The sequence below is a fragment of the Burkholderia sp. EMB26 genome, assembly GCF_024730645.1.
Taxonomy (GTDB): Bacteria; Pseudomonadota; Gammaproteobacteria; order Burkholderiales; family Burkholderiaceae; genus Burkholderia; species Burkholderia cenocepacia.
Window position 1 is genome coordinate 57,672 of record NZ_CP078070.1, and the last position, 56,306, is coordinate 113,977.

Here is a 56,306-nt window from a genome sequence, read left to right on the forward strand (position 1 = left end):
TATAGGGTTTCCCCTAACCATAAATAAAATGACTTGTCTCTATCCTTGTCATTCCAATTCGGAATTCGCTTGCATTCAGCCGCACCAATCTGGGGAGTGATCGATGGAATTGCGCGCACTGCGGTACTTCGTCGAGGTGGTTCGTCAGCAGAGCTTCACCGCGGCGGCCGACAAGCTGTTCGTCACGCAGCCGACCATCAGCAAGATGGTGAAGGCGCTGGAAGACGAGATCGGTTCGCCGCTGTTGCTGCGCGACGGCCGGCAGATGGTGCTGACCGACGCCGGGCGGATCGTGTTCCAGCGCGGCCAGGACGTGCTGGCCGCGCAGGCGCAGCTGCAATCGGAGCTGAACGATCTCGGCACGCTCGGACGCGGCGAGCTGACGATCGGCATTCCGCCGCTCGGCGGTTCGCTGTTCACGCCGATCATCGCCGCGTACAAGCAGCGCTACCCGAACATCGAGCTGAAGCTGTTCGAGCAGGGCGCGCGGATGATCGAGGCCGCGCTGACGTCGGGCGAGCTGGAGCTCGGCGGGCTGCTGGAGCCGGTCGATCCCGGCACGTTCGAGCGGCTGCCGATGGTGCGCGCGCCGCTGTGGCTCGTCGCGCCGCGCGAGTCGCGCTGGGAGGACCACGCGGCCGTGCCGCTCGCGGATCTCGCGCGCGAATCGTTCGTGTTCTATGCGGAAAGCCTCGCGCTGCACGACGCGGTGCTCGATGCGTGCCGGCAGGCCGGCTTCACGCCGTCGATCGTGAGCCGCAGCGGTCACTGGGATTTCATGGCCGCGCTCGTGCATGCGGGCGTCGGCATCGCGCTGCTGCCCGAGCCGTATTGCCGGCGGCTCGACGCGGGGCAGTTCACGTGCCGGCCGATCGTCGAGCCGGAAATCACGTGGGCGATCGCGCTCGGCTGGCTGAAGAAGGGCTATCTGTCGCACGCGGCGCGCGCCTGGCTCGACGTCGCGCGGGCGACGCTGCCGCTCGCGCCGGCCGACGATCTCGCGTTCGGGGGCTTGCGGGCGCGGGAATGAGGCAAGGACGAGACGTTCGGCACGCTGATTTCATTCAGTGCCGTCGAATCTGTTTCGAATCGTGTCGGCGTGCAACGCATCGAAATCCTCGGGGACCCGAATCTGCCCCTTCATGAATCCGACCCGCGATACCGGAGCAAGCGTCGGTGCCGAGGCAATCGGCACGACTTTGACCAGCGGCTTGCCGTCGTTCTCGATGACGAACGGTTCACCAGAACGAATTGCGTCATCGATCAAAAGCGACAGGTTCCTTGTCGCATCACGTAGGTCATAAGTCGGCATTTCACTGTTCCGCGAGTCCGGGTCGGCCAGCTTAGCTCTTTATCTATGTGGCGGACGCCGCATGGGCGGCGTGCCGGGAACCCGAACGCGACCGCCTCAATGCCCCATCGCCGGCCCCGCGCCCTTCTTCGGCTTCGTGATCCACACGAGCGCCGCGAGCGCGATGAACACGCCCGCCGACAGATGGAAGAAGTCGTTGGTCGCCATCATGAAGCCCTGCTGCGTGACGAGCTGGTTGAGTTGCGCATTGGCCGTCTGCCCGACGATGCCGAGCTGCGCGAGCGCGCCCTGGTAGTCGGTCGTGTTCTGCGCGTAGACGCTCACCGATTCCGACAGCCGCGCATGATGGTAGATCGCGTCGTTCTCCCAGAACGTCGAGCTGGCCGCGGTGCCGATCGCGCCGGACAGCGTGCGCAGGAAGTTCGACAATCCCGACGCGCTCGCGAGCCGCTCGTCGGAGATGCTCGACAGCGTGATCGTCGTCATCGGCACGAAGAAGCACGCGACGCCGATGCCCTGCACGAGCCGCGGCAGGATCACGTGGTTGAACGGCACGTCGAGCGTAAACGTCGCGTTCCACAGCGACACGCCCGCGAACACGATGAACGCGAAGCTCGCGACCATCCGCAGGTCGAGCCGGTGCATGTTGCGGCCGATCAGCGGCGACAGCACCAGCGCGAGCAGCCCGACCGGCGCGGTCGCGAGGCCAGCCTTGCCGGCCGTGTAGCCCATCACCGTCTGCAGCCACAGCGGGAAGATCACGACCGAGCCGAAGAACGCCATGAAGCCGAACGAGATGATCAGCGCGCCGAGCGCGAAGTTGCGGTCCTTGAACAGCGACAGGTCGACCACCGGCTCCTTCTCGGTCGCCTCCCACACGAGCATGAACGCGAGCGACACGACGGCGATCAGCGCGAGCGCGACGATGAACGGCGAGTTGAACCAGTCGCGGTCCTTGCCGAGGTCGAGCATCATCTGCAGGCACGACACGCCGATCACGAGCAGCGCGAGGCCGATCGCGTCGATCCGCTGCTTCGACGTCTTCGTTTCGCGGCCGCGCAGCAGGAAGTACGCGCAGGTCGCCGAGAACACGCCGATCGGCAGGTTGATGTAGAAGATCCACGGCCACGTGTAGTTGTCGCTGATCCAGCCGCCCAGCAACGGGCCGAAGATCGGGGCGACGATCACCGTCATCGCCCATAGCCCGAGCGCGAGCCCGCGTTTCGCGGGCGGGTAGCTGCGCATCAGGATCGTCTGCGACAGCGGCACCATCGGCCCCGACACGAGGCCTTGCAGCAGCCGGAACGCGATCAGCGTCTCGAAGTTGGTCGCGAGGCCGCAGAGCGCCGACGCGATCGTGAACGCGAGCACCGACAGCGTGAAGAGGCGCACCTCGCCGACCCGGCGCGCGAGCCAGCCGGTGAGCGGCACCGCGATCGCGGACGCGACCGAGTACGACGAAATCACCCACGTGCCTTCGCTCGTCGCGACGCCGAGGCTACCCGAGATGGTCGGCACCGCGACGTTCGCGATCGACGTGTCGAGCACTTCCATGAAGGTGCCGAGCGCGAGCCCGACGGTCAGCAGCGCGAGTGCGCCGCCGGTCAGCGGTGCGGGTTCGGCGGCGGGGGAGGGGGCGGATGCCGTGGTGGCGGACATCGGAATCTCCTAGACGCGGCGCGCGCGACGCGCCGGCACAACGCACGGGCGCGCGACGCAGCGCGGCCCGGCCGGGTGGAATGAAAAAGGGAAAAAGCGGAGCGCGTGCCTCGTCATCTTCTGCCCAGACAGAGAAATAAGCGAATGCTTAACCTAGACATGAGGGCTCCGCGCACATCAGCAGTCGGGTTCGTCGGGCTTCGGGCAGCCGGTCGAGCCGGGCCCGTTGGCGATGAAACGCTGCAGCAGGCCGGTGAGCGTCGCCAGTTCGTCGGCCGAAAAGCCCTCCAGTTGCGCGTTGAGCGCGGTCGCGACCAGCGACGGCAGCGCACGGGCGGCTTCGAGGCCGCGCTCGGTCAGCGTCAGCTCGATCATCCGGCGGTCCTGCTCGCTGCGCGCGCGTGCGATCAGCCCCTTGCGTTCGAGCCGGTCGAGCATGCGCGTCATCGAGCCGCTGTCGTACGACATCTTGCGGGACAGTTCGAACGGCGTGCGCGCGTAGCCGCGCGACAGCAGGAGGATCACGCCGATCTGCTGCGCGGTGAGGTCGAGCGGCTCGAGCGCGCGATCCATCCGCTCGACGAGCGCCTGCTTCGCCTTCGACAGGTAATAGCCGAGGCTCGTTTCCAGCGCGATGTTCTCGGGATCGTAGAGGCCGCCGGTCATACGATTGCGCGCGCAGCAATAGTGCGTTTCGGGTTAAAACGCGCCCAGTATCTTGAAAAATGATTGCTTAGTCAATATTATTTGAGTCAACCAGTTACGACGTGCATGTTGCACTGCCGGAGACTATGTTCTGACCGATTGGCCCGCGCTGCCGGGCACCCGAGGATGTTCGCGATGCTGTTCCTGAAAAATGCCGCCGGCGCGCTGCGCCGCAACCTGACCGATACCGCTCATCATGTGTTCTCCGGGCCGCACCGCGGCTGGAAGATCGCGCTGTACGTGACGATGCTGGTCGTGCCTGGCGGCTCGCTCGCGGCGCTCGGGTTCGCATGGTTCGATCATCGCCGGCAGCGCAACGCGAAGGGCGGCGCCCGCCGTACGAGCCAGCCGGCCGTGACGGAGCCGTCGACATGGCGGGCCGCCGCCGAACCCGTCCCGGTGCCCGTGCGCTGCCACTGACGCTGCACCGCTCCCGCCGCTCTCCGCACGATCCTGTCTGATCGCCGGCCGCGTCACGCGCGGCCGGTGTCGTACGCCCGTTCGCACGCCGTTTTCCCGCAAGCCGGCCGTAATGGCCGGTAAACCGGCCGGCCGCGCCGGTAACACATTCGGGCTGTCGCCCACCGTACCCTTAGGGCTGCGCAGCTTTCCCGCCGTCAGTTACCATTTGTCCGCCAGCGGCATGACGACCGCATCGCGCGGCGCCGCTCGCCGGCCGTCACGCCCAGACAGGAAAACCACCATGCCGTACGCCCCCCTCCCGCGCGCCGTTCGCCCGCTGAGCGCCGCCGTCGCCATCGCGACGGCCGTGCTGCTCGCCGGCTGCGCCGTCGGGCCCGACTATCACCGGCCCGACACGTCGATCCCCGCCGCCTTCAAGGAAGCGCCGGCCGGCTGGAAAGTCGCGCAGCCCGCCGATCGCGCCGACCGCGGCCCGTGGTGGACGGTCTACAACGATCCGCAGCTCGATGCGCTGATCGGCAAGCTCAACGCGTCGAACCAGACCATCGCGCAATCGGCGGCCGCCTACCGGCAGGCGCGCGCGCTCGTCACCGAGGCGCGCGCCGCGTATTTCCCGACCGTCGGGCTGACCGCATCGGGCTCGCGCGCGCGGACGCCGCGCACGTCGCTGTCGTCGGGGTCGTCGTCGAATTTCGGCAGCGGGTCGACCGGGTCGATCAACAACAGCTACAGCGTCGGCCTCGACGCCAGCTGGGAACCCGACCTGTGGGGCAAGGTGAGCCGCACCGTCAGCGCGCAGCGCGCCGGCGAAGCGGCCGCCGCGGCCGATCTCGCGAACGCGCGGCTGTCGCAGCAGGCGCTACTCGCGCAGACCTACTTCCAGTTGCGCACGTCCGATGCGCTGCAGAAGCTGCTCGACGACACCGTGCAGTCGTACCAACGGTCGCTGCAGCTCACGCAGAACCAGTACGCGCAGGGCGTCGCCGCGCGCGCCGACGTGATCCAGGCGCAGACGCAGCTGCAGAGCGCGCAGGCCGCGCAGATCGACAACGGCGTCGCCCGCGCGCAATACGAGCATGCGATCGCGACGCTGATCGGCGAGCCGGCATCGACCTTCTCGCTGCCGCCGAACCCGCTCGCGGCCGAGCCGCCGATCACGCCGGTCGACGTGCCGTCCGCGATCCTCGAGCGCCGGCCCGACATCGCGGCGGCCGAGCGCCGCGCCGCGGCCGCGAACGAGCAGATCGGCGTCGCGATCGCCGCGTTCTTCCCGACGCTCACGCTGTCGGCCACCGGCGGCTTCCAGAGCTCGGTGTGGTCGCAGCTGTTCACGCTGCCGGCACGCTTCTGGACGGTCGGCCCGCAGCTCGCGGCCACGCTGTTCGACGCGGGTCTGCGCGCCGCGCAGACCGATGCGGCGCGCGCGACCTACGACCAGGACGTCGCCGCCTATCGGCTCGCGGTGCTCACCGCGTTCCAGGACGTCGAGGACAACCTCGCGTCGCAGCGCATCCTCGCGCAGGAAATCGACGTGCAGCGGCAGGCCGTCGACAGCGCCGAGCACGCGCTCGCGATCGTCACGAACCAGTACAAGGCCGGCACGGTCGCGTACCTGAACGTGCTGACCGCGCAGACCACCGCGTTCACCGCGCAGCAGAAGCTCGCGACGATCGCCGGGCAGCGGATGGTGTCGTCGGTCGGGCTCGTGAAGGCGCTCGGCGGCGGCTGGAACGTATCGGAGATGGCGCGCGAGAACGGCGACATGGCGGCGCCGGCGCCCTTGCCGGCGTCCGGTGCGACCGCGCCCGCGGCCACCGCACCGTCGCCCGTCGCGCCGCTCGCGCAGAAGTAGGAAGGAAAGCGGGCGACGCGCGCGTTCAGCGCTGCGCGTCGCCAAAGATCAGCGACACCTGGTTGTTGCCGATCGGGTGGCCGAGCAGGTTCAGCAGCCCGGCGAGGTTCGCCTGTTGCTCGGGCGCCGCGTGCGCGGTGCCGCGGAACGATCCCTGGCCGGGGCCGAAGCTGCCGTGCCCGTCGAGGAACAGCGGGCCCTGCGTCGTCGACAGGTCGAGATCGGCGCCCGCGCCCTTCGCCTGCAATACCGCGCGGTACGAACCGAGCGGCTTCACGCGCGACACGCGCGAACTCATCGAATCGATCGTCACCGTCAGCTGACCGAACGCGTTGTTGCCGATCAGCCGCCAGTCGCTCCAACCGAGCCGCACGTCGCCCTGCAGGTCGAGCGTGTTGAACGGCGTGCCGAGCCCCGTGAGCAGCGACGCAGGCACGGCCATCGTGCCCGCCGACAGCACCGCGCCGCGCCACGTCGCATCAAGCGTGACCGCGTCGGGCATCGCTTCCGTCTGCCGCATGCGCATCTGCACGCGCCCGGTCAGCAGCGGCCAGAAGCGCGTGGTCCATTCGACCCGGCCCGGCAGCAGCGTCGCCGCGCTCTGGTCCGCGCCCGGCGCGAGCATCAGCGTGCCCGAGCCGTGCCACAGCGACCCGTCCGGATCGACGAGATTCACGTGGCCGCCGGTCGCCCGCGCGAACTGCGGCGCGATCCACGCGGCCGGCGCGAGCGCGACGAGCGTCACCGCCGTCGCCAGACCGCCTGCCAGCACCCACGGCAACACGGCGACGAGCCGTCTCACCCACGGCCGCATCGGCCGGCCTTCGTTTGCGTCATCCACAGCCGTCATCTATTTCTGGACGGAAGGTTGCATCACGGCCGTCAGGTCCACCTGGCCGTCTTCCTTCAGCGCCGTCGCATGCGCCTCGCCGACCTGCACCTTGAACTGCCGGCGCGCATCGTCGAGCCACTGCGTCCATGCCGGGAACGACACGTTCTTCATCTGGATCTGCACGCCGTTGCCGACGATCTGCACCTGCGCGCCCTGCAGCCCGTGATCGGACAGCGACGCGGTCAGCGCATCCTTCAGCGCGAGGCCGGTCGGCGCGACACCCTGCGCGGCGGCGGCCAGCGACTTCGCCTCGTTCGCCTGCGCGGTCATCTGCGCGAGTTCGTGACGCATCGTCGGCAGCTCGCGCTGGATCCGCGCACGGCCTTCCTGCGCGGGCGACCACAGCACCGAATACGCGATCGCGACCGCCAGCACGGCGCCGCCCCAGCCGAGCAGCGTCTTCTCGCGCGGCGTGCGCTCGCCCCAGAACTGGGCCAGCGTCTGGTTCAGTTGTTCGGTTTTCATGAGCGGCTCCGGATCGTCCATTTGCCCGTGTTGCTGTCGACTTCGCCGGACAGTCCGTTACGCGCGAGGCGCTGCGTGAAATCGGGATCGACCTTGACCTCCGGCTTGAAGCCGACGTCGAGCCGCCGGTCGTGATAGTCGAGCGACGCGATGCCGTTCAGCGGCAGCGCGCCCATCGAACGCGACAAACCGCTCGACAACGCGAGGAAATCGTTCGGCGACAGCTCGCCGGCCGCGAGCCGAAGCTGGTCGAGCTGGCGCTGCATCTGCGCAGGCGGATCGAGCACGGTGGTCGTCTTCGGGAACGCGGACAAGAGCGTCTCGGTGATCTGCGCGGACAGCGCATCGCGCTCGCGCGACAGCTTCCACCAGTGCAGGTTCATCCCGATCACCGCGACGCCGAGCGTCGCCGCGGCCAGCGCGATCGGCACGCGCAGGCGCTTCACCGTCGCGCGGTCGAAGCGCCACGGCTGCGACTCGAACTCGAACTGGCACAGATCGAATGGCTCGGTCAGCGCCCGGCGCGCGAACGTGTCGAACGACAGCGGCGCGGCGCCCGGCAGCAGCGGCGCGTCGGTGCGGCCGACCGACGCGAGCCGCGGCTCCGCGCCAGGTTCGCCGAGTTCGTACAGTTCGACGTCGCCGCCGCCCGCGAGCGCGGCCAGCGTGCCGGCCGCGCGCGATGCGGGCGCCGCGAAGCCTTCGCCGAGCGCACCGCGCGCGACCGCCAGCTCGAGGCGCGGCGCACCGGCCGCCGCCGGCAGCGCGCCGGCTTCGACGAGCACCGGTTCGACCGCCGTCGCGAGCCCGAGCACCGCGGCGACGGTCGCCGGGCGGGCAGGCGGCTCGGTGACGTCCGCGACGAGCGCGGCGGCGTCGGTCGGCTCGCCGTCGGCCGGCACGGCGGAGGCCGCGTGGGCCGACGCACGCGGCGCCGGCAGGCAGCGGGTCGCGGGGACCGCGCTCAGGTGCCGGTGACCGGCCGCGGTGAATGCGTCGCAGATCGTGCGGAACCACGCGCGATCGACGACGGCCAGCACGCGGCGTCCGTCGGGCAGCGCGGCCGGATCGAGCGCGATGTGGCAGCCGAGCGGGTCCTGGATCAGCTGATCCTCGACGATGTTGGGCAGCGCCTGGCGCAGCTTCGGCCCCTTCAGCGGCGGCACGGTCGCGGCCAGCAGCAGCACGTCGCGCGCGGCGACGATCAGCACCGTCGCGTTCGCGCGCGGCAGCAGCGCGAGCGCGGCGCGGCCCGCGCGCTGCACCTGGCCGGCCTTGTCGACGAGCGTGAACGGCAGCTCGGGCCACTGCCATTCCTGCAACGGCACGGCAGGCTCGCGCGGCGGCAAAGAAACAATCAACGTGCTCACAAGAGCTCCTCTCCCGATTGGCGTCGTTATAGCTGGTCGCGGATGCGCACGACCCGCGTCGAGTGCGTGGTCGGATCACGATACACGAGCGAGGTGCGGTCGACCTCCGCGCGTTCGTGCTGGATCCGGCCATGCACGATGAAATAGCTCGAATTGACGTCGACGAGGCTCGAGTCGATCGTCACGTTCGGCGGCGCGCCGGCGCCGCGCAGCGCGAGCTGCACGTCGCCGACGTTCCGGAAAAACACCGTCTCGCGGCGCGACACGAGCGCCTGCGCGGACGACACGCTCATCCCCGGTATCAGCGCCGCGATCACTTCGGCCGGCGCGGTGTTCATGTTCACGGGCGTGGTAGTCGGCAGCACGGTGACGAACGGGCGCAGCCGCGCGACCATCTCGGGCGTCACGCCGTCGACGTCGAGCAGGCTGTCGACGCGCGTCATCATCAGCGGCGCGGGCCCGCGGTCGCCGCCGGCCATCCCGGGATCGTCGGTGAAGCCGCTGCCCTGCAGGTCGCCGCTCGTCACCGGCGCGGTCGCGGCGTTCGCCGCGGTGCCGCCGCCGCCGGGCAGGTTCGGCATCTGGAACCGCGTGGCCGAATGCAGCAGGCCCGCGCGCACCTGCAGCGCGATGCGCTTCGCGAACGCGCTGTCGTAGCCAAGCGTCGTCAGCAGGCGCTGGAACGCCTGCATCTGCGTGACGTTCAGTTGCAGCACGCCGGGCGCCGGCGACGACACGAGGTTGCGCAGGTTGAACTTCGCCTGCGCGTCCTCGATCGAGCCGGACAGGTAAGTGTCTTCGGCGTCGGTGTCGTTGGGCGCGCCGATTCGGCCGAGGAAATCCGACAGTTTGGTCTTCGCGATCGGCACGCCCCAGATCCCGCCGAGATACGTGATGCCGGGCGCCGTATCGCCTTCGGAGCGCAGGATCATCCGGGTCCAGTCGAGCGCGCCGCGCGCGACCCACTGCGCCTGCGCGATCACGCGCTGGTTCTCGATCCGGCGGATCTGCACCTGCTGGCGCCACAGCATCCCCGACACGAGGATCGCCGACAGCGCGACCACGAGCAGCGCGGTGATGATCGCGGCGCCGCGCTGGCGGCGGGCAGGCATTCGGTGGAGTGGGCGCGCACGCATCGTCATTCCCCGACGAGGAAGATGCGCGTGACCGGCACGCGCAGCGACGTCGCGCCGATGCTGACCTGCAGCCCGGTCACCGCGCGCGCCGGCGGCGCGTTGCCGATCTGCGGCACCTTGAGCGCGTCGTTGTTCTGCGCGAGCGCTTCGTCGGCCGTCTGCAGGTTGGTGGTCCAGCCCACGCGCGGCACGTACAGCTTCGCGTCGATCGCGCCGACGCCGCCCATCAGCGCGACCCAGCTCCAGCCTTCGACGCTGCTGTCCTTCAGCATGGTGCGCAGCCGGTTCGTGTCGTCGATCGGCGGCGACGCATAGCGCACGACGCGCCCGCCGGCGATCCGGTAGCGGACCACCTGCAGCCGCGGCGCGACGCCCGGCACGTCGAGTTCGCGCACGATCTGCAGCGTATTGCCGGCGACGCCGATCGCCGGCTGGCCGGCTTCGTCGTCGGTCGCGGCGAGCCGCGCGTCGATGCGCATCTGGTCGAACATCTGCGCGAACACGCGCTCGTCTTCCATCGCGGCCGCGACCTTGTCGCGACCGCGCATGATCTGGTCGAGCCCGCGCCACGCGAGGATCGCGACCACCGCGAGGATCGCGATCGCGATCATCAGCTCGATCAGCGTGAAGCCGCGGGTGGCGAGGCGCGCCGGGCGGGCGGACGGGCGGCGCATCGGCGCGTCAGAGTGGACGGCTGGTTTCATTCGCGACCACCGTCACCATCTGCGCGAGCACGCCGGCGCGGCCAGGCATGCTCACCGAAATCCGCACGCGCCGGAACACCGGGTTCGGCGTGGTGCTCACGCGCTGCGTGCAGACCAGCTGCACGTTGCCTTGCGAGCAGTCGAAACTCTGCTCGCCGACTTCCGGCCACGCATGCGTGAGCCGCAGCTGCGCGAGCGCGTTGTCTGCGCTCCAGCCGGCGAGCAGCCGGCGATGCAGGTCGGACGCATTGGTCGCCATCGTGCCGACCGCACGGATCGACGCGGCGAGCGCGACCGCGATGATCGCGAGCGCGACCAGCACCTCGATCATCGTGAAGCCGCGGGATGAAGAAACGGGGAAGGGCAGGCGACGACGCATCGTCATTGCACCTCGTAGCGGCCGTTGCCGGTGCCGACGATCGTCGCGCTGCCGGCGGCCGAATGCAGCGTCACGCGCACGGGCGTGTCGATGCTCTCGGTGCCGAACACGACTCGGCTCGCGCGCGTATCCGACCCCGGGTAATCGATGTCCGCGCCGGTGACGCCGCCATCCCAGTCGCGCGGGCGCAGCAGGTCGTCGCGCAGCGTGCGCCAGCCGTCGGGCGAGCTCACGTCGAACTGGAAGCCGTGCGCGGTCGGCTGCCATGCGATCGGCCGCGCACGCACCTGCGCTTCGTCGCCGGCCGTCTCGAACAGCAGCGCGATGCGCTGCGCTTCCTCGCGCAGGTCGGTGCGCGGATTGCGCGTCAGCGACAGCGACGCGAGCGACACCAGCAGCCCCGCGATCACGAGCACGACCAGCATTTCGAGCAGCGTGAACCCGCGCGCGCGACGCCGCGCCGCGCGGTGCTTCATCGAGCCGCCATCGGCACCTGCCGGTGCGGACGGCACCGCACCGCGACGCACACGGCAATCGCGGCCGCAGCGGGAGGTCGTGCGAATGGCGAGCATGAAGAAGAACGGGAATGAAGCGTCGCGGCGATCAGCGCCGGCTTATTGCCACGAGCCGATGTCGGAGTCGTTGCTTTCGCCGCCTTCCTTGCCGTCGGCGCCGTAGCTGAACACGTCGATCTCGCCGTGCACGCCCGGGTTCAGGTACTTGTACCCGTTGCCCCACGGATCGTTCGGCAGGCGCTCGAGATAGCCGCCGTCCTTCCAGTTGTTCGGGATCGGATCGTTGGTCGGCTTCTGGATCAGCGCGTTCAGGCCCTGCTCCTGGGTCGGATAGCGGCCGTTGTCGAGACGATACAGCTTGAGCGCCTGCATGATCGTGCCGATGTCCTGCTTCGCGGCGATGCGGCGCGCCTCGTCCGGGCGGCTCATGATCTTCGGCACGATCAGCGCCGCCAGGATCCCGAGGATCGCGACCACCACCATGATCTCGATCAGCGTGAAACCGCGCTGACGACGCACGGCCGCGTTGCGGCGAGTGATCCACGTTTGCATGACTGACTACCTCTTTCCAAAAAATGTCGTCGATTGAGTGACGCACCCGGCGCACCGGACGATTGCCTGACGGCAACCTTCCGGACCGGCGGGCGCGGAGCACGCATTGTAAGGCGCGCATCGCCGAGGGCTTTCACTCAACGCAAATTTCACATACATCCGTACAATAGCGCGCATGAACGCGCTCTCGATCCGGATCCTTTCCCTCGCCCTCTTCGCGGGTTTGTGCGCGACGGCCACCTACTGGGTCGTCACGCTGTCGGCCCGCGAAGCGCCGCTGCCCGCCGCCGCCGCGCGGCTGCCGATCCGCACCGAGGACGCCGCGGCGCTCTTCGGCGGCCAGCTCGACAAGAATCCCGTCCAGGACATCCACCTGTTCGGCATTCTCGCGCTCGACCACGGCGGCGCCGCGATCGTCGGCGTCGGCGGCGAACCGCCGCGCGCCGTGTCGCTCGGCGCGGACGTCACGTCCGGCGCGAAGCTCGCCGAAGTCCGCCCGCGCTCGATCATCATCGACCGCAACGGCGCCCGCGCCGAAATCCAGCTCCCGGCGAACACGCCGTCACCCGCGATCTACATGCGCTGAACGATGGCGGCCCGGCAAACGGGCCGCAGCGTCACTGCACCATGTTGTTCAGCTCGATGATCGGCAGCATCACGGCCAGCACGATCACGAGCACGATGCCGCCCATCGCGAGGATCAGCAGCGGCTCCAGCAGGCTCGTCAGGAACATCGTGCGGCGCTCCAGCTCGCGCGCTTCGCCTTCGGCCGCGCGGTCCAGCATCGTCGTCACGTCGCCCGTCGCTTCGCCCGACCGGATCAGGTGCACCAGCACCGGCGGAAACGTCTTCACGTTGTTCAGCGCGCGCGACAGCGCGGAGCCTTCGCGCACGCGCACGATCGCATCGTCGATGTTCGCGCGCATCGCGCGGTTCGACAGCGTCTCGCCGGCCGCCTGCAGCGCGCGCAGGATCGGCACGCCGGCCGCGGTGAGGATGCCGAGCGTGCTCGCGAAGCGCACCGTGTTGTAGCCGCGCACGAGCTTGCCCGCGAGCGGCGCGGTCAGCACCCAGCGATCGAACGCGAGCCGGGGCCCCGCGCGCGACAGCGTCGCCTTCACGAACCACACGGCGAGCGCGACCGCGATCAGGATCGCCCACCACCAGTGCCGCACGAACTCCGACAGCGCCATCATCACGACCGTGAGGATCGGCAGCTGCTGCTTCGTGCTCGCGAACACGTTGACGACCTGCGGCACGACGTAGCTCAGCAGGAACGTGACGATGCCGAACGCAATCAGCGTAACGATGCCCGGATACGTGAACGCCAGCAGGATCTTCTGCTTGAGCGCATTGCTCTGCTCGATGTAGTCGGCGAGGCGCGACAGCACGATGCCGAGCTTGCCGGTGTGCTCGCCCGCCGCGACCAGCGCGCGGTAGATTTCCGGAAAATCGCGTGGATGCTGGCCCAGCGCATTCGCGAGCGAATGGCCGCCGAGCACTTCGGCGCGGATCGCGGCCATCAGTTCGCGAATGTAGTCGCGCTCGGCCTGCTCGGTCAGCACGCCGAGCGCCTCGTCGAGCGGCAGCCCGGCGATCAGCAGGCTCGCGAGCTGGCGCGTGAGGATCGCCTGTTCGCGCTGCGACAGCTTGCGGCCGAACGCGAGCCGCTGCGAACGCGCGCCGCGCGTCGCGCTCGCGGCCGGCTCGACGACGAGCGGCGTGAGTCCCTGCGTGCGCAGCTGGCCGCGCGCGGCACGCGCGCTGTCGGCATCGATCACGCCTTTCTGCGCGCGTCCCGCCGCATCGATCGCTTCGAAACGGAATGCCGGCATCGCGCTATGCGCCTCCCGTCACGCGCAGCACTTCCTCGAGCGACGTCGCGCCGGACGCGAGCCAGCGCTCCGCGTCGTCGCGCAGCGTGCGCATGCCTTCCGCGCGGCCGGCGGCGAGGATCTCGGCATCGGCCGCATTGCGGTGGATCAGCGTGCGGATCGACTCGTCGACCAGCAGCAGTTCGTAGACCCCGCGCCGGCCCGAATAGCCCGAATGCCCGCACTTGTCGCAGCCGACCGGATGCCACACGGTGCGGCCTTCCTCGTGCCGCTCTTCCTTGCAGACGGGGCAGAGCTGGCGCACCAGGCGCTGCGCGAGCACGCCGAGCAGCGACGACGCGAGCAGGTACGGCTCGACGCCCATGTCGGTCAGGCGCGTGACCGCGGACGCCGCATCGTTCGTGTGCAGCGTCGCGAGCACGAGGTGGCCCGTCAGCGACGCCTGCACCGCGATCTGCGCGGTTTCGAGGTCGCGGATTTCGCCGATCATGATCACGTCCGGGTCCTGGCGCAGGATCGAGCGCAGCGCGCGGGCAAAGGTCATCCCGATCCGCTCGTTCACCTGCGTCTGGCCGATGCCGGCGAGGTCGTATTCGATCGGGTCCTCGACGGTCATGATGTTGGTCGTCGCGGTCTCGAGCCGCGACATCGACGCGTACAGCGTGGTCGTCTTGCCCGAACCGGTCGGGCCGGTGACGAGCACGATGCCGTGCGGGCGGCCGATCAGCTTGTCGAACTGCACGAGCGTGTCGCGGCCCATCCCGAGCGCTTCGAGGTTCAGGCGCTGCGCGTCCTTTTCCAGCAGACGCAGCACCGCGCGCTCGCCGTGCCCGGTCGGCAGCGTCGACACCCGCACGTCGACCGGCCGGCCGCCGACGCGCAGCGTGATGCGGCCGTCCTGCGGCAGGCGCTTCTCCGCGATGTCGAGCTGCGCCATGATCTTGATCCGCGAGATCAGCGCGCCATGCAGCGCCTTCTTCGGGCGCACGACGTCGCGCAGCGTGCCGTCGACGCGAAAGCGCACGACCGACGCATTCTCGAACGGCTCGATGTGAATGTCCGACGCCTGTTCGCGCGCCGCTTGCGTGAGCAGCGCGTTGATCATCCGGATGATCGGCGCGTCGTCTTCCGATTCGAGCAGATCCTCGACTTCGGGAATGTCCTGCATCAGCCGCGACAGGTCGACTTCGCCTTCGACCTCGCCGACCACCTGCGCGGCGCTGCCGTCCTGGCGCGCGTACGCCTGGTTGATCGCCTGCGCGAGCTCGTCGGCCGGCACGCGATGCACGGCGATCGAGCCGAAGTTGCGGGCGATTTCCGCGAGCGCGGCGTCGCTCGTGCGTTCGCTGATCCACACCTCGAGCGTGTCGTCGAGCTGATGCGCGATCAGCACCTGGCCGCTCTTCGCGAAGCCGTACGGCAGCAGGCGCGCGGCGAGCGGCGATGGCGGCTGGCGTTCGCCCGGCGCGCCGTCGTGGGCGGAAGACGCGAGCACGTCGCTCACTGCGAGGCTCCCGGTGCGGTGGTCAGCGGCTGGGCCGGCACCGCCTGCTGCGGCACGCCCTGCGGCTGCGCGGGCGTGGCTTCCGGCAACGGCTGGGCCGGCACCGGCGCGACCTGGCGCTGCAACTGCTGGCGACGCATCTTGTCGAGATCGAACAGGTTGCCGGCCGGCGTGCCGCCCTGGCTCGGACCGATCGGCATCGGCGGGACGACCGGATCGTCCTTGTCGCGGATCACGTTGTTGTCCGACTTGTACGCGCCCGTCACACCCTGGATGTAGTCGTAGCGGTTGGCCGTGACTTCCTGCGCGGTGCTGCGATCGGAAATGATCACCGGGCGCAGGAACACCATCAGGTTCGTCTTCTGCCGCTGCTTCGATTCCGAACGGAACAGCTGGCCGATCCACGGGATGTCGCCGAGCAGCGGCACCTTGCTGTTCGACACCGCGTAGTTGTCCTGCATCAGGCCGCCGAGCACGATGATCTCGCCGTTGTCGGCCAGGATCGTCGACTGGATCGAGCGCTTCGTGAAGGTCGGGCCGGTCTGCGCGCTGGTGGTGCCGCTGACGACCGCCGAATCCTCCGTGTAGAGCTGCAGCTTCAGGATCCCGCCGTCGGTGATCTGCGGCTTCACGTGCAGCGTCAGGCCGACGTCGCGACGATCGTACGTGTTGAACGCATTGCTCGTGGTGCCGCTCGTCAGGTTCGAGTACGAACCGGTCGCGATCGGCACGTTCTGGCCGACGACGATCTTCGCTTCCTCGTTGTCGAGCGTGATCAGGTTCGGCGTCGACAGCACGTTCGCGTCGCTCACGCCCGAGAAATACTGCAGCAGCGCGCCGAGGCCCTGCACGCCGAACATGTTGTGCAGCCAGCCGATGTTGAGCCCCTGGTTCAGCCCCGAAAGGTTGGCCGCGAGGCCGGCGCCGGTACTGCCCGCGGTGCCGGTCGTGAGGTTGATGATGCTGTTGCCCGCGACGTTGCCGGCCGCCGCGGCCAGGTTCGTGCCGCCGAGGAACTGGCCGCTCGCGACCTGCCACTGGATACCGAGTTGCCCCTGCGTCGTCGAGTTCAGCTCGACGATCAGCGCTTCGATATAGACCTGCGCGCGCCGCGCGTCGAGCTGGTCGATCACCGAGCGCAGGTTCCGGTAAACCGGATCGGACGCGGTGATGATCAGCGAGTTGGTGGCCGAGTCGGCCTGGATCATCCCGCCTGGCTGGTTGTCGTCACCGCTCTTGTCCTTGTCGCCGCCGAGCAGGCCGCCGCTGCCGATTCCGCCGCTGGACGAAGAACCGCTGCCGTAGGACGACGACGACGAGCCGCCCAGGCCGCCCGACGGCAGCGGCGGGGTGCCCGACGTGCCGGTCGAGAAGTTGCCGCTCGCCGACGAACCGCCGTTCTGGTTGAAGCTGTTCGCATCGTTGGACGACGCCGACGAGCCGCTGTCGTTGCCGCCCTTGCCGAGCATCCCGCGCAGCGTCTTCGCGAGCTTCACCGCATCGGCGTTGCGCAGCGGCACGACGTGCATGTTGCCGGGCACCGCGCTCGGCGCGTCGAGCTGCAGCGCGAGACGTTTCGCGGCCGCGAGGCGCGACCCGTTCGATGCGCGCAGCAGCAGCGAATTGGTGCGCGGGTCGGCCGTGACCGACACCTTCAGCGTCGCGTCGCTGTTGCCGATCGCACCCGGGTCGAGCATCTTCTGCATCTGCGCGGCGAGGTCGATCGCGTTCGCGTTGCGCAGCGTCACGACCTGCACCTGCGCGCCCGCGGCGCTGTCGATGCCCGAGATGATCTGCGCGATGCGGCGCACGTTGTCCGCATAGTCGGTCACGACGATCGTGTTGTTCGCCGGGTAGGCCGTCACCGTGTTGTTCGGCGAGATCAGCGGCCGCAGCACGGGCAGCAGGTTGTTCGCCGATTCGTTGTGCAGCTCGAACACCTGCGTGATCACCTGGTCGCCACGCGCCTGCGGCGCATTGCCGACGTAGGTCGGCACGCCCTGCAGCTTCGCGTCGGCTTCCGGCACGACCTTCAGCACGCCGTGATCCTGCACGAGCGCGAAGCCCTGCATGCGCAGCGCCGACTGCAGCGTCTTCAACGCCTGGTCTTCCGGCACCGGCCGTTCGGCCACGAGATTGAGCTGCCCCTTCACGCGGGGGTCGACGATGATGGTCTTGCCGGTCGCGGCGCCGATCGCTTTCGCGACCTGGTCGATATCCGCATTCACGAAATTGAGCGTGACCTGAGCGTAGGCGGCCTGCGAGACGATGATGCCGGCCACGAGCAGGGTCGTGGCAACACGCCGCATAACGAAGCGATTTCTTGTCATGGATGAATGGGTCGATGCCGGCTCAGGCCACTTCCGGCGGTAGTGCTGGGATCCAAGTCCGAAAGAGGCGACATTAGCAGTTTTTCATGTCCGAAATATCACATTGATCCGAGGACTGTCTCACATACGACATGCGTCCGGCGAACCGTATGCAATATGTAAGGATTCGCGTCGCCCTCCGCATGCCGGCCCTCTCCCTTGTTTTCGCGATGAACCGACACGGAAATGCGGTATAACCGGGCTGCCGTATTCCTGCCTGTCGCAATCTGACGGTCTGCCGGTATGATACGGGCGGCGCGTTTCTCGTCGCACTAATAACAGGCACGGGTTTTCCCGAGCTTCGCGCAATTCCTTTTCGTTTCCGCACGATGAACAGACGGTTCGCTTCGATCGCGTTGATCGCCGCCGGCGCGTGGTTCGCCAGCGGCAACGCACGCGCCGATTGTTTCGACGAAGCGGCCAAATATCAGCAGGTCAATCCGCTGATCCTGCGCGCGATCGCGTGGCAGGAGTCGCGCAACCGGCCCGGCGCGCTGAACAAGAACACCAACGGCTCGGTCGACTACGGCCTGATGCAGATCAATTCGATCCACCTGCCGACGCTGTCGCGCTATGGGATCGGCCGCGACACGCTGATGGAGCCGTGCAAGAACGTGTACATCGCCGCGTGGCATCTCAAGCAGAAGATGAATCGCTACGGCAACACGTGGCAGGCAGTCGGCGCCTATCATTCGGAAACGCCATCGCTGCGCGACAAGTACGCGCGGCAGATCGCCGACATCCTGACGCAATGGAAGCTGCTGCCGCCCGCGCAGACCACTCAAGCCGCTCAAGCCGCGCAGTGATTCTGCGCCGCGTCACCGGCCGGCGCCGGGCCGGCCGCGCGCGTTTGATGCACAATGCGGGCTGACGCCGCCGTTTGGCCCGTGCGCGGGCCGATCGCGCCCCGGCAGGGCGCCGCGGCCGCTTTTTCATCTTTTCCGTTGGTGCATATCATCATGAATCCGGCAATGAAACAGCCGTTGCCCGTCACAGTGCTGTCCGGTTTCCTCGGCGCCGGCAAGACCACGCTGCTCAACCACGTCCTCGCGAACCGCGCGGGCCTGAAAGTCGCGGTGATCGTCAACGATCTCGCGGCGGTCAACATCGACGCGTCGCTCGTGCGCGATGCGCAGGCGCTGTCGCACCTCGAGGAACGCCTCGTCGAAATGTCGAACGGCTGCATCTGCTGCACGCTGCGCGACGATCTGCTCGTCGAGATCCGCAACCTTGCATCCGAAGGCCGCTTCGACGCGATCATGATCGAATCGACCGGTATCGCGGAGCCGATGCCGATCGCCGAAACCTTCACGTTCGTCGACGACGACGGCGCGTCGCTGTCGTCCATCGCGCGGCTCGACACGCTCGTCACCGTGGTCGACGCGTACAACTTCCTGCGCGACTACGGCTCCGACGACGCGCTCGCGACGCGCGGCATCGCCGCGTCGGAAGACGACGACCGCACGCTCGTCGAGCTGCTGATCGAGCAGATCGAATTCTGCGACGTGCTGGTGATCAACAAGGCCGACCTCGTCGGCGCGGACGATCTCGCGCGCCTGCAGCACATCCTCGCGCGCCTCAATCCGCGCGCGCACCAGGTCGTGTCGACGTTCGGCAACGTGCCGCTCGACGAAGTGCTGAACACCGGCCGCTTCGATTTCGACGAAGCCGCGAACGCGCCGGGCTGGCTCGCGTCGCTCGATCACGATCACACGCATTGCGACGACCCCGACTGCCATGACGACCATCATGCGCACGTGCACGGCGAAGCCGACGAATTCGGGATCGGCAATTTTGTTTACCGCGCGCGCCGGCCGTTTCACCCGGCACGACTCTGGGCGCTGCTGCATCAGGAGTGGCCGGGCGTGCTGCGCAGCAAGGGTTTCTTCTGGCTCGCGACGCGCAACGACATCGCGGGCTCGCTGTCGCAGGCGGGCGGCGTGTGCCGGCATGGCCCGGCAGGCTTGTGGTGGGCGGCGCAGGATCGCGCGGAATGGCCGGACGACGACGAGTTGCTCGCCGAAATCCGCACGGAATGGCTGGGCGATCTCGACGATCGCACGGTCGGCGATCGCCGGCAGGAACTCGTGCTGATCGGCATCGCGCTCGACGCCGACGCGTGGCGCGCGAAACTCGATGCGTGCCTGCTGACCGATGCGGAGTTCGCGCTCGGCGCGGCGGGATGGGCGGCGTTCGACGATCCGTTCCCGGCGTGGGATGTCGATTCGCACGACGACGACGATCACGGCGACACGCAGATCGTGCACGCATGATCGCTTGGTAACGGCTTGTAAAAGTAACCGTTAACTTTTGCAAGAGCGGCGCGAACTGTGGCGAAAATGCCGCGCGCGCCCAACAAAAAACCCGCCGAGAGGCGGGTTTTTCCTGGAACAGGCGCGGGTTTAACGCTTGTTGACGGCGTCCTTGAACGCCTTGCCAGCCGTGAACTTGACCGTCTTGGCTGCCGGGATCTTGATGGTTTCGCCCGTCTTCGGGTTGCGGCCCGTACGTGCTGCGCGCTTGCCCGAACCGAAGCTGCCGAAGCCGATCAGCTGAACCGCATCACCCTTCGACACGGCCTTCTTGATGACTTCGAGCAGCGTGTCCAGCGTTTCGCCGGTTTGAGCCTTGCTGGCGCCCGTTTGGGCGGCGACGGCGTCGATCAGTTCCTGTTTGTTCATTAAGGTTCCTTTATCAGGTTAGGTTGACACGAACAGCGCGAACGCGCCGATTATACGTGCGCGAACCGTGCCGTCGAGAGTCAGACTCCGACGACACAGCGCCGAATCCTGGCCCGCGCGACGCGCCCTCCGGCTTGCCGGCGGCCACCCCGCGGTACGGCGTTGCTATGATAGCGCAGCGCAAACCCAATAACGACAAGGGTTTCAAAGATTTTCATCGGTATTTCGCCGAATGAATCGTCGATTGCCCGTTTTTTGACCTGCGCCAACCGGACAGGATACGCAGCGCGGTCCGCCCGACCGCCGCCCCGTTGGCTTTTCCCAACGGCCCGTCGGACGGCCTCCCGCAATCCCTTGCCAGGCTTGGCTGCCACGTTTTTTGTTTCGCATGCCCGACCGACTTGTTTCCGCCACGCTCGCGCTTCGCGACGACGGCACGCTCGTTTCGCCCGAGTTCGGCACGCTCCATCGCGGCGCATCCGGCACGCTCGCGCACGCGCATCGCGCGTTCGTCGCGGGCAACGGGCTGCCCGCGCGCTGGCAGCGCCGCCGAACGTTCACAATCGTCACGACGGGATTCGGCGCGGGCGCCGGCTTCCTCGCCGCATGGGCCGCGTGGCGCGGCGATCCTGAGCGCTGCGAACGGCTGCACGTCGTCGCGGTCGAACCGCACCCGTTGTCGCGCGACGACCTGCGCCGCGCGGTGTCGCATATGGTTGCAGACACAACCATATCGGCAGACGTCGACGCATTGATCGATGCATGGCCGATGCTGGTGCCGGGCCTGCACCGGCTCGAATTCGACGCAGGGCGCGTGGTGCTCACGCTCGCGTTCGGCGATGCGATCGAGCTGTCGAAGAAGCTCGTCGCGCGCGCCGATGCATTTTTTCTCGATGGCGCCGCGGCGTCGAGCGACGGAATTCGCGCGCTCGCAAAAATGGCCGGCGAGCACGCAACGTTTGCGACGCATGCAACGTCCGATGCCGTGAAACACGCGCTCGGCGAGACAGGTTTCACGTTCCGCGAAGTCGACGGTCGTCTCGTCGGCGAATATGCGCCACGCTGGCGCGCGCGCCGGCACGAACCGCCGCATGCATTGCCCGTTGCAGTACGCCGCGCGATCGTGATCGGCGCGGGCCTCGCGGGCTGCGCGGTGGTCGAACGTCTGGCCGCGCGCGGCTGGGACGTCACGTTGATCGAGCGGCACGAACGAATCGCGCGCGACGCGTCGGGCAATCCGGCCGGCGTTTTCCATCCGTTGATGACGCGCGACGACAACGTCGCGAGCCGGCTCACGCGCGGCGGCTTCCTGCACGCGATCGCACGCTGGCGAGCCCTCGAACGTGCGGGCCATGCCTTCGCACGCAGCACGCGGGGGATGATCCATCTCGCCGAATCGGCCGACGATTTCGCGCGGATGCGCGACGCGTTCGATGCCTTCGGTGCGCCGTCCGACTACGTGACGCTGCTCGACGCCGACGCCGCGCGTGCGCACCTGAACCTGCCGGTCGCGCATGGCGGGCTGCTGTTTCCGCACGGCGGCGCCGTCTGGCCGGCCGGGCTGTGCGCCGCGCAATGCACGGCGGCCGGCGAGCGTGTGCGCCTGCTTGCGTCCACCCGCGTCGCGCGGCTCGAGCGGCGGGACGACGTCTGGCATGCGCTCGACGAGACGGGCGCCACGCTGGCCGACGCGCCCGTCGTCGTGCTCGCGAACGCAGGCGACGCCGCGCGCCTTGCCGGACTGCAGCACGTCGCGCTGCAACCGGTGCGCGGCCAGCTCACGCTGCTGCCGCCGGGCACGACGGCGCCGCTGCCGTGCCCGGCGATCGGCGACGGCTACGCGATCCCGCTCGACGACGGCACGCTGCTGATCGGCGCCACCTTCGAGCCGGACGACACCGATCCCGCGATGCGCGCGGCCGGCCACGCCGAAAACCTCGAGCGCGTGCGGCGCCTGCTGCCGGGCCTGATCGGCGAGTGGCCGGAGCCCGCCACGCTGCGCGGCCGCGTGGCGTTCCGCTGGGTCGTCGGCGATCGCCTGCCGCTCGTCGGCCCGCTCGCCGACGAAGCGCAGGCCGTTGCGAACGCACGCGCGCTGGGCGGTGCGCAGGCGCGCGACCTGCCGCGCATGCCGGGCCTCTATGGTGCATTCGGCTTCGGTTCGCGCGGGCTCGTGTGGGCGGCGCTCGGCGCCGAACTGATCGCGTCGCAACTCGAAGGCGAACCCTGGCCGCTCGAGCGCGAGCTCGCCGACGCGATCGATCCCGCCCGCTTCCTGATCCGCGCACTGCGCGCCCGCCGCGTCGGTTCGACCGGCTGACCGGTCGCACGCCTGCGTCACAGTTTCCCGATTTTTCCGTGCAAGGTTATCCACGCAACGCTGTGGATAACCGCGCGGAATCCGCGCGCACTTCGTGTGCAATCACAGTGGACGTAAACTGGGCAACTCGGCACTGCTGTGCAGCGGCCCGAAAGTTGCTCAACTCAAATGTCTGTGCACGAACAGCCTGTGCAACCGGTTATGGTTTCGCCAACACCTTGATCTACCAGCGTAAACCGGAGTTATCCACAGAACTGTGCGTCCTTTGTTAACTTCTACTACGTATATATACAAGTAAACCTTTGAAACCAAAGACCTGCGGTGCCGCACAGCGCCGCGAGTCGATTCAATCGGTTCCGGAGCGAAAAAGCTGTGGCACAATCGGTTTCCTTCGCGTTCGTTCGGCCAGGCGCCGGACATGCTTCAATGGAACGGTCGGCACGATTTCGAATCAGAATCCTCGAGACTGCGCAGTCCGTTCACACACCAGGCCGACAATCCAGATCGGCAACCTGAACGACGTTCCGCCCTGTGGTGGAACAGGCGGACCCCATGTACCGCCGTCGTCGAGCACAACAATCACATTCGGGGCGATACCCAGCCGGCGCGCATCCATTCCTGTCGCTTGACCCCGCGTCGCTGGCGGTTGCTTCCAAAGGAGAAGTCACCACGATGAAGTCGGCGTTCTCATTCCTGCCCAACTGGCCGCTTACGCCGGATGCCGTGTTCTGGGCCGGGCTCGCGCTGTTCGCAGCCGGCCTGTGCGGCGAGCTGTGCTATCGCGCGTGGCGCCTGCCGCGCATCACCGGCTATGCCGTGATCGGCCTGATCGCCGGTTCGTTCGGATTCGGCGTGATCGACGCGAGCACCGACGAAACCTCGCGGCTGCTGATGGATGTCGCGCTCGGCCTGCTGCTGTTCGAACTCGGCAGCCGCCTCGACCTGCGCTGGATCCGGCGCAATCCGTGGCTCGTCGCGTCGAGTCTCGCGGAAGCCACGCTGACTTTCGTGCTCGTGCTGTTCGTGATGCTCGCGCTCGGCGTATCGGGCATGGTCGCGCTGGTGCTGTCGGCGATCGCGATCGCGACGTCGCCGTCGATGGTGATCCAGCTCAAGACCGAACTGCGCGCGGAAGGGCAGGTATCGCAACGCCTGATCACGCTCACCGCGCTCAACAGCGTGTATGCGATCGTGCTGACCAAGCTCGTCACGAGCTGGCTGCACCAGGAAGCGTACGGCAACGTGTTCGCGACGATCCTGCAGCCGCTCTACCTGCTCGCCGGTTCGTTCATCGTCGCGTATCTCGTCGCGCGTTCGTGCAATTACCTGTTCCGTCACATGACCGCGACGATGCGCGACGAGCATTCGTTCGTCGCGCTGTTCGGGCTCGTGATGCTGGCGATCGCCGTCGCGCAGGCGCTGAAGCTGTCGACGCTGCTCACGCTGCTGCTCGCCGGCATCATCGTGAAGAACCTCGAAGCACGGCCGCAACTGTGGCCCGAGCATTTCGGCACGGCCGGCTGGCTGCTGACGGTGGTGCTGTTCGTGCTGACGCTCACGTCGTTCACGTGGGGCGACATCGCGCTCGGCGGGCTGCTCGCGATCGTGCTGATCGTCACGCGGCTCGTCGCGAAGCTGGCCGGCGTCGTCGCGTTCGCGAAGCCGAGCGGCCTCGGGATGAAGCAGGGCGTCGCGCTCGGCATCGCGCTCACGCCGATGTCCGCGCTGTCGTACCTGCTCGTCGACGATACCTACCAGCTTTATCCGAATTTCGACCCGCACCTGCGCGCGATCGTGATGTGCTCGATCGTGATCCTGCAGCTCGTCAGCCCGTTCGTCGTCTATCGCTGCCTGTCGGCGGTCGGCGAACGCAGCGACGGCAACTGATTCCGGAACCTGCCATGGCACTCGAAACCTTCGTCAATTCCGAACCGTTCACGTTCGGCGTCGAACTGGAGATCCAGGTCGTCAACACGCACAACTACGACCTGACCAAAGCGGCATCCGACCTGATGCGCCTGATCCAGGGCGAGACCTTTCCGGGCAACATCACGCCGGAAATCACCGAAAGCATGATCGAGCTGTCGACCGGCATCTGCCATTCGCACGAGCAGGCCGTCAGCGAGCTGCATGCGATCCGCGACGTGCTCGTGAAGGCGGCCGACCAGCTCAACGTCGGGCTGGCCGGCGGCGGCACGCATGCGTTCCAGCAATGGAGCGACCGGCAGATCTACGATGCGCCGCGCTTCCAGTACATCTCCGAGCTGTACGGCTATCTCGCGAAACAGTTCACCGTGTTCGGCCAGCACGTACACATCGGCTGTCCCGATCCCGACAGCGCGCTGTTCCTGCTGCACTCGATGTCGCGCTTCATTCCGCACTTCATCGCGCTGTCCGCGTCGTCGCCGTTCGTGCAGAACGTCGACACGGGCTTCCATTCGGCACGCCTGAATTCGGTCTTCGCGTTCCCGCTGTCGGGCCGCGCGCCGTTCGTGCTCACCTGGGACAGCTTCGAGGAGTACTTCACGAAGATGGTGAACACGGGCGTCGTCAACTCGATGAAGGACTTCTACTGGGACATCCGGCCGAAGCCCGGCTACGGCACGATCGAGGTGCGCGTGATGGACACGCCGCTGTCGGTCGATCGCGCCGCGGCGATCGCCTGCTACATCCAGACGCTCGCGCGTTACCTGCTGACCGACCGGCCGCTGAAGCTGTCGGAGGACGACTACCTGGTCTACACGTTCAACCGTTTCGAAGCGTGCCGCTTCGGGCTCGAAGGCACCTGCGTGAATCCTCAGACGGGGGAGCGCCGCACGATCGCGGAAGACATCCTCGACACGCTTGACCGGATCGCGCCGCATGCAGCCGAGCTGGGCTCGCGCGCGGCGCTCGACGAAATCGGTGCGCTCGCGAAGGCGCGCGTGAACGACGCATCGTGGTTGAGAACCGTTTTCAAACAGGAAAAATCGCTGAACGAGACGGTCCGGCAGCAGTGCTTACGTTGGCGTGAGTGAAAAAATGTTTTGCAGATTGCAGGATCGACCGAACCGGGATTCGCTGAACGGCGCTCGGCGCCGTGTCCCGCCGAAATCGTTGCCAGGCGTCCTCAAAATCTGTGGATAACCCGATATTCCACTGCAAAGTCAACGCTCTGCAGGCGGGATAACCCGGTGGACCATTACCATGCGGCCGATGGCCGATTCGAACAGGACAATGCCGGCGCGCCCCGTTTTGTGGGCGCGCGACATTGCGCGCACAACGAAAAATGACGGTTATCCAGTGATTTTCCACAGAATGCAGGGGATAACTTAGCTGTGCGATTTTCCGCTCTCGCTTAGAATGTCGGCTTTGCGGACACCGGAACGACGCGTGTCTCTCCGGTCGCCGCGAACGCGACCGCCGCGTGTGCCTCGCGACGGCCGTGCTGACGCACTCGAGAGAGTGTGTCTGTTTTGAGATAGACATTCGATCTCCACACTACGGCTGCTCGGCAATCCGGGCGGCGGCAAAGCGAAAAGACTATGAGCGAAGGCGTTTACGGGAACCAGGCTGCGGGACGTGTGACCCACAGCTTGCTGCGGTTGAGCACGGCCATGCGGAGCGAGGCATGGGATTGGGCGGAAGGCGCTGGCCTCACGCCGACGCAGGGCGAGATTCTCGTGCTGCTGCTGCAGCGCAAGGGCCCGATGCGGCTCGGCGAGATCGCACGCGAGACGCAGCTCACCGCGGCCACCACGAGCGATGCGGTCAGCACGCTCGAGACGAAGGGGCTCGTCGAGAAGCGCCGTGCGCTGGACGACGGCCGCGCGCTGGCCGTGCGCCTGTCGGCGCGTGGCCGCACGGCCGCGAAGAAGGCGCTGCAGTGGCCTGAATTCCTGACGAAAGCGGTCGGCAAGCTCGGCGCGGACGAGCAGGGCACGCTGTATCGCGCGCTGCTGAAGACGCTGCGCGAGCTGCAAGTGGCCGGTGCGACGCCGCCGCAGCGCATGTGCCTCACGTGCACGCATTTCCAGCCGGGCAAGCCGTCGAAGAAGACCGTGCATCACTGCGCGGCGCTTGACATCGCGATGTCCGACAGCGATCTGCGTCTCGACTGCTCGGTGCAGGAAGAAGCCGACGCGGCGACGCAGAAGAAGACCTGGAAGATTTTCGCAGGCTGACGTCCGTCGATCGACCGGGAGGCCGATGATGAACGCTGAAGTCGTGGCGATCCGCCACGTGCATTTCGAGGATCTCGGGAGCTTCGAGCAGGTGCTCGGCGAACGCGGTCGACGGGTGCGCTATGTCGATGTCGGATCGTCGCGGGTCGAGGTGCTCGACGTGCGTGAGCCGTCGCTGTTGGTCGTGCTCGGCGGGCCGCTCAGCGTGTACGACGATGCGCAGTATCCGACGATCGCGCCGCTGCTGGCGCTCGTGCGCCAGCGTATCGACGCGGGATTGCCGATCCTCGGTATCTGCCTCGGCGCGCAGTTCATCGCGCGGGCACTCGGCGCACGCGTCTATCCGGCCGCGCAGCACGAACTCGGCTGGGCGCCGCTGACGCTCACCGACGCCGGCCGTGCATCGCCGCTGCGCCATCTCGATGGCGCGACGACGTCGATGCTGCACTGGCATGGCGATACGTTCGACCTGCCGGGCGGTGCGATCCATCTCGCGTCGACGCCGGCCTGCCGCCACCAGGCCTTCGCCTGGGGGCAGCACGTGCTGGCGCTGCAATGTCATCCCGAGATCCGCACCGATCGCTTCGAACCGTGGCTGATCGCGAACGCCGGCGAAATCACCGCGACGCCCGGCGTCGACGCGCGCCAGCTGCGTGCCGATACCGCGCAGCACGGGCCCGTGCTCGAGGCGGCCGCACGGCACATGTTCGCGGAGTGGCTCGGCAGCGTCGGGCTCTGACGTCGCGGGCGGCTCCGCCCGCTGCACAGGTTCGGCCCGACCCGCATCCGTTGCGGGCCGGCGCCTCGCCGTACACCGCGCATTCCGCGCACTGCCGGCGCCCGGCCGGCCGTACCTGACCATCCGCTTACTGCCGATCGCGCCATCTGCACGCTTCAGGCGTGCGTGCTACGCTCGTCCGCTCTTCCCCTTTCCTGACGAGCGGCTTCCATGACTGCGCTGTTTTCTCCGTTCACGCTGCGCGGCGTGACCCTTCCGAACCGGATCGTGATTTCCCCGATGTGCCAGTACTCGGCCGAACGCGGCGAAGCGACCGACTGGCACATGATTCACCTCGGCCATCTCGCGCTGTCGGGCGCGGGGCTGCTGTGCATCGAGGCGACCGCGGTGGAACCCGACGGGCGCATCACGCATGGCGACCTCGGCCTGTGGGACGACGTGACCGAAGCCGCGCTGAAGCCGGTGCTCGCCGCGATCCGCAAGCATTCGCCGGTCCGTATCGCGATGCAGTTGTCGCATGCGGGGCGCAAGGCGTCGAGCGCGGCGCCCTGGGAGGGCGGCCAGCTCGTGCCGGTCGCCGATGGCGGCTGGTTGCCGCATGGACCGTCGGCCGTGCCGCACAAGGACGGCGAGATGCCGCCCCTCGCGCTCGATGCCGCGGGCCTGAACCGCATCCGCGAAGCCTTCGCGGCGTCGGCGAAGCGTGCCGCGCGGCTCGGCATCGATGCGATCGAAGTACACGCGGCGCACGGCTACCTGCTGCATCAGTTCCTGTCGCCACTCGCGAATCAGCGCACCGACGAATACGGCGGCTCGCGCGACAACCGGATGCGGTTTCCGCTCGAGATTTTTGAGATCGTGCGCGCGGCGTTTCCGGAAGACCGGCCGGTCGGCGTGCGCGTGTCCGCGACCGACTGGGTCGAAGGCGGCTGGGAGCTCGACGATACGATCGCGTTCGCGCACGAACTGAAGCGCCGCGGCTGCGACTGGATCGACGTGTCGTCCGGCGGCGTGTCGCCGCTGCAGAAGATTCCGCTGTCGCCCGGCTACCAGGTGCCGTTCGCGCAGGCCGTGAAGCGCGCGGTCGGCATGCCGACGATCGCGGTCGGGCTGATCAACGAGCCCGCGCACGCGAACCGGCTGATCGAGGCCGGCGATGCCGATTTCGTCGCGATGGCGCGTGCGATGCTGTACGACCCGCGCTGGCCGTGGCACGCGGCGGCCGAGCTCGGCGCGCAGGTGACGGCGCCGCCGCAATACTGGCGCTCGCAGCCGCGCGAGCACAAGGCGCTGTTCGGCGACGTCGCATTCGGCCAGCGCTGAGTACATCGCGCAATATTGCGCGCGATGTTGAACGAAGCAATCTTGAACGTGTAGGATGCGGGTGATTCGCCGCATGCCCCGACGCGGCACCGACCGGTGCCGCGTTTTCGTTTTGCGCGGCGCCCGGCCGCGATCGCGGCTGCTTCCCTTCAGGTCGTCTTCACAAGGATTGGTTCGATGAGTTCACGCAGGATCGCGGTGCGCCGCTCGGGAGTACACGGCAAGGGCGTGTTCGCCGTGGCGCCGATCAAGGCCGGCGAGCGCGTAGTGGAATACAAGGGCGAGCGAATCTCGTGGAAGGAAGCGCTGCGCCGTCATCCGCACGACCCGAGCGAGCCGAACCATACGTTCTACTTCGCACTGGACGAAGGCGGCGTGATCGACGGCAAGATCGACGGCAACAGCGCGCGCTGGATCAACCATTCGTGCGCGCCGAACTGCGAAGCCGAGGAAGTCAAAGGCCGTGTGTACATCCACGCGCTGCGCGACATTGAACCGGAAGAGGAACTGTTCTACGACTACGGCCTCGTGATCGACGCGAAGCTGACGAAGAAGCTCAAGCGCGAATACGCGTGCCACTGCGGTGCGGAGTCGTGCCGCGGCACGTTGCTCGCGACGTCCGACGAAGGCGGGAAGAAGAAAAAGAAGAAGGACAAGAAGGACGGCAAGTCGGCGTCCGGTTCGAAGGACAAGAAGCACAAGAAGTGATGCAGGCGGCAGCGCATCGCGCGCTGTCGTTGTCGTTTCAGCCGACGGTTGCCGCATCGTGGCGGCCCGTCATTCGCTTTCCGTCTTTCCGTTCCTGTTCCGGCCGGCTGCCCGGTCGACGGGCACGCGGTTGCCCGCCGAACATCGCGCCGCTCAGTGCGTCGGCGCCGCGGCCGGCGTTTCGCTGGCCGGCTTCTCCGTACGCGCGGCGAGCGGCACCCGCACCACGAAGCGCGAGCCGCCTTCCGGTGCATCCTCGTACGACACGGTGCCGCCGTGCATCGCGATGATGTCGTGCACGATCGCGAGCCCGAGCCCGGCGCCCGTCTCGACGCCATTGCCGCTTTGCGCGTCGCCACGGAAGAAGCGCTTGAACAGGTCGGCCTGCTGGTTCGCGGGCACGCCGGGGCCGTTGTCCTCGACGACGATCTCGGCGGCCGGCTGGTTGCCCTCGAGCGCGGCACGCGCGACGTTCACCGTGATCCGCGCGCCGTCCGGCCGCGCGAGCGGCACGTACTTCAGCGCATTGTCGAGCAGGTTCGCGATCACCTCGCGCAGCAGCACCGGGTTGCCGCGCACGATCAGCTTCTCGTCGTCGCCCGGGTCGTCGCTGCGCTGGAAGCCGAGGTCGACATGCGACGCGAGCGCGCGCGGCACCCATTCGGCGCCCGTCTCGAACGCCATCGCCGCGAGGTCGACGTCGACGAAGCGCGCGGCCTGTTCGCCCGGCTCGGCACGCGCGAGCGACAGCAGCTGATTGGACAGCCGCACCGCGCGGTCGGCGGCCGCGCGCAGCTCGCGTACCGCGGCGAAGGTCTGGTGCGGGTCGCGCGCGACGGCCGCCTGCTCGGCATGCAGCTTCACCGCGGTGAGCGGCGTGCGCAACTGGTGCGCGGCGTCGGCGATGAACTTGCGCTGCGCGTCGAGCGCGGTCTTCAGACGGCCGAGCAGCGCGTTCATCGCGCTCGTCAGCGGCCGGATCTCCAGCGGCACGTCGGTTTCGTCGACCGGCTCCAGCGACGTGTGGGTCTGCCGGTTCAGCGAATCCGCGAGATGCGTGAGCGGGCCGAGCTGCTGGTTCACGACGCGCCACACGATCCCCCAGCCCGCGAGCAGCAGCAGGAGCAGCGGCATCATGATCGCGACGAGGAATTCGGCCGCGATCCGGTAGCGGTGCCGCACCGGCTGCGCGACTTCGACGACCATCGGCTTGCCGCCCTCGACGTCGTCGACGCGCACCTGCGCGACCCGCACCGCGCGATTGTCGTACTCGGCCTCGAACACGTACGCATGGTGCATGCGGCGCACGTTGATGCCCTGCAGCGGCAGTTTCGGATCGCCGGCGAGTTCCTGTTCGCCGTCGCTGATCCGGTAGATCAGCGCTTCGGCCGGATCGGAGAACATCGCCTGCGCGAGCGGCGGCACCGTGAACGGCGCGTCGGGGCCGGCGATCTGGATCTGTTTGGAGATGGCGGTCGCGAGATCGGCGAGCGAGCGGTCGATCACGTGCTGCGTGTACTGCCACGCGAGCCAGTAGGCGATCAGGCCGCTCATCAGCGCGAGCATCGACAGCGGGGCGGCGAGGCGCCGGAGCAGCGAGCGGCGCAGGCTGGTGGTCACAGCCGGATCAGGAGACATTTCGACGGGCAAATGGATGAGCGCCGCTCACGGGGAGCGGCGCGGTCGTGCGCCGGGCGGCGACGCGCAAGCCGCACGCAGGCGCGCCGCGGCACGCGGCCGGCCGGCGCGCGGCGTCGCTCAGACGCTCGCCGTCTGGCGGATTTCCTGCAGCAGGTAGCCGAAGCCGCGCACGGTGACGATTTCGACCCGGCACTGCTCGAGTTTCTTGCGCACGCGGTGCACGTAGACTTCGATCGCGGTGTCGCCGAGATCGCCGCCGAAGTGCGTGAGGTGATCCTGCAACTGCGCCTTGCTGACGACGCGGCCGTGACGCAGCAGCAGCATTTCGAGCACCGCGAATTCGCGCGGCGACAGTTCGAGCGGCTTGTCGTCGTTGAAGATGCGGCGGTCGACGCCCGACAGGCGGACGCCGCCGAGCGACACTTCCGGACGCGGCATGTCGCTGTGCGGGCCGCTGCGGCGCATCACCGCGCGGATGCGCGCTTCGAGCTCGGCCGGCTCGAACGGCTTGAGCATGTAGTCGTCGGCGCCGGAGTTCAGGCCCTGGATCCGGTCGTTCAGCTCGTCGCGCGCGGTCAGCACGATCACGGGCGTGTGGCGGTTGGTCTGGCGGAAGCGCGTGAGCAGCGTCATTCCGTCGATGCCCGGCAGGCCGAGGTCGAGGATCACGAGTTCGTGGCGGTTCTGTGCCAGCGCCTGTTCGGCAAAGATGCCGTCATGCACCATGTCGACGGTGAAGCCAGCCTGCTCGAGGCTGCTCTGGATACCGCGTGCGATGGGGCGGTCGTCTTCGATCAGAAGGAGTCGCATGAAGTTCGCTCAAGTACAATGGGTTGGCGGTTCAGGCACGCGGACAGCACGACGCCGTTTCCACAGGGGCGCCGCCTCGCCTGACATCAAGCATGGCGGCCAGCGAACGATTAGATCCAATCATGTCCGATATTTCGATCCACGACCTAGAAGCCGCGATCAATTTCTGGCGCGCCCGCTCGCCGTCGAGCGGCGACGAACTCAAACTCTGCGAAGAGGCCAGCGCGCTTTCCAAGCCGTATGCGCTGCTGATTGTACAGCGCGAAAGCGCGCTGCAACTGGAAGGTTTGGACCCCAAGGCACGGAAAGCGTACGAGACTTACGTGCGCCTTAAGGATGGCTTGGAAAGCTGAAGGCTTTCGCTGAGTACATCCTAGAAAACGTTCATCGAAATGAAAAGTTGACGCGCCGCGCACCGAAAGACGCGCGGCGATAGAGGCGGGACTCAGGCGCCGGGTTGCGCGTGCGTCGCGGCGCCGTCGATGAAACGCGCGAGTTCGATGTCGCGTTCGGTGAGGCCGTCGGCATCGTGGGTCGACAGCGTGACGTCGACACGGTTGTACACGTTGAACCATTCCGGATGGTGGTTCATCTCCTGCGCCTTGATCGCGACGCGCGTCATGAAGCCGAATGCCTCGTTGAAATCGGCGAAGCGCAGGCGGCGCTGAATCGCGTCGCGGCCCGGCACGGCGGTCCAGTGCGGCAGGCCTTCGAGCCGGGTCTTGCGTTCTTCGGATGTGAGCTTGTGGATCATCTTGCACCTCTCGTTCGGTAACGGCGCCCGCACGCGGCTGCGCCGCGCGGCGAAGCCGGCATCGTTCATTGTTTCATAGTTGCGGAAAGGGCGACGGGTGGGCGGCGACGGGCAGCCGGCCGCGGGCGGTCAGCGCCGCGGTGTCGCGGCGCCCGGTGCGTCACGCGTCGGCGTCGTCGGGCCAGCCGTCGCCCGTGCCGCGATGCAGCACGCGGTCGGTGTCGAGCACCGCGCCGGCCGCGAATTCGGGCAGCGCCGCGAGCCGGTCGGCCAGCGCGCGGCCGTCGACGTCGGCGAGCGCGAACAGTTGCGCGAAATCGTCGATCACGAAGTAGGTCTTCTGGAACGTGTCGATCCGGTACTTCGTGCGCATCACGCGCTCGAGATCGAACCCGAGGCGGTTCGGCGCCGCGCTTTCCAGGCTGTACAGGCTTTCGCCCTTGCTCGACACGATCCCGGCGCCGTAGATCGACAGCCCGTTGGTCCCGCGCGGGTCGCGGATCAGCCCGAATTCCACCGTATACCAATAGAGGCGCGCGAGCCGCGCCAGCGCCGCTTCGTCGTCGGCGACCGCGAGCGCGGTGCGGCCGTACGCCTGCATGTAGTCGGCGAACACCGGGTCGATCAGCAGCGGCACGTGGCCGAACAGGTCGTGGAAGCAGTCGGGTTCCTGCAGGTAGTCGAGCTGGTCGGGGCGACGCATCCACCAGGTGACGGGGAAACGCCGGTTCGCGAGGTGCTCGAAGAACACGCGGTCGGGCACGAGGCCCGGTACCGCGACGATTTCCCAGCCGGTCGCGGGCTTCAGCTGGCGATTCACGTCGGCGAACGACGGCACGCGATCGGCCGGCAGCTCGATCTTGCCGAGTCCGGCGACGAACGCGTCGCACGCGCGGCCGCGCAGCAAGGCCGACTGGCGCGCATAGAGCTGCTTCCACACCGCGTGGTCGACCTGGCCGTAGCGGTGCAGCGGCTGGTCGATGGTGAAATCGGCGCGGGTTTCGAGGCCCGCATCGAACTGCTCCTGCAGTTTCGCGGTGACGACGGTGGACATGATCAGGCTCTGCACGCTGTGGGTTGGGACCATGCAAGTGTAGAGCGGGCCGCGCGCGGATTGGGCGCATAGTTGGCGTTGATTTGCCGAATGATGCGATAATCACGCATCAAATCACGAATCAATGCGGAGAACACTCATGCTGGAACTCGATCACTTCGATCTCGCGCTGCTGGACGTACTGCAGCGCTTCGGTCGCGCGACGCATCAGCAGCTGGGCGAGGAGGTGCCGCTGTCGCCGTCGCAGATCGGCCGGCGGCTGCAGCGGCTCGAGGCGGCCGGCGTGATCGAAGGCTACCGCGTGATGCTGCGCCCCGAAAAGCTCGGGCTCGGCGTGACCGCGTTCACGAGCCTGAAGCTCAAGCATCACGGCGATTCGATCATCGAGCAGTTCCAGCAGCAGATCGACGTGCTGCCCGAAGTGCTCGAATGCCATGCGGTGGTGGGCGATGCCGACTATCTGCTGCGGATCGTCGCGCCGGATCTCAACGCGCTGTCGCAGTTCGTGATGAAGAAGCTGATGCGGGTGCCGGGCGTCGACAGCGTGCGCTCGAACATCGTGCTGACGACCTTCAAGCGCAACGGCGCGCTGCCGCTCGCGCACCTGGCGCCCGGCGCCGCGTGACGGGGCGGCGCCCGCGGGGCCGGCACCGGCGCTGAAGGCGGCACGCGCGGCGCGCCTTCAGCGGGGCCGGATCAGGCCGTTTCGGGCTGGGCGTCGGCGTTCAGCAGATCGACGTACGCGACCGCGACGAGATCCTCCTGCGCCACGCCGAGCTTCGCGAATACCTCGTGCGCTTCCGCTTCGCCGCCGGCTTCGTCGTCGTCCGGGCCGAGCACGACTTCGAGTTCGATGAAATCGCCGAGCCCGTCGACGCGGTCGAGATGGATGCGCGTGCGGCCCGCGAGGTACACGTGCCGCTCCTTCGTCACGATTCCGCGCGTGGTCAGCGCGGTCGCGAGCAGCGAATGCATCGCGTCGGGGTTCGTCACCGGGCTGCGCGTGTAGTACGACGCCTTCGGGCCGTCGCGGTCGTCGCGCTGGTAGAAGATCAGCTCGGCCGGCGTGCCGTCCTCGAAGCGGCGCAGCTTCAGCCGGCCGCGCGGCACGTCGTAGAAGAAATCCTGCTGGCGGTAGAACAACGGCGCTTCGGTCGCGAGTTGAGCCGCCTGTTCGCGCAGCCGGTCGAATTCGCGGGCGCGGGCTTTGATCTCGATGTTGCGGGCCATGCGGGTCTCCTTCAATCGGGGTCTCGCGGTGTGCGAACGCACAATCTAGCAAAAAGCCTGCGATGGTGGCGTGACGAGCGGGCGGGGGCGCGGCGACACGACGCGGGGCGGGCGAGGCGGTGATTCGGCCCGCGACGGCGATCCGCGGGATGCATCACGCACCGATACCCGATGCGCAATCGGCCGCATCGACATCAGCAATGCTCATATCGCCCACTGCGCTTCGATCAGCCGCAACGCGGCCGCGATCGCCGGCTCGTCGCGCCGCTCGGCGAGCGTCACGAACGTCAGTTCGGTCGGCACCGTCACGTGCTCGACGATCGTCAGCGCATGCGCGTGCGCTTCGGCCAGCGCGGTCGAATCGCGTGCGAGCGTCAACCCGATCCCCGATTTGACGAGATCGAGCATCGACTGCTCCTGGTCGACCTCGGCGACCTTCACCGGCTGCGCGCCGGCGTCCGCGAAACGCCGCGACAGCAGCCGGTGGTGCGCGGACGCCGGCGGCGTCCAGATCCACGGCAGCGCGGCGAGCGCCCGCCAGTCGTGCGCGCGCTGCACGCGCTCCTTCCAGCCGGCGGGCGCCAGGACGCGATATTCGAAGCGCGTCAGCGTGACGGTGTGGAACAGCGCTTCGTCGCGCGGCGAGTCCTCTTCGGGACGGCCGATGTAGTAGCCGACGTCGAGCGCCCGCGCCCGCACCTGTTCGATCACCCAGCCCGACATCCCGTGCCGCAGCGCGGTCTCGATCTGCGGATGGGTCTCGACCAGCGCACGCAGGAAGCCGCCGAGCCGCAGGAACCCCGGATCGAGGATCGTGCCGATCCGCAGCCGGCCGCGCACCTCGTGCCGCAGTGCGGCGGCGGCGCGCTGCACGTCGGCGGCCGCGGCCAGCGCCCGTTCCGCATGCGGCAGTAGCGTCTGGCCGTCGCGCGTGAGCGCGAGCCCGCGCGACGTGCGCGTGAACAGCGCGACGCCGAGCGTTTCCTGCAGGTGCTTGATCTGCAGGCTGACGGCCGGCTGCGTCAGGTGCAACTGCGCGGCGGCGCGCGTCAGGTTGCCTTCGCGCGCGACCGTCGCGAACGCGCGGAGCAGGGTGAGATCCATCGTCGTGATATGAGCGCGGCTTATAACGCAGTTCAGCATAACTCATTGGATCGGCGGCCGCGCGCGGGAGTACGCTTCATCGGGTCGCGGCGCGCGGCCTTGAGCGCGGCGCGCGACACGACGCACTATGCTGAACATGCGCGCGGCATCGCGCCGCGCGGCGCACAACAAGCAGAAGGGGACACGCCGTGAGTACTCAACGCACGCTCGAGGGCGAATTCGACTACGTGATCGTCGGCGCGGGCACCGCGGGCTGCGTGCTCGCGAACCGCCTGACCGAGGATCCCGACATCAGCGTGCTGCTGCTGGAAGCGGGCGGCAAGGACGACTACCACTGGATTCATATCCCGGTCGGCTATCTGTACTGCATCGGCAACCCGCGCACCGACTGGCTGTACAAGACGCAGCCCGAAGCGGCGCTCAACGGCCGCGCGCTGTCGTATCCGCGCGGCCGCGTGCTCGGCGGCTGCTCGTCGATCAACGGGATGATCTACATGCGCGGCCAGCGCGAGGACTACGATCACTGGGCGCAGGAAACCGGCGACGCCGGCTGGTCGTGGGACAGCGTGCTGCCGATCTTCAAGCGCAGCGAGGATCACCATGCGGGCGCGAGCGACGCGCACGGCGCGGGCGGCTACTGGCGCGTCGAGAAACAGCGGCTGCGCTGGGAGATCCTCGAGTCGTTCGCGCAGGCCGCGCAGCAGACGGGCATTCCCGCGACCGACGATTTCAACCGCGGCGACAATGCCGGGGTCGGCTACTTCGAAGTGAACCAGAAGCGCGGCGTGCGCTGGAATACGTCGAAGGGATTCCTGCGGCCGGCGATGGCGCGCCCGAACCTGACCGTGATCACCGGCGCGCATGCGCAGCGCGTGATTTTCGACGGTCGGCGCGCGGTCGGCGTCGAGTATCGCGGCGGCGGCACCGATTACGTCGCGCGCGCGCGAGCGGAAGTGCTGCTGACGTCGGGCGCGGTGAATTCGCCGCAACTGCTCGAACTGTCGGGCATCGGCGATGGCCGGCGGCTGCAGGCGCTCGGCATCGACGTCGTGCAGGATCTGCCCGGCGTCGGCGAAAACCTGCAGGATCACCTGCAATTGCGCATGGCGTTTCGCGTCGACGGCGTGCGTACGCTCAATACGCTGTCCGCGCACTGGTGGGGCAAGCTGATGATCGGCGCCGAATATGCGCTGCTGCAGCGCGGGCCGATGTCGATGGCGCCGTCGCAGTTGGGCGCATTCGCGAAATCGGATCCGGACGATCCCGCACTCACGCGCCCCGATCTCCAGTATCACGTGCAGCCGCTGTCGCTCGAACGCTTCGGCGAACCGCTGCACCGCTTCAACGCCTTTACGGCGTCGGTTTGCCATTTGCGGCCGACGTCGCGCGGCAGCGTGCACGTCACGAGCGCCGATCCGGGCAGCGCACCGGCGATCGCGCCGAACTATCTGTCGACCGATCACGATCGGCACGTCGCCGCGAACGCGCTGCGCCTCACGCGCCGGATCGCGTCCGCACCGGCGCTTGCACGCTATCGCCCCGAGGAAATCCTGCCGGGCCCGCAATACCGGACCGAGGCCGAACTGGTCGACGCGGCCGGCGCCGTCGGCACGACGATCTTCCACCCGGTCGGCACGTGCCGGATGGGGCGCGCGGACGACGAACGCGCGGTGGTCGACAGCCGGCTGCGCGTGCGCGGCATCGCCGGGTTGCGGATCGTCGATGCGTCGGTGATGCCGTTCATCACATCGGGCAACACCAATTCGCCGACGTTGATGATCGCCGAGCGCGCAAGCGACATGATTCGTGCCGACCGCCGCGCGGCGCGCGAAGCGACGGCGGTGCGAACCGAGGCTGCGGTGACGGCTGCGTGACGACCCGCTGACACGCATGCCAGCGGGCAGTCATGCGGACGCCCGCTGATTCGCTATGCGAAACAAGCTGCCGTCGCGTCCGTTCGAACGGCAAGATCCCTGCAAGCCGCGTCGTCGCGCGGCTTTTTTTCGTCGAGCGCGCGCGTGCCGGATCCCGCAGCAGGTCAACGCGTGATGATGCACGTGTCAAAAAAGCGCGGTGCAAAACCGCACGCAGTTGCGGCCGATATGGCGGCCAGCCCTATAAGTGCAAATCCCGATGATTGCACTGCACCAACGGCGCGACAATGTTCTGTAATGTGCATACGCGTCGGCGCGGGAGACCAACCCTCGAGGCGTACCACGGCGCCCGGGGGCAGCCCGCTGATCCGCTGACCTGTTCGCGGCCGCCTGCGCCAGGCATCCCGGTGCTTCGCCTGACTTCGTACGGAAGGGAACATGATTCTCGGCGACACGATTCTGGAAACACGCGGACTGACGAAGGAATTCAGGGGCTTCACCGCCGTGAACGGCGTCAACCTGCGTGTGCGGCGCGGTGCGATCCACGCATTGATCGGGCCGAACGGCGCGGGCAAGACCACCTGTTTCAACCTCCTCACCAAATTTCTGACGCCGACGGCCGGCCAGATCGTCTTCAACGGCATCGACATCACCGACGAGCGGCCCGCGCAGGTCGCGCGGCGCGGCATCATCCGCTCGTTCCAGATCTCGGCCGTGTTCCCGCACCTCACCGCGCTGCAGAACGTGCGCATCGGCCTGCAACGCGCGCTCGGCACCGAATTTCATTTCTGGCGCAGCGAGCGCACGCTGAAGCGGCTCGACGATCGCGCGATGGACCTGCTCACGCAGGTCGGCCTCACCGATTTCGCGCACGTGCCGACCGTCGAGCTGGCCTACGGCCGCAAGCGCGCGCTCGAGATCGCGACGACGCTCGCAATGGAGCCCGAACTGATGCTGCTCGACGAGCCGACGCAGGGGATGGGCCATGAGGACGTCGACCGCGTGACCGCGTTGATCAAGAAGGTCGCGAGCGGGCGCACGATCCTGATGGTGGAACACAACATGAACGTGATCGCGGGGATCTCCGACACGATCACCGTCCTGCAACGCGGCGAGGTGCTGGCCGAAGGCTCGTATGCGGAAGTGTCGAAGAATCCGCTCGTCATCGAGGCCTACATGGGCAGCGCCGACGCGGCGCTCGCGGGGGCGCACGCATGAAGCACAGCGAACGGGAGGAACGCGAATTGAGCGGCGTCGAGAGCGGTACGCCTGCGCTGGAGATCACGGGCCTGGAGGCCTGGTACGGGGAATCCCACATCTTGCACGGTGTCGACCTGACGGTGCATCGCGGCGAGGTCGTCACGCTGCTCGGCCGCAACGGCGCGGGCCGCACGACGACGCTGCGCGCGATCATGGGCCTCACGGGCCGCCGCAGCGGGTCGATCAAGGTTGCCGGCCACGAGACGATCGGCCTCGCGACGCACCGCATCGCGCATTACGGCATCGGTTACTGCCCGGAGGAGCGCGGGATCTTCGCGAGCCTGTCGTGCGAGGAGAACCTGATGCTGCCGCCGCTGATCGGGCCGCGCGAACACGCGATGTCGCTCGACGAGATCTACGCGATGTTCCCGAACCTCGCGTCGCGCCGGCAGAGCCAGGGCACGCGGCTGTCCGGTGGCGAGCAGCAGATGCTCGCGGTCGCGCGGATCTTGCGCACCGGCGCGAACCTGCTGCTGCTCGACGAGATTTCCGAGGGCCTCGCGCCGGTGATCGTGCAGGCGCTCGCGCGGATGATCGTCGCGCTGAAGGCGCGCGGCTACACGATCGTGATGGTCGAACAGAATTTCCGCTTCGCCGCGCCGCTTGCCGACCGCTTCTACGTGATGGAGCACGGCAGCATCGTCGAGCATTTCCGCGCGTCCGAACTGGAAGGCAAGATGCCGACGCTGCACGACCTGCTCGGGGTGTGACGCCGCTCCGATTCCCTTGCCGCTGGCCGTGGCGGCCCTCGAACAACCACAACGCATCAGAACAACAGGAGACGTCAATGAAAATGAAGACCCTCGCACAGGCCTGTCTCGCGCTCGCGACCGCCGCGTTCACCGCCGGCGCCGCCCACGCGGCGGATACCGTGAAGATCGGCTTCATCACCGACATGTCGGGGCTTTACGCGGATATCGACGGGCAGGGCGGTCTCGAGGCGATCCGCATGGCGGTCGCGGACTTCGGCGGCAAGGTGCTCGGCAAGCCGATCGAGGTCGTCTATGCCGATCACCAGAACAAGGCCGACATCGCCGCATCGAAGGCCCGCGAATGGATGGACCGCGGCGGCCTCGACCTGCTGGTCGGCGGCACGAACTCGGCCACCGCGCTGTCGATGAACCAGGTCGCGGCCGAGAAGAAGAAGGTCTACATCAACATCGGCGCGGGCGCCGACACGCTGACCAACGAGCAGTGCACGCCGTACACGGTCCACTACGCGTACGACACGATGGCGCTCGCGAAGGGCACCGGGTCGGCGGTGGTGAAGCAGGGCGGCAAGAGCTGGTTCTTCCTGACGGCCGACTACGCGTTCGGCAAGGCGCTCGAGAAGAACACGTCGGACGTCGTGAAGGCGAACGGCGGGCAGGTGCTCGGCGCGGTGCGTCATCCGCTGTCCGCATCGGATTTCTCGTCGTTCCTGCTGCAGGCGCAATCGTCGAAGGCACAGATTCTCGGCCTCGCGAACGCGGGCGGCGACACGATCAACTCGATCAAGGCCGCGAAGGAATTCGGCATCACGAAGACGATGAAGCTCGCCGCGCTGCTGATGTTCATCGACGACGTGCACAGCCTCGGCCTCGAGACGACGCAGGGCCTCGTGCTGACCGACAGCTGGTACTGGAACCGCGACGCGGCGTCGCGCCAGTGGGCGCAGCGCTACTTCGGCAAGATGAAGAAGATGCCGTCGAGCCTGCAGGCGGCCGACTACTCGTCGGTGACGACGTACCTGAAGGCCGTGCAGGCCGCCGGGACGACCGACTCCGACAAGGTGATGGCCGAGCTGAAGAAGATCAAGATCAGCGACTTCTACGCGAAGGGCTACATCCGCCAGGACGGCAGCATGATCCACGACATGTACCTGATGGAAGTGAAGAAGCCGTCTGAATCGAAGGAGCCGTGGGACTACTACAAGGTGCTCGCGACGATTCCGGGCGAACAGGCGTTCGGCACCAAGCAGGAAACGCGCTGCGCGTTGTGGAAGTAAGCGCTGCGTAGCGGCGCGCGCGAGTCGCGCGCCGCGCGGCGGCGGCCGCAGCGACGTGCCTGCTGCGCCGCTCGCGCGCGCAACGGCCGTAAGGTTGCGCACGCAACGAAACTCATTCTGACGGCTAAGTCGATGGAAATCTTTGGCATTCCGTTGCCGGCGATGCTGAGCCAGTTGCTGCTCGGGCTCGTCAACGGCTCGTTCTACGCGATCCTGAGCCTCGGGCTCGCGGTGATCTTCGGGCTGCTCAACGTGATCAACTTCGCGCACGGCGCGCTGTTCATGCTGGGCGCGATGCTCGCGTGGATGGGCCTGTCGTATTTCGGGCTGCCGTACTGGGCGATGCTCGCGCTGGCGCCGCTGATTGTCGGCGCGTTCGGGATCGCGATCGAGCGCTCGATGCTGCGCTGGCTGTACAAGCTCGATCACCTGTACGGGCTGCTGCTCACGTTCGGCCTCACGCTGGTCGTCGAAGGCGTGTTCCGGTCGATCTACGGATCGTCGGGCCAGCCGTACGACGTGCCGTCGCAGCTGTCCGGCGCGACCAACCTCGGCTTCATGTTCCTGCCGAACTATCGCGCCTGGGTCGTCGTCGCGTCGCTCGCGGTGTGCCTCGCGACGTGGTTCGTGATCGAGAAGACGCGGCTCGGCGCGTACCTGCGCGCGGGCACCGAGAACCCGAAGCTCGTCGAGGCGTTCGGCGTGAACGTGCCGATGATGATCACGCTCACCTACGGCTTCGGCGTCGCGCTCGCCGCGTTCGCGGGCGTGCTGGCCGCGCCGGTGATCCAGGTGTCGCCGCTGATGGGCCAGCCGATGATCATCACCGTGTTCGCGGTGGTCGTGATCGGCGGGATGGGCTCGATCCTCGGCTCGATCGTCACGGGCCTGCTGCTCGGCGTGATCGAGGGCTTCACGCGCGTGTTCTATCCCGAAGCGTCGGCCACCGTCGTGTTCGTGATCATGGCGATCGTGCTGCTGTTCCGCCCAGCGGGCCTCTTCGGCAAGGAAAAATGATGCAGAGAAAAGTGCTCTACGGCGTGCTGCTCGCCGCACTGCTCGCCGCGCCGTTCATCGGCGCGTATCCGGTGTTCGTGATGAAGGTGCTCGCGTTCGCGCTGTTCGCGGCCGCGTTCAACCTGCTGATCGGCTATACGGGGCTGCTGTCGTTCGGCCATGCGATGTTCCTCGCGACGGCCGGCTATGCGACCGGCTACTCGATGCAGACGCTCGGTTTCACGCCGGAGCTCGGCGTGCTGGTCGGCACCGTCGCCGCGACGCTGCTCGGGCTCGTCGTCGGGCTGTTCGCGATTCGCCGGCAGGGCATCTACTTCGCGATGATCACGCTCGCGTTCGCGCAGATGGTCTACTTCATCTATCTGCAGGCGCCGTTCACGCACGGCGAGGACGGCCTGCAGGGCGTGCCGCGCGGCCGCCTGTTCGGGCTGCTCGACCTGTCGAACGACGTCGCGCTGTACTACGTCGTGCTGGTGGTGGTCGTGGCCGCGTGCGCGTTCATCGTGCGGGTCGTGCATTCGCCGTTCGGCCAGGTGCTCGTCGCCATCAAGGAGAACGAGGCGCGCGCGATCTCGCTCGGCTACGACACCGACCGCTTCAAGCTGCTCGCGTTCATCCTGTCGGCCGGGCTCGCGGGGCTGGCCGGCTCGCTGAAGGTGCTGGTGCTCGGCTTCGAGACGCTGTCGGACGCGTACTGGACGATGTCGGGCCTCGTCGTGCTGATGACGCTGGTCGGCGGAATGGGCACGCTGTTCGGGCCGCTGCTGGGCGCCGCGCTGATCGTGGCGCTGGAAGACCGGCTCGGCGACATCGGCGAATGGCTCGCGTCGACGACGGGCGTCGCGTGGTTCCATTCGCTCGGCGAATCGGCGACGATCGTCACCGGGCTGATCTTCATCGCGTGCGTGCTGGCATTCCGGCGCGGGATCGTCGGCGAGATGGTCGCGCGGGTCAAGCTGCTCAGGGCCTCGTCATGAGCATGCGGTGCGCGTCGCCGCGCGTTGATGCGAAGCACCATCCGGCACGCCCGGGAAGGGCGTCGCAGCAGGCTCCGGCCGGCGCCGCGCGGCAGGCTGGTGCCCCATTTTCGTGCGGCGATGCACCATAGGGGTAAATGCTAAGTTGTCGTGGTGCTTAAGCCTCTTTAAGATTCACCTTAGTTCTGATGCACCGCGAAACGAATTTGCAGGTGGAGAACGAGGAGACAATCGAGGCACAAAGTGCCCGGACCCCAAAGCGCTGTTGGACGGAATCCAACAGCGCTTTTTCATTTGCGTGCACGGATTCCTTCGATGGTGCATCGGCCCGCGTGACGGCCACTTCCCGCGTTTGCGTTCGCACCGCGTCTTTTCCGCGCTTCGCGCGTCCCCCGTTTTCCGTTTCCGGCGATTCGTTCGCAGACGCTGCGCAGTCCTGCACAGGCGCTTCGGGCTTACCCGGTTGGCGTGCGCGAAATGCGTCCGTTACACTCGGCTTTCGCCGACCGTGCGGTCGGGAAAATGGTCGGCAGTTCTCCTACAAGCACAATGCAGAAGAGGGAGTACGGTTGGATGAGCAGCGCAGCACGGTGGATCGGGGCAGGAGAGGCGGCAGGCGCCGTCCGTTCGTCATGGGGTGCGCGGTGGATCATCGCGGCGTTCCCGAGCCGTTCCGCGGCCCGTATGCGCGTTCCCGCGCCCTCGCGGGTCGTTGCGCTCGCATCGACATCCGCGTTTGCGTCCGTATTCGCATGAGCGGCCGGTTTTTCGATGTTTCACCCGTCGCGGGCCTGGCCGCAGCAGGCCGGTTCGAGCTGCGCGCCGATCATCGATGCAGCCGCAACGGTCACTCGCGCGCTCGCGCATTTCTTCGCTTTCTTCATCCTGACGACACCCCCGCTGCGCATCGTGACGGTCGAACGATCGTTTGGGCCGGCATGCGGCGCGCGCCCGGCGTGTCACGGGAAAACGAGCATTGGCGGGGCAGGACGAGATAGTTAATTTATTAACTTGTTTTTGGGGACCGGGAGCCGCCCGAGTGACCCGTGGTTTTTTCGAGCAGCGTTTGGAGACAACGTAAATGAAGATGAATCGATGGATGGAGGCCCTGCTTGCCGCGGGCCTCGTGTGTGCGGCGGCTACGGCGTCGGCGCAGGTCAAGATCGGCGTGACGCTGTCGGCCACCGGCCCGGCCGCTTCGCTCGGGATTCCGGAAAAGAACACGATCGCGCTGCTGTCGAAGGAAATCGCGGGCAAGAGCGTGCAGTACATCGTGCTGGACGACGCCTCCGACACGAGCCGCGCAGTGCAGAACGTGCGCAAGCTGATCGACGAGGACCACGTCGACGCGATCATCGGCTCGTCGGTCACGCCGAACTCGCTCGCGATGCTCGACCCCGTGTCGCAGGGCAAGACGCCGACAATCTCGCTCGCGGCGAGCGCGCAGATCATCGCGCCGATGGACGCGAAGCGCGCGTGGATGTTCAAGGTGCCGCAGAACGACCAGCTGATGGCCGACGCGATCGCCGGTTACATGGCGAAGCACGGCGTGAAGACGGTCGGCTTCATCGGTTTCGCCGACGCGTACGGCGACAGCTGGTACAAGACGTTCGACGCGGCGGCCGCGAAGAACGGGCTGAAGCTCGTATCGAACGAGCGCTACAACCGGACCGACGCGTCGGTGATGGGGCAGGTGCTGAAGCTGCTGGGCTCGAACCCGGATGCGGTGCTGATCGCGGGCTCCGGCACGCCGGCGGCGCTGCCGGCCAAGACGCTGAAGGAGCGCGGCTACAAGGGCAAGGTGTACCAGACGCACGGTGTCGCCAACAACGATTTCCTGCGCGTGTGCGGCAAGGATTGCGAAGGCGAGATCCTGCCGGCCGGCCCCGTGCTCGTGACCGACCAGTTGCCCGACTCGAACCCGGTGAAGAAGCCGGCGCTCGGCTACAAGGCCGCGTACGAGAAGGCCTACGGCGCGGGTTCGTTGTCGACGTTCGGCGGTCATGCGTGGGATGCGGGCCTGCTGCTGCAGCGGGCGATCCCGGAAGCGCTGAAGAAGGGCCAGCCGGGCACCGAGGCGTTCCGCGAAGCGCTGCGCGCGTCGCTCGAAAGCGTGAAGGATCTGCCCGTGTCGCACGGCGTGATCAACATGACGGCGACCGATCATAACGGCTTCGACACGCGTGCGCGCGTGATGGTGCAGATCGTCGACGGCAAGTGGAAGCTGCAGGCCGAGTAAGCGCAAGCATCACGTGAAACCGGCGTGCGCGGCGCGAACGGCGCCGCGTGTGCCGTCGGCAGGGTAGCGCGCCTGACGGCCGCACCCGTGCTGCCTGGAACCACCGGGGCCCGCCGCATGGCGCGCGACGTGCCGATCGCGTCGCGCGCGTCCCGGCCGTTTCCGCTTTTCGTTTCTCCGCAGCCTTCTCTCGATACACGAAACGTATGGATCTCTCGATTGCGGCGATCCTCGCGCAAGACGGCATCACGACCGGCGCCATTTATGCATTGTTGTCGCTGGCGCTCGTCCTGGTGTTTTCCGTCACGCGGGTGATCTTCATTCCCCAGGGCGAGTTCGTCGCCTACGGTGCGCTGACGCTGGCCGCGTTGCAGGCGCAGAAATTCCCCGCCACCTGCTGGCTGCTGTTCGTGATGGGCATCGCGTGCTTCCTGCTCGAAGTCGGTGGCCTGATCCGGCATCGCGAACGCCGCCATCAGCTCGGCCGCACGCTCGCGACGCTCGCCAGCCGCTACATCCTGCTGCCGCTCGCGGTGTTCGCGATCACGCGCAGCTTTGCCGCGCAACCGATGCCGATGCTCGCGCAGATCGCACTGACGCTCGCGATCGTCGTGCCGATGGGGCCGTTCGTCTACCGGCTCGTGTACCAGCCGATCGCCGAAGGCACGACGCTGCTGCTGCTGATCGTGTCGGTCGCCGTCCATTTCGCGATGGTCGGTCTCGGCCTCGTGATGTTCGGCGCGGAAGGCTCGCGCACCAACGCGTTCTCGGACGCGTCGCTCGCGATCGGCAGCATGACGGTGTCGGTGCAGAGCATCCTCGTCGTCGTCACGGCGCTCGTGCTGATCGGTGCGCTCTACGTGTACTTCGGCCGCACGATCGCGGGCAAGGCGCTGCGCGCGACGTCGGTGAACCGGCTCGGGGCGCGGCTCGTCGGCATCGGCACCACCGAAGCGGGGCGGCTTGCATTCACGTTCGCGGCGGGGCTCGGCGTGCTGTCCGGGATCCTCGTCGGTCCGCTGACGACGATCTACTACGACTCGGGCTTCCTGATCGGCCTGAAGGGCTTCGTCGGCGCGATCATCGGCGGGCTCGTCAGCTATCCGCTCGCGGCCGCCGGCTCGCTGCTGGTCGGCGTGCTCGAATCCTATTCGTCGTTCTGGGCGAGCGCATACAAGGAGGTGATCGTGTTCACGCTGATCATTCCGGTGCTGCTGTGGCGGAGCTTCGTGACGCCGCATGCGGAAGAGGAAGAGGAGTGACGCGATGAAGACGATGGTACGCAACAAGACCTTCTGGGTGTTTCTCGTGGCGCTGTTCGCGCTGCCGGTGCTGCCCGGTGCGCTGCAGGTGCCCGAGTACTGGATCACGCTGCTGAACTACATCGGCCTGTATGCGATCGTCGCGATCGGACTCGTGCTGCTGACGGGCGTCGGCGGGATGACGAGCTTCGGGCAGGCCGCGTTCGTCGGCATCGGCGCGTATGCGACCGCGTTCCTGACGACGCGGTACGGCGTGTCGCCGTGGCTCGCGCTGATCGTCGGCGTCGTGCTGACGGCGCTGGTCGCGCTCGTGCTGGGTGCCGTGACGATGCGGCTGTCCGGGCACTTCCTGCCGCTCGGCACGATCGCGTGGGGACTCGCGCTGTTCTACCTGTTCGGCAACCTCGAACTGCTCGGCAAGTACGACGGGATCAACGGGATTCCGGCGCTGAACCTGTTCGGCATCGAGCTCGAAAGCGGTCGCAGCCTGTATTTCCTGATCTGGGCCGTGGTGCTGGCCGCGATCGTGTCGGTGCAGAACCTGCTGAACAGCCGTCCGGGTCGAGCGATCCGCGCGCTGCGCGGCGGCGGCGTGATGGCCGAGGCGATGGGCGTGAACACCGCGTGGATGCGCGTCGTGATCTTCGTCTACGCGGCCGTGCTCGCTGCCGTATCGGGCTTTCTGTACGCGCATCTGCAGCGCGCGGTGAACCCGACTCCGTTCGGCCTGAACCACGGGATCGAATTCCTGTTCATGGCCGTGGTGGGCGGCGTGTCGCACGTGTGGGGCGCGGTGCTCGGCGCCGCGATCCTGACCGTGCTGCAGGACTATCTGCAGACACTGCTGCCGAAGCTGCTCGGTTCGGAAGGCAACTTCGAGATCATCGTGTTCGGCGTGCTGATGGTGCTGCTGCTGCAGTACGCGCGCCAGGGCGTATGGCCGTTCGTCGCGAAGCTGTTCCCGCGCGGGCCGCGCGCGCATGTGCCGGAGCAGGCCGACCCGCTGCCGCAGCGCGCGAGGCCCGTGGCCGGCGAGCCGCTGCTCGTCGTCGACAACGCGCGCAAGCAGTTCGGCGGGCTGGTGGCCGTCAACGACGTCAGCTTCGACGTGAAAGCGGGGCAGATCATCGGGCTGATCGGCCCGAACGGCGCCGGCAAGTCGACCACGTTCAACCTCGTGACCGGCGTGCTGAAGCCGACCGGCGGAGCGATCACGTTCCGTGGCGAACGCATCGACGGGCTGACGTCGCGTCAGATCGTCCGCCGCGGCATCGGCCGCACGTTCCAGCACGTGAAGCTGCTGCCGGCGATGACGGTGCTCGAGAACGTCGCGATCGGCGCCCATCTGCGCGGCCACACGGGCGTGTGGCGCAGCATCGCGCGGCTCAATGCGCACGAGGAAGCGCAGTTGCTGGCCGAAGCCGCGCGCCAGATCCGCCGCGTCGGGCTGGAAAAGCACATGTACGACGAAGCGGGCAGCCTCGCGCTCGGCCAGCAGCGGATCCTCGAAATCGCGCGGGCGCTGTGCTGCGATCCGACGTTGCTGCTGCTCGACGAGCCGGCCGCCGGGCTGCGTTACCAGGAGAAGCAGCAACTCGCCGACCTGCTGCGGCGGCTGAAGGCCGAAGGGATGAGTGTGTTGCTCGTGGAACACGACATGGATTTCGTGATGAACCTCACCGACCGGCTGGTGGTAATGGAATTCGGCACGCGGATCGCGGAAGGGCTGCCGCAGGATGTGCAGCAGGACCCGGCCGTACTCGAAGCGTATCTGGGCGGGGTGGAGTGATGGCGGACACGACGATGCCGATTCTTGAAGTACGCGGATTGGCGGTGCGGTACGGAAAGGTGGAGGCGCTGCACGGCGCGGCCATCAAGGTCGGGGCGGGACAGATCGTCAGCGTGATCGGCCCGAACGGCGCCGGTAAGTCGACGCTGCTGAACGCGATCATGGGGGCGCTGCCGGTAACGGGGCACGCGTCCGGCGCGGTCGTGTATCGCGGCCACGACGTCGGCGCATTGCCCGTCGAGCAGCGCGTCGCACGCGGGATGTGCCTCGTACCGGAGAAACGCGAGCTGTTCAGCACGATGACGGTCGAGGACAACCTCGTATTGGGCGCATATCGGCGCAAGCAGGCGGGAGAAGCGAACTTCCTCGATCAGCTCGATCACGTGTTCGCGCTGTTCCCGCGGCTGAAGGAGCGGCGCCGGCAGGCGGCCGGCACGCTGTCCGGTGGCGAGCGGCAGATGCTGGCGGTCGGCCGTGCGCTGATGGGCAAACCCGATCTGCTGATGCTCGACGAGCCGAGCCTCGGGCTGGCGCCGCTGATCGTGAAAGAGATCTTTCATATCATCAGCGCGTTGCGCGGCACCGGCGTGGCGACGCTGCTGATCGAGCAGAACGCACGGGCGGCGCTGCAGATCTCCGATTACGGTTATGTGCTGGAGACGGGCGAGTTTGCGCTGGAAGGGCCGGCGGCCGAACTCGCGCAGAATCCGCGTGTGATCGAAACGTACCTCGGGCTGGCGAAGAAGACGGCTTGATTGTCGGCTCGGTGGGCAGGAAACGGGCGGCGTGTTTCACGTGAAACACGCCGTTTTTGTTTTGAAGCTGGGCCGGGTTTCGATGCGTCGACGATTCTGGCCCGGCGGATAAGTCGCGCCGGAATAGTGGGAAGCTCTGTGCGGTGCTGCGCTCACTTGTTCCACAGGCCGATGATGCGGCGCGCTTCGGTGGATAAGCACGGGGACGGCCGACAGAAATACTGTGTGGTGATGGGCACAGGATTCGGGTCTGGCGTGTTGCGCTGGTCCACAGGCATTGGCCAGTTAACGAGTTCCACACATGCTGACGCGACTATCAACCAGAGCTTTTGCACAGGCACGACGATGTGCGTTGAATCGCTCGTAGGCATCGCCGAAGTACGCCTACCAAGGCATTTCACCGGTCCTCAGCCAAAAAATCGCCGAAATGCACAGACCCTACCATTCGGACGGCCTTCGGGTGAAAAGCGAACCCGCTATAATTCGGCCCATACATTTCTCTGATAGGTTCGTGCGCAGCTCTGCGTACGGAATCCACCATGCTTTTTCCCACAGAATTTGACGTCATCGTCGTCGGTGGCGGTCATGCCGGCACGGAAGCCGCGCTGGCGTCCGCCCGCATGGGCGCAAAGACACTGCTGCTGACCCACAACATCGAAACGCTTGGGCAGATGAGCTGCAATCCGTCGATCGGCGGCATTGGCAAGGGCCATCTGGTCAAGGAAGTCGACGCACTGGGCGGCGCAATGGCTGCCGCGACGGATGAAAGCGGTATTCAGTTCCGGATCCTCAATTCATCGAAGGGCCCGGCCGTACGCGCGACCCGCGCACAGGCGGATCGCATCCTGTACAAGGCCGCAATCCGCCATCGGCTCGAAAATCAGCCGAACCTGTGGCTGTTCCAACAGGCCGTCGACGACCTGATGGTCGAAGGCGACCGCGTGGTCGGCGCCGTCACGCAGATCGGCATCCGCTTTCGCGCGCGCGCGGTCGTGCTGACGGCCGGTACGTTCCTCGACGGCAAGATCCACGTCGGCCTGAACAACTACACGGGCGGCCGCGCGGGTGATCCGGCGGCCGTGTCGCTGTCGTCGCGCCTGAAGGAGCTGAAGCTGCCGCAGGGCCGCCTGAAGACCGGTACGCCGCCGCGTATCGACGGGCGCACGATCGACTTCTCGAAGCTCGACGAGCAGCCGGGCGACCTCGATCCGATCCCCGTGTTCTCGTTCCTGGGCCGCGCGGAGCAGCATCCGCAGCAGCTGCCGTGCTGGGTCACGCATACGAACGAGCGCACGCACGACATCATTCGCGGCGGTCTCGACCGTTCGCCTATGTATACAGGCGTGATCGAAGGTGTCGGGCCGCGCTATTGCCCGTCGATCGAGGACAAGATCCACCGGTTTGCATCGAAGGAATCGCACCAGATCTTCCTGGAACCGGAAGGGCTGACGACCAACGAGTTCTACCCGAACGGGATCTCGACGAGCCTGCCGTTCGATGTCCAGCTCGAGCTCGTGCATTCGATGCGCGGCCTCGAGAACGCGCACATCCTGCGTCCCGGCTACGCGATCGAGTATGACTACTTCGACCCGCGCGCGCTGAAGGCGTCGCTCGAGACGAAGGCGATCAACGGGCTGTTTTTTGCGGGCCAGATCAACGGCACGACCGGCTACGAAGAGGCGGCCGCGCAGGGTCTGCTGGCCGGCCTCAATGCAGGCCGTTACGTGCAGGAGAAGGAGGCATGGTGCCCGCGGCGCGACCAGGCCTATCTGGGCGTGCTGGTCGACGATCTCGTTACGCGCGGTGTGGCCGAGCCGTACCGGATGTTCACGAGTCGCGCCGAGTATCGCCTGAGCCTGCGCGAAGATAATGCCGACATGCGCTTGACCGAAATCGGCCGCGAACTGGGGCTGGTCGACGACGCGCGCTGGGACGCCTTCAGCCGGAAACGCGACGCTGTTTCACGTGAAACCGAACGCCTGAAGTCGACCTGGGTCACGCCGAAGACGCTGCCGGCAGAAGAGGCGACCGCGTTGCTCGGCAAGGCGATCGATCACGAATACAGCCTCGCCGAGCTGCTGCGCCGCCCGGGTGTGAGCTACGACGGCGTATGCGGACTGAAGGGCGGCGAGTGCGGCCCCGCGGAGCCGCTGACGGACGATCCGGTGCTGCTCGAACAGATCAAGGAACAGGTCGAGATCGGCATCAAGTATCAGGGCTATATCGAGCGCCAGGCGTCCGAAATCGAGCGCAACGATGCGAACGAGAACACGCGCCTGCCGGACGGTATCGATTACCGTGAAGTCCGCGGCCTGTCGTTCGAGGTGAGCCAGAAGCTCAACGAGTTCCGGCCGGAAACGATCGGGCAAGCGTCGCGTATCTCGGGCGTCACGCCGGCGGCCATCTCGCTGCTGATGGTGCACCTGAAGCGGCGCGGCCTGGGCCGCCGCAACGGCACGGCCGCAGAGGCCGCGGAGCAGGGGGGCGGTACCGTCCCGACGCAACAATGACGGCGCGTCGCGCGCCGGCGGTTAATCGGGACGTACTGGAACAGATGCTCGTCGAAGGCACGGCGGCGCTCGACCTCACGCTGACGGATGCGCAACGCAACCAGCTGCTCGACTACGTCGCGCTGCTCGGCAAGTGGAACGCGGTCTACAACCTGACCGCGATCCGCGACCCGAAGCAGATGCTGATCCAGCACATCCTAGATTCGCTTTCCATCGTCCCGCATCTGCGTGGTCGTTCGTCGGCGCGCGTGCTCGATGTCGGCTCGGGCGGCGGGCTGCCCGGTATCGTGCTGGCGATCGTCGAGCCGGGCTGGCAGGTCACGCTGAACGATATCGTGCAGAAGAAGTCCGCCTTCCAGACGCAGATGCGCGCGGAGCTGAAGCTGGCGAACCTGTCAGTGGTCACCGGGCGGGTCGAATCGCTGCAGCCGGGTGTCGAAGTGCCGGAAAAATTCGACATGATCGTATCCCGCGCTTTCGCGGATCTATCCGACTTCGTTAAACTTGCTCGACATCTGGTCGCGCCGGGTGGTTCGATCTGGGCGATGAAGGGCGTTCACCCGGACGACGAGATTGCGCGGTTGCCGGAAGGCAGCCACGTCAAGCAGACGATCCGGCTGGCGGTGCCGATGCTCGATGCGGAGCGGCATCTGTTCGAAGTGGCCGTCGACGACGCGAATTGAAGGCGCGCGGTAGCGCGCCGTTTGTTTGAAGGTAAAGGGAACACACCAACGATGGCAAAGATCTTCTGCGTTGCGAACCAGAAGGGGGGCGTCGGCAAGACGACGACATCGGTCAATCTCGCCGCAAGCCTTGCAGCGCAGGAGCAACGAGTCCTGTTGATCGATCTCGACCCGCAGGGCAACGCGACGATGGGCAGCGGGATCGACAAGGCCGCCTGCGAAGCGACCGTGTACGAAGTGCTGGTCGATGGCGTGTCGGTGACCGACGCGCGCGTGCGTCCGGAAGGCGTCACCTACGACGTGCTTCCCGCGAACCGCGAGCTGTCCGGCGCCGAGATCGAGCTGATCAGCATCGACAATCGCGAGCGCCGGCTGAAGGCCGCGCTCGAGCGCGTGGCCGACGACTACGATTTCGTGCTGATCGATTGCCCGCCGACGCTGTCGCTGCTGACGCTGAACGGCCTGTGCGCGGCGCACGGCGTCGTGATCCCGATGCAGTGCGAGTACTTCGCGCTGGAAGGGCTGTCGGACCTCGTCAATACGATCAAGCAGGTCCACGCGAACATGAATCGCGACCTGAAGATCATCGGCCTGCTGCGCGTGATGTTCGATCCGCGCATCACGCTGCAGCAGCAAGTCTCCGATCAACTGAAAGCGCACTTCGGCGACAAGGTGTTCGACGCGGTGATTCCGCGCAACGTGCGTCTGGCGGAAGCGCCGAGTTACGGGTTGCCGGGCGTCGTGTTCGATCGCAGCTCGCGCGGTGCGCAGGCGTATATCCAGTTCGGTGCCGAGATGATCGAACGCGTGCGCGCGTTCGAGGTGTCGTGATCCGGACATGAGCGAAGCGAGGAAGAAAGACATGAACGCGGTACCAAAGAAGAAGGGCTTGGGACGTGGCCTCGAAGCGCTGCTCGGCGGCAGTGCCGATATCACCGAAGCGGTGAAGATCGAAGGCGCACCGAACACGCTCGCGCTCGGCAAGCTGCAAGCCGGCAAGTACCAGCCGCGTACGCGGATGGACGAAGGCAGCCTGCAGGAGCTCGCGGCCAGCATTCGCGCGCAGGGCGTGATGCAGCCGATCCTGGTACGGCCTATTTCGTCAGACAAATACGAGATCATCGCGGGCGAGCGGCGTTTCCGCGCGGCGCGCCTGGCCGGCCTCGATGAAGTGCCGGTGCTCGTGAAGGACGTATCCGATCAGGCCGCCGCCGCGATGGCGCTGATCGAGAACATCCAGCGCGAGGACCTGAATCCGCTCGAAGAGGCGCACGGCATCCAGCGCCTGCTCGACGAGTTCGGTTTCACGCACGAACAGGCGGCCGAATCGGTCGGCCGTTCGCGCAGCGCGGTGTCGAACCTGCTGCGCCTGCTGAACCTCGCGTCACCCGTGCAGACGATGCTGCTGGCCGGCGATCTCGACATGGGGCACGCACGCGCGCTGCTCGCGGTCGACGCGGCCACGCAGATCACGCTCGCGCATCAGGTGGTCAACAAGCGCATGTCGGTGCGCGAGACCGAGAAGCTCGTCGCACATACGACGAAGGAAGCGCCGGCCGTGAAGGCGCGCGCGAAGGACGACGGCGGCCGCGATACACGTCGTCTCGAAGAGGAGTTGTCAGACCTGCTCGCGTCGACGGTGAAGATCAAGCTGGGCCGCCGCGGGCGCGGGCAGGTGCTGATCGACTTCGGCAACCTCGACGCGCTCGAGGGCATTCTCGCGCGCCTGCGCGGCAACGTCGCGACCGAAGAGTAACGGGCAACCCATGGAGCAAACGGGCGCACCGGCGCCGCGCCGGTGGCTCGGCTGGCTCGCGCAGGAACCGGTACTGTCGGTGCTGGCGCTTGGCCTGATCGTGCTGCAATGGGTGCGTCCGCAACCATTTTCGGTACTGGCCGACCGCGTCGACTGGCAGACGGTCGCGACGCTCGCGGGCCTGCTGATGCTGACCAAGGCGCTCGAGTTGTCCGGCTGCCTGATGTGGCTCGCGCATCGCATCGTGCATCACGTGCATTCCGAGCGAGGGCTCGCGATGCTGCTTGTCGGCTTCGCCGCCGTGCTGTCGATGTGGCTCACCAACGACGTCGCGCTGTTCGTCGTCGTACCGTTGATGGTGTCGCTGCGCGCGCTGACACCGCTGCCGTTCCGGCGGCTCGTGATCGTCGTCGCGCTGGCCGTCAACGCCGGGTCCGTCGCGACCCCGCTCGGCAATCCCCAGAATCTGTTCCTGTGGCAATTGAGCGGCGTGTCGTTCGGCCGTTTCGTGGTCACGCTCGGGCCGCTCGCGCTCGCGCTGATGGCGCTGCTGTTCGTGCTGACCGCATTGATGTTTCGCGCGAAGCCGCTCGACCTGTCCGGCGACGCCGCGTCCTTTCCCGTCCAACGCATGCACGCGTTGATCGCGGCGGTGCTGTTCGCCGCGTTCGTGCTGCTCGCCGATGCGCACCATCCGCTGCCCGGCCTCGTCGGTGTCGCGATCGTGCTGCTCGCCGTCAAACGTGACGCAGTCCTGAAGATCGACTGGCTGCTGCTGCTGATCTTCGTGCTGATGTTCGTCGTGTTGCGCAGCGCGGCTGCGCTGCCCGTCGTGCACGATGCGGTCGCACATGCGCAACTCGATTCGCCGCTGCGCGTCTACGCCGCCGGCGCGGCGCTGTCGCAGGTGATCAGCAACGTGCCGGCCGCGATCCTGCTGTCGGAGTTCACGCACGACTGGCGCGCGCTGGCATTCGGCGTATCGGTCGGCGGCTTCGGTTTCGCGATCGGCTCGCTCGCGAACCTGATAGCGGTGCGTCTCGCGAAGGAGCCGCGCATGTGGCTGCCGTTCCACCTCGTTTCGATTCCGTTCGCGCTGGTGAGCGCGGCGCTCGGCGCGTGGTTGCTCATGCACGGTTGAGCGAGGCCGATGCGCGCCGCACAGGTGTGCCGTTCGGGCGGCGGACGGGGCGCACAGCGTCCGCAGTGATCAAGGATTGTTGATAAGTGCTGCGGCCCACAGTCGAACTTCTGTGGCGGCGCGACAACTGATTGGACGAATCGATGCGCGAGCAACCGGTCGAGTTTCTCGCGCCGGCGCGATGGCTTGATTGCGGCGTCTTGCGTGTTCCGGCGTGTCGCGCCGAGTCGTTCCCGACGACTCCATGGCAGCGGATGCCCGGCGGCGATCGCGCCGCTTCCTGCTGGCCCGCAGCGGGCGTCGTTTCCCCGTCATTTCCGCCGTCACCGGACTTTTTCGCACAAGAAATACCGGTGCAAAAAACCGACCTTACAACTGTCATCGTACGTCGTCGAATCGGGTGTTTTTTCACATCATGAGGCGTCGTTTTATGCAGGTTTTTGTCGCGTCTAAAGCCTTGAATCACTTGCAACTATCGCTTACAATCGCCCGGATTTGTTAGCTAGGCACCCCTGAAAGCTTTCAGAAAGCTTGGGGTCGGGTTCAAGGATTTCAGCGGAAGATTGCGATGGCGGGTCAGGCGCCGGACGACAGGCACGATGATCAGCGCACGCAACGCACCGCTTCGGCGGCCGGCGCGCGGCGTGAATCCGACGATGACTGGGATGTCGAGCAGCAAGATAACAACATCGTTCCGCTTACACGGGCAGAGGCCGAAAGGCTGTTCGGTCCGAACGTGAGCAAGCCCTCGCGCGTGACCCCCTACAAGGTGGTGTTCGCGCAAGTGGTCCTGTCCCTGGTTGCAACGCTGGCGTGGTGGCTGTTTTCGAAGTCGCCGGGCGCCGCTGCGCAATCCG

The 56,306-nt window shown here is 67.2% G+C and carries 52 protein-coding genes (1 of these 52 only partly in view); 31 read left to right on the forward strand and 21 right to left on the reverse strand.

From position 1 onward, the window contains the following. The first annotated feature begins 103 nt into the window (after positions 1-103). Entirely contained in the window at positions 104-1,030 is a 927-nt protein-coding gene (locus KU887_RS00265) for a LysR family transcriptional regulator (RefSeq protein WP_006491270.1), read from the forward strand. A 30-nt stretch (positions 1,031-1,060) separates the two neighbouring features. Here the strand turns inward: KU887_RS00265 and KU887_RS00270 are convergent, their stop codons facing one another. The 3 genes from KU887_RS00270 to KU887_RS00280 form a co-directional block, all read right to left on the reverse strand. Continuing rightward, positions 1,061-1,312 (reverse strand): type II toxin-antitoxin system Phd/YefM family antitoxin, encoded by a 252-nt coding sequence (locus KU887_RS00270; RefSeq protein WP_006495400.1) that lies wholly within the window; start codon positions 1,310-1,312, stop codon positions 1,061-1,063. Positions 1,313-1,408: 96 nt separating this feature from the next. After that, complete coding sequence (locus KU887_RS00275; protein ID WP_258251566.1) at positions 1,409-2,971, reverse strand: DHA2 family efflux MFS transporter permease subunit; 1,563 nt, start codon at positions 2,969-2,971, stop codon at positions 1,409-1,411. Between the two features lie 177 nt (positions 2,972-3,148). Beyond that, complete coding sequence (locus tag KU887_RS00280; RefSeq protein ID WP_006491271.1) at positions 3,149-3,637, reverse strand: MarR family winged helix-turn-helix transcriptional regulator; 489 nt, start codon at positions 3,635-3,637, stop codon at positions 3,149-3,151. A gap of 174 nt (positions 3,638-3,811) precedes the next feature. Here KU887_RS00280 and KU887_RS00285 point away from each other — a divergent pair, with 174 nt between their 5' ends. After that, positions 3,812-4,096 carry a hypothetical protein gene (locus tag KU887_RS00285; RefSeq protein ID WP_012492985.1) on the forward strand — a complete coding sequence of 95 codons (285 nt, stop codon included), beginning with the start codon at positions 3,812-3,814 and terminating at the stop codon, positions 4,094-4,096. A gap of 283 nt (positions 4,097-4,379) precedes the next feature. Continuing rightward, the gene (locus tag KU887_RS00290; RefSeq protein ID WP_069353360.1) at positions 4,380-5,951 is read left to right on the forward strand and encodes an efflux transporter outer membrane subunit; all 1,572 of its coding nucleotides are present in this window, start codon (positions 4,380-4,382) and stop codon (positions 5,949-5,951) included. A gap of 25 nt (positions 5,952-5,976) precedes the next feature. Here KU887_RS00290 and KU887_RS00295 read toward each other — a convergent pair whose 3' ends face one another. Genes KU887_RS00295 through gspG form a run of 8 tightly spaced genes read right to left on the reverse strand, consistent with a single transcriptional unit; the run spans position 5,977 to position 11,964 of the window. Continuing rightward, positions 5,977-6,765: a type II secretion system protein N gene (locus tag KU887_RS00295; RefSeq protein WP_006491283.1), complete on the reverse strand. Its 789-nt coding sequence runs from the start codon at positions 6,763-6,765 to the stop codon at positions 5,977-5,979. 36 nt (positions 6,766-6,801) lie between these two features. After that, positions 6,802-7,308: a type II secretion system protein GspM gene (gspM, locus tag KU887_RS00300; protein WP_006491282.1), complete on the reverse strand. Its 507-nt coding sequence runs from the start codon at positions 7,306-7,308 to the stop codon at positions 6,802-6,804. Further along, positions 7,305-8,678, reverse strand: coding sequence for a type II secretion system protein GspL (gene gspL, locus KU887_RS00305; RefSeq protein ID WP_077190315.1), 1,374 nt, complete (start codon positions 8,676-8,678; stop codon positions 7,305-7,307). The genes gspM and gspL overlap by 4 nt, the downstream gene beginning before the upstream one ends. Before the next feature lie 26 nt (positions 8,679-8,704). Continuing rightward, entirely contained in the window at positions 8,705-9,814 is a 1,110-nt protein-coding gene (gene gspK, locus KU887_RS00310; RefSeq protein ID WP_077190338.1) for a type II secretion system minor pseudopilin GspK, read from the reverse strand. Between the two features lie 2 nt (positions 9,815-9,816). Continuing rightward, positions 9,817-10,518 carry a type II secretion system protein J gene (locus KU887_RS00315; protein ID WP_102898891.1) on the reverse strand — a complete coding sequence of 234 codons (702 nt, stop codon included), beginning with the start codon at positions 10,516-10,518 and terminating at the stop codon, positions 9,817-9,819. After that, positions 10,496-10,897, reverse strand: coding sequence for a type II secretion system minor pseudopilin GspI (gspI, locus tag KU887_RS00320; RefSeq protein WP_012492988.1), 402 nt, complete (start codon positions 10,895-10,897; stop codon positions 10,496-10,498). Before gspI ends, KU887_RS00315 begins: the two co-directional genes overlap by 23 nt. A 2-nt stretch (positions 10,898-10,899) precedes the next feature. Then, the gene (locus KU887_RS00325) at positions 10,900-11,469 is read right to left on the reverse strand and encodes a GspH/FimT family pseudopilin (protein ID WP_006491630.1); all 570 of its coding nucleotides are present in this window, start codon (positions 11,467-11,469) and stop codon (positions 10,900-10,902) included. A gap of 42 nt (positions 11,470-11,511) precedes the next feature. Continuing rightward, positions 11,512-11,964: a type II secretion system major pseudopilin GspG gene (gene gspG, locus KU887_RS00330; protein ID WP_012492990.1), complete on the reverse strand. Its 453-nt coding sequence runs from the start codon at positions 11,962-11,964 to the stop codon at positions 11,512-11,514. 175 nt (positions 11,965-12,139) lie between these two features. Between gspG and KU887_RS00335 the strand changes: the two genes are divergently transcribed. Further along, positions 12,140-12,550 carry a type II secretion system protein N gene (locus KU887_RS00335; protein ID WP_006496338.1) on the forward strand — a complete coding sequence of 137 codons (411 nt, stop codon included), beginning with the start codon at positions 12,140-12,142 and terminating at the stop codon, positions 12,548-12,550. A 31-nt stretch (positions 12,551-12,581) separates the two neighbouring features. On the opposite strand, the gene gspF is transcribed toward KU887_RS00335, so the two are convergent. The 3 genes from gspF to gspD are packed head-to-tail and all read right to left on the reverse strand — an operon-like array spanning position 12,582 to position 17,633. Further along, a complete protein-coding gene (gene gspF / locus KU887_RS00340) occupies positions 12,582-13,799 on the reverse strand; it encodes a type II secretion system inner membrane protein GspF (protein ID WP_060213113.1) in 1,218 nt (405 codons plus the stop codon). A 4-nt stretch (positions 13,800-13,803) separates the two neighbouring features. Continuing rightward, positions 13,804-15,303 carry a type II secretion system ATPase GspE gene (gspE, locus tag KU887_RS00345; RefSeq protein ID WP_006496336.1) on the reverse strand — a complete coding sequence of 500 codons (1,500 nt, stop codon included), beginning with the start codon at positions 15,301-15,303 and terminating at the stop codon, positions 13,804-13,806. Further along, on the reverse strand, positions 15,300-17,633 hold the full coding sequence (gspD, locus tag KU887_RS00350) for a type II secretion system secretin GspD (protein ID WP_012492992.1): 2,334 nt from the start codon (positions 17,631-17,633) through the stop codon (positions 15,300-15,302). Before gspD ends, gspE begins: the two co-directional genes overlap by 4 nt. Positions 17,634-18,001: 368 nt before the next feature. On the opposite strand from gspD, the gene KU887_RS00355 reads away from it, so the two are divergent. Continuing rightward, entirely contained in the window at positions 18,002-18,478 is a 477-nt protein-coding gene (locus tag KU887_RS00355; RefSeq protein ID WP_258251604.1) for a lytic transglycosylase domain-containing protein, read from the forward strand. Between the two features lie 153 nt (positions 18,479-18,631). Continuing rightward, complete coding sequence (locus KU887_RS00360; RefSeq protein WP_309138165.1) at positions 18,632-19,945, forward strand: GTP-binding protein; 1,314 nt, start codon at positions 18,632-18,634, stop codon at positions 19,943-19,945. A gap of 129 nt (positions 19,946-20,074) precedes the next feature. Here KU887_RS00360 and KU887_RS00365 read toward each other — a convergent pair whose 3' ends face one another. Beyond that, complete coding sequence (locus KU887_RS00365; protein ID WP_006401505.1) at positions 20,075-20,353, reverse strand: HU family DNA-binding protein; 279 nt, start codon at positions 20,351-20,353, stop codon at positions 20,075-20,077. Between the two features lie 388 nt (positions 20,354-20,741). On the opposite strand from KU887_RS00365, the gene mnmC reads away from it, so the two are divergent. From mnmC to KU887_RS00400, 7 genes are all read left to right on the forward strand, one after another. Next, positions 20,742-22,673: a bifunctional tRNA (5-methylaminomethyl-2-thiouridine)(34)-methyltransferase MnmD/FAD-dependent 5-carboxymethylaminomethyl-2-thiouridine(34) oxidoreductase MnmC gene (mnmC, locus tag KU887_RS00370; RefSeq protein WP_258251878.1), complete on the forward strand. Its 1,932-nt coding sequence runs from the start codon at positions 20,742-20,744 to the stop codon at positions 22,671-22,673. Between the two features lie 672 nt (positions 22,674-23,345). Beyond that, positions 23,346-24,560, forward strand: coding sequence for a cation:proton antiporter (locus tag KU887_RS00375; protein ID WP_006490002.1), 1,215 nt, complete (start codon positions 23,346-23,348; stop codon positions 24,558-24,560). A gap of 14 nt (positions 24,561-24,574) precedes the next feature. Further along, on the forward strand, positions 24,575-25,690 hold the full coding sequence (locus KU887_RS00380; protein WP_059721130.1) for a YbdK family carboxylate-amine ligase: 1,116 nt from the start codon (positions 24,575-24,577) through the stop codon (positions 25,688-25,690). 507 nt (positions 25,691-26,197) lie between these two features. Continuing rightward, positions 26,198-26,836: a MarR family winged helix-turn-helix transcriptional regulator gene (locus KU887_RS00385; RefSeq protein WP_006489994.1), complete on the forward strand. Its 639-nt coding sequence runs from the start codon at positions 26,198-26,200 to the stop codon at positions 26,834-26,836. A 28-nt stretch (positions 26,837-26,864) separates the two neighbouring features. Continuing rightward, positions 26,865-27,575: a glutamine amidotransferase gene (locus KU887_RS00390; RefSeq protein ID WP_048988798.1), complete on the forward strand. Its 711-nt coding sequence runs from the start codon at positions 26,865-26,867 to the stop codon at positions 27,573-27,575. A gap of 210 nt (positions 27,576-27,785) precedes the next feature. Beyond that, a complete protein-coding gene (locus tag KU887_RS00395) occupies positions 27,786-28,898 on the forward strand; it encodes an NADH:flavin oxidoreductase/NADH oxidase (RefSeq protein ID WP_258251879.1) in 1,113 nt (370 codons plus the stop codon). Between the two features lie 177 nt (positions 28,899-29,075). Continuing rightward, positions 29,076-29,606: an SET domain-containing protein gene (locus KU887_RS00400; RefSeq protein ID WP_006491632.1), complete on the forward strand. Its 531-nt coding sequence runs from the start codon at positions 29,076-29,078 to the stop codon at positions 29,604-29,606. Between the two features lie 153 nt (positions 29,607-29,759). Here the strand turns inward: KU887_RS00400 and KU887_RS00405 are convergent, their stop codons facing one another. Together KU887_RS00405 and KU887_RS00410 are read right to left on the reverse strand one after the other, a co-directional pair. Next, complete coding sequence (locus tag KU887_RS00405) at positions 29,760-31,244, reverse strand: sensor histidine kinase (protein ID WP_012492237.1); 1,485 nt, start codon at positions 31,242-31,244, stop codon at positions 29,760-29,762. 120 nt (positions 31,245-31,364) lie between these two features. Continuing rightward, complete coding sequence (locus KU887_RS00410) at positions 31,365-32,057, reverse strand: response regulator transcription factor (RefSeq protein WP_006401494.1); 693 nt, start codon at positions 32,055-32,057, stop codon at positions 31,365-31,367. A 122-nt stretch (positions 32,058-32,179) separates the two neighbouring features. Between KU887_RS00410 and KU887_RS00415 the strand changes: the two genes are divergently transcribed. Next, the gene (locus KU887_RS00415) at positions 32,180-32,410 is read left to right on the forward strand and encodes a DUF3717 domain-containing protein (RefSeq protein WP_006401493.1); all 231 of its coding nucleotides are present in this window, start codon (positions 32,180-32,182) and stop codon (positions 32,408-32,410) included. A 92-nt stretch (positions 32,411-32,502) separates the two neighbouring features. Here the strand turns inward: KU887_RS00415 and KU887_RS00420 are convergent, their stop codons facing one another. Both KU887_RS00420 and phhA read right to left on the reverse strand, forming a co-directional pair. After that, positions 32,503-32,811, reverse strand: coding sequence for a 4a-hydroxytetrahydrobiopterin dehydratase (locus KU887_RS00420; RefSeq protein ID WP_006486150.1), 309 nt, complete (start codon positions 32,809-32,811; stop codon positions 32,503-32,505). Between the two features lie 160 nt (positions 32,812-32,971). After that, entirely contained in the window at positions 32,972-33,865 is an 894-nt protein-coding gene (gene phhA / locus KU887_RS00425) for a phenylalanine 4-monooxygenase (RefSeq protein ID WP_034201168.1), read from the reverse strand. A 139-nt stretch (positions 33,866-34,004) separates the two neighbouring features. On the opposite strand from phhA, the gene KU887_RS00430 reads away from it, so the two are divergent. Then, on the forward strand, positions 34,005-34,490 hold the full coding sequence (locus KU887_RS00430) for an Lrp/AsnC family transcriptional regulator (RefSeq protein ID WP_006408082.1): 486 nt from the start codon (positions 34,005-34,007) through the stop codon (positions 34,488-34,490). 71 nt (positions 34,491-34,561) lie between these two features. Here KU887_RS00430 and KU887_RS00435 read toward each other — a convergent pair whose 3' ends face one another. Both KU887_RS00435 and KU887_RS00440 read right to left on the reverse strand, forming a co-directional pair. Next, the gene (locus KU887_RS00435) at positions 34,562-35,095 is read right to left on the reverse strand and encodes a class IV adenylate cyclase (protein ID WP_006482724.1); all 534 of its coding nucleotides are present in this window, start codon (positions 35,093-35,095) and stop codon (positions 34,562-34,564) included. A gap of 204 nt (positions 35,096-35,299) precedes the next feature. Beyond that, complete coding sequence (locus tag KU887_RS00440; protein ID WP_012492239.1) at positions 35,300-36,199, reverse strand: LysR family transcriptional regulator; 900 nt, start codon at positions 36,197-36,199, stop codon at positions 35,300-35,302. Between the two features lie 188 nt (positions 36,200-36,387). On the opposite strand from KU887_RS00440, the gene KU887_RS00445 reads away from it, so the two are divergent. From KU887_RS00445 to KU887_RS00520, 16 genes are all read left to right on the forward strand, one after another. After that, on the forward strand, positions 36,388-38,073 hold the full coding sequence (locus KU887_RS00445) for a GMC family oxidoreductase (RefSeq protein ID WP_058902034.1): 1,686 nt from the start codon (positions 36,388-36,390) through the stop codon (positions 38,071-38,073). Between the two features lie 438 nt (positions 38,074-38,511). Further along, positions 38,512-39,291: an ABC transporter ATP-binding protein gene (locus tag KU887_RS00450; RefSeq protein ID WP_006477266.1), complete on the forward strand. Its 780-nt coding sequence runs from the start codon at positions 38,512-38,514 to the stop codon at positions 39,289-39,291. Further along, the gene (locus tag KU887_RS00455; protein WP_059721128.1) at positions 39,288-40,043 is read left to right on the forward strand and encodes an ABC transporter ATP-binding protein; all 756 of its coding nucleotides are present in this window, start codon (positions 39,288-39,290) and stop codon (positions 40,041-40,043) included. Before KU887_RS00450 ends, KU887_RS00455 begins: the two co-directional genes overlap by 4 nt. Before the next feature lie 77 nt (positions 40,044-40,120). Beyond that, positions 40,121-41,320, forward strand: coding sequence for an ABC transporter substrate-binding protein (locus KU887_RS00460; RefSeq protein WP_006482735.1), 1,200 nt, complete (start codon positions 40,121-40,123; stop codon positions 41,318-41,320). Positions 41,321-41,452: 132 nt separating this feature from the next. Next, a complete protein-coding gene (locus tag KU887_RS00465; RefSeq protein ID WP_058902033.1) occupies positions 41,453-42,337 on the forward strand; it encodes a branched-chain amino acid ABC transporter permease in 885 nt (294 codons plus the stop codon). Next, positions 42,337-43,314, forward strand: a complete 978-nt coding sequence (locus tag KU887_RS00470) for a branched-chain amino acid ABC transporter permease (RefSeq protein WP_258251889.1) — start codon at positions 42,337-42,339, stop codon at positions 43,312-43,314. The genes KU887_RS00465 and KU887_RS00470 overlap by 1 nt, the downstream gene beginning before the upstream one ends. 1,081 nt (positions 43,315-44,395) lie before the next feature. After that, positions 44,396-45,553 (forward strand): ABC transporter substrate-binding protein, encoded by a 1,158-nt coding sequence (locus KU887_RS00475; RefSeq protein ID WP_258251890.1) that lies wholly within the window; start codon positions 44,396-44,398, stop codon positions 45,551-45,553. 206 nt (positions 45,554-45,759) lie between these two features. After that, positions 45,760-46,815 (forward strand): branched-chain amino acid ABC transporter permease, encoded by a 1,056-nt coding sequence (locus tag KU887_RS00480; protein WP_006496318.1) that lies wholly within the window; start codon positions 45,760-45,762, stop codon positions 46,813-46,815. A gap of 4 nt (positions 46,816-46,819) precedes the next feature. Beyond that, positions 46,820-48,604: an ATP-binding cassette domain-containing protein gene (locus tag KU887_RS00485; RefSeq protein ID WP_034201166.1), complete on the forward strand. Its 1,785-nt coding sequence runs from the start codon at positions 46,820-46,822 to the stop codon at positions 48,602-48,604. Then, positions 48,604-49,359, forward strand: coding sequence for an ABC transporter ATP-binding protein (locus KU887_RS00490; protein WP_059721127.1), 756 nt, complete (start codon positions 48,604-48,606; stop codon positions 49,357-49,359). Before KU887_RS00485 ends, KU887_RS00490 begins: the two co-directional genes overlap by 1 nt. Before the next feature lie 539 nt (positions 49,360-49,898). Continuing rightward, positions 49,899-51,869: a tRNA uridine-5-carboxymethylaminomethyl(34) synthesis enzyme MnmG gene (gene mnmG, locus KU887_RS00495; protein ID WP_006482726.1), complete on the forward strand. Its 1,971-nt coding sequence runs from the start codon at positions 49,899-49,901 to the stop codon at positions 51,867-51,869. Further along, complete coding sequence (rsmG, locus tag KU887_RS00500; RefSeq protein WP_034201164.1) at positions 51,866-52,552, forward strand: 16S rRNA (guanine(527)-N(7))-methyltransferase RsmG; 687 nt, start codon at positions 51,866-51,868, stop codon at positions 52,550-52,552. Before mnmG ends, rsmG begins: the two co-directional genes overlap by 4 nt. Before the next feature lie 51 nt (positions 52,553-52,603). Beyond that, complete coding sequence (locus tag KU887_RS00505; protein WP_006482737.1) at positions 52,604-53,383, forward strand: ParA family protein; 780 nt, start codon at positions 52,604-52,606, stop codon at positions 53,381-53,383. A 31-nt stretch (positions 53,384-53,414) separates the two neighbouring features. Next, positions 53,415-54,308, forward strand: a complete 894-nt coding sequence (locus KU887_RS00510) for a ParB/RepB/Spo0J family partition protein (RefSeq protein WP_006482728.1) — start codon at positions 53,415-53,417, stop codon at positions 54,306-54,308. Between the two features lie 10 nt (positions 54,309-54,318). Beyond that, entirely contained in the window at positions 54,319-55,449 is a 1,131-nt protein-coding gene (locus KU887_RS00515) for an SLC13 family permease (RefSeq protein ID WP_048988770.1), read from the forward strand. 568 nt (positions 55,450-56,017) lie between these two features. After that, positions 56,018-56,306, forward strand: partial view of an ATP synthase subunit I gene (locus KU887_RS00520; protein WP_006482723.1) — the 5' portion only. 236 nt of this gene lie beyond the right edge of the window; the window shows 289 of its 525 coding nt (coding positions 1-289); its start codon is at positions 56,018-56,020; its stop codon lies off the right edge, out of view.

What these genes read in the sequence shown, in the direction of transcription:
- KU887_RS00410 (WP_006401494.1), bottom strand. Translation starts at nt 32,057, where the DNA reads ATGCGACTCCTTCTGATCGAAGACGACCGCCCCATCGCACGCGGTATC.
- KU887_RS00335 (WP_006496338.1), top strand. Translation starts at nt 12,140, where the DNA reads ATGAACGCGCTCTCGATCCGGATCCTTTCCCTCGCCCTCTTCGCGGGT.
- KU887_RS00510 (WP_006482728.1), top strand. Translation starts at nt 53,415, where the DNA reads ATGAACGCGGTACCAAAGAAGAAGGGCTTGGGACGTGGCCTCGAAGCG.
- KU887_RS00390 (WP_048988798.1), top strand. Translation starts at nt 26,865, where the DNA reads ATGAACGCTGAAGTCGTGGCGATCCGCCACGTGCATTTCGAGGATCTC.
- KU887_RS00380 (WP_059721130.1), top strand. Translation starts at nt 24,575, where the DNA reads ATGGCACTCGAAACCTTCGTCAATTCCGAACCGTTCACGTTCGGCGTC.
- gspM (WP_006491282.1), bottom strand. Translation starts at nt 7,308, where the DNA reads ATGAAAACCGAACAACTGAACCAGACGCTGGCCCAGTTCTGGGGCGAG.
- KU887_RS00265 (WP_006491270.1), top strand. Translation starts at nt 104, where the DNA reads ATGGAATTGCGCGCACTGCGGTACTTCGTCGAGGTGGTTCGTCAGCAG.
- KU887_RS00490 (WP_059721127.1), top strand. Translation starts at nt 48,604, where the DNA reads ATGGCGGACACGACGATGCCGATTCTTGAAGTACGCGGATTGGCGGTG.
- KU887_RS00375 (WP_006490002.1), top strand. Translation starts at nt 23,346, where the DNA reads ATGAAGTCGGCGTTCTCATTCCTGCCCAACTGGCCGCTTACGCCGGAT.
- KU887_RS00275 (WP_258251566.1), bottom strand. Translation starts at nt 2,971, where the DNA reads ATGTCCGCCACCACGGCATCCGCCCCCTCCCCCGCCGCCGAACCCGCA.
- phhA (WP_034201168.1), bottom strand. Translation starts at nt 33,865, where the DNA reads ATGTCCACCGTCGTCACCGCGAAACTGCAGGAGCAGTTCGATGCGGGC.
- KU887_RS00485 (WP_034201166.1), top strand. Translation starts at nt 46,820, where the DNA reads ATGAAGACGATGGTACGCAACAAGACCTTCTGGGTGTTTCTCGTGGCG.
- KU887_RS00505 (WP_006482737.1), top strand. Translation starts at nt 52,604, where the DNA reads ATGGCAAAGATCTTCTGCGTTGCGAACCAGAAGGGGGGCGTCGGCAAG.
- KU887_RS00435 (WP_006482724.1), bottom strand. Translation starts at nt 35,095, where the DNA reads ATGGCCCGCAACATCGAGATCAAAGCCCGCGCCCGCGAATTCGACCGG.
- KU887_RS00460 (WP_006482735.1), top strand. Translation starts at nt 40,121, where the DNA reads ATGAAAATGAAGACCCTCGCACAGGCCTGTCTCGCGCTCGCGACCGCC.
- KU887_RS00420 (WP_006486150.1), bottom strand. Translation starts at nt 32,811, where the DNA reads ATGATCCACAAGCTCACATCCGAAGAACGCAAGACCCGGCTCGAAGGC.
- KU887_RS00465 (WP_058902033.1), top strand. Translation starts at nt 41,453, where the DNA reads ATGGAAATCTTTGGCATTCCGTTGCCGGCGATGCTGAGCCAGTTGCTG.
- KU887_RS00385 (WP_006489994.1), top strand. Translation starts at nt 26,198, where the DNA reads ATGAGCGAAGGCGTTTACGGGAACCAGGCTGCGGGACGTGTGACCCAC.
- KU887_RS00365 (WP_006401505.1), bottom strand. Translation starts at nt 20,353, where the DNA reads ATGAACAAACAGGAACTGATCGACGCCGTCGCCGCCCAAACGGGCGCC.
- KU887_RS00360 (WP_309138165.1), top strand. Translation starts at nt 18,632, where the DNA reads ATGAATCCGGCAATGAAACAGCCGTTGCCCGTCACAGTGCTGTCCGGT.
- KU887_RS00415 (WP_006401493.1), top strand. Translation starts at nt 32,180, where the DNA reads ATGTCCGATATTTCGATCCACGACCTAGAAGCCGCGATCAATTTCTGG.
- KU887_RS00475 (WP_258251890.1), top strand. Translation starts at nt 44,396, where the DNA reads ATGAAGATGAATCGATGGATGGAGGCCCTGCTTGCCGCGGGCCTCGTG.
- KU887_RS00325 (WP_006491630.1), bottom strand. Translation starts at nt 11,469, where the DNA reads ATGCTCGCCATTCGCACGACCTCCCGCTGCGGCCGCGATTGCCGTGTG.
- KU887_RS00355 (WP_258251604.1), top strand. Translation starts at nt 18,002, where the DNA reads ATGAACAGACGGTTCGCTTCGATCGCGTTGATCGCCGCCGGCGCGTGG.
- KU887_RS00295 (WP_006491283.1), bottom strand. Translation starts at nt 6,765, where the DNA reads ATGCGGCCGTGGGTGAGACGGCTCGTCGCCGTGTTGCCGTGGGTGCTG.
- KU887_RS00450 (WP_006477266.1), top strand. Translation starts at nt 38,512, where the DNA reads ATGATTCTCGGCGACACGATTCTGGAAACACGCGGACTGACGAAGGAA.
- KU887_RS00405 (WP_012492237.1), bottom strand. Translation starts at nt 31,244, where the DNA reads ATGTCTCCTGATCCGGCTGTGACCACCAGCCTGCGCCGCTCGCTGCTC.
- mnmC (WP_258251878.1), top strand. Translation starts at nt 20,742, where the DNA reads ATGCCCGACCGACTTGTTTCCGCCACGCTCGCGCTTCGCGACGACGGC.
- gspK (WP_077190338.1), bottom strand. Translation starts at nt 9,814, where the DNA reads ATGCGTGCGCGCCCACTCCACCGAATGCCTGCCCGCCGCCAGCGCGGC.
- KU887_RS00440 (WP_012492239.1), bottom strand. Translation starts at nt 36,199, where the DNA reads ATGGATCTCACCCTGCTCCGCGCGTTCGCGACGGTCGCGCGCGAAGGC.
- KU887_RS00395 (WP_258251879.1), top strand. Translation starts at nt 27,786, where the DNA reads ATGACTGCGCTGTTTTCTCCGTTCACGCTGCGCGGCGTGACCCTTCCG.
- KU887_RS00400 (WP_006491632.1), top strand. Translation starts at nt 29,076, where the DNA reads ATGAGTTCACGCAGGATCGCGGTGCGCCGCTCGGGAGTACACGGCAAG.
- KU887_RS00455 (WP_059721128.1), top strand. Translation starts at nt 39,288, where the DNA reads ATGAAGCACAGCGAACGGGAGGAACGCGAATTGAGCGGCGTCGAGAGC.
- KU887_RS00470 (WP_258251889.1), top strand. Translation starts at nt 42,337, where the DNA reads ATGCAGAGAAAAGTGCTCTACGGCGTGCTGCTCGCCGCACTGCTCGCC.
- gspD (WP_012492992.1), bottom strand. Translation starts at nt 17,633, where the DNA reads ATGACAAGAAATCGCTTCGTTATGCGGCGTGTTGCCACGACCCTGCTC.
- KU887_RS00270 (WP_006495400.1), bottom strand. Translation starts at nt 1,312, where the DNA reads ATGCCGACTTATGACCTACGTGATGCGACAAGGAACCTGTCGCTTTTG.
- KU887_RS00515 (WP_048988770.1), top strand. Translation starts at nt 54,319, where the DNA reads ATGGAGCAAACGGGCGCACCGGCGCCGCGCCGGTGGCTCGGCTGGCTC.
- KU887_RS00315 (WP_102898891.1), bottom strand. Translation starts at nt 10,518, where the DNA reads ATGAAACCAGCCGTCCACTCTGACGCGCCGATGCGCCGCCCGTCCGCC.
- KU887_RS00285 (WP_012492985.1), top strand. Translation starts at nt 3,812, where the DNA reads ATGCTGTTCCTGAAAAATGCCGCCGGCGCGCTGCGCCGCAACCTGACC.
- KU887_RS00290 (WP_069353360.1), top strand. Translation starts at nt 4,380, where the DNA reads ATGCCGTACGCCCCCCTCCCGCGCGCCGTTCGCCCGCTGAGCGCCGCC.
- rsmG (WP_034201164.1), top strand. Translation starts at nt 51,866, where the DNA reads ATGACGGCGCGTCGCGCGCCGGCGGTTAATCGGGACGTACTGGAACAG.
- KU887_RS00430 (WP_006408082.1), top strand. Translation starts at nt 34,005, where the DNA reads ATGCTGGAACTCGATCACTTCGATCTCGCGCTGCTGGACGTACTGCAG.
- gspF (WP_060213113.1), bottom strand. Translation starts at nt 13,799, where the DNA reads ATGCCGGCATTCCGTTTCGAAGCGATCGATGCGGCGGGACGCGCGCAG.
- mnmG (WP_006482726.1), top strand. Translation starts at nt 49,899, where the DNA reads ATGCTTTTTCCCACAGAATTTGACGTCATCGTCGTCGGTGGCGGTCAT.
- KU887_RS00480 (WP_006496318.1), top strand. Translation starts at nt 45,760, where the DNA reads ATGGATCTCTCGATTGCGGCGATCCTCGCGCAAGACGGCATCACGACC.
- gspI (WP_012492988.1), bottom strand. Translation starts at nt 10,897, where the DNA reads ATGCGTCGTCGCCTGCCCTTCCCCGTTTCTTCATCCCGCGGCTTCACG.
- gspG (WP_012492990.1), bottom strand. Translation starts at nt 11,964, where the DNA reads ATGCAAACGTGGATCACTCGCCGCAACGCGGCCGTGCGTCGTCAGCGC.
- KU887_RS00280 (WP_006491271.1), bottom strand. Translation starts at nt 3,637, where the DNA reads ATGACCGGCGGCCTCTACGATCCCGAGAACATCGCGCTGGAAACGAGC.